The following is a 54,132-nucleotide window of genomic DNA, read 5'->3' as shown; positions in this document are numbered from 1 at the left end:
CGAATCCCCAGCAGCGAACCCAGCGTCAACAGCGCAAACGCCAGCACATCCACATACCCGATAAACCACGGCCCGAGGTCAAATTCGGTGAGCCCGGCCATGGCCATGTAAGTCAGCGTCCCGACCAACGCCACCGGCAAACTCAGCGGATTGGCCATTGAGGTGGCTTGGGACATGCTCAAGCCGCAGCGCCTTAACAGCGGCACGGTCATGACGCTGCCACCGACGCCCAGAAACGCCGCGATGGCGCCGATTCCTACGCCCAACACCTGAACCTTCTCCAATCGTCGTGGGATCAGGTTGTGGTGGTGTGTAAGAAAACCGCGCCTGAACAGGCAGTCCACAATCGTCACGCCGAGGTAGACGATAAACGCATACCGAATCACCTCACCGTTGGCCCACATGGCGGCAACAGCGCCAACCATTGCGCCCAACCCGATATACCCGCCCAACGGCCACAGGTAATCGCGGATGAGGTGGCCGGCGCGTTGGTGTTTGCGGGTGGCAATCAAGGCGTTGACGATCATCGCGCACGTCGAGGTGGCCACGGCGATGTGCATCGCCGATTGGCCGATGGGGTCGTCGGCGCCATGGCTGGTCACGAGCATGCGGTACAACAACGGCACCACGACAAACCCGCCGCCGAAGCCGAACAGCACGGTGCTGATGCCGGCCATGCAACCGAAGAGTGTCAGCAAGAGGTAGAACATCGCTGTGCATCCATTACGAAAGAGTGCTCGACGATAGAGCGGCGGGCCTTGGCCTGCTTCAGCAAGTCCGCCAATAATGTTCGCGTTTACGCCAATTGCTGAATATCGCTCGATGCTCAATGTTTCGATCAATCTGCTGGATGCCACGCCACGGCCGGTGGTGGCGACCGGTACGGATTATTCCTACGGCCACTTGTTACCCCTTCATACGCACCGACGGGCACAACTGCTCTATGGCGCCACGGGGGTCATGCAGGTCAGCACCCATGACGGCAATTGGGTGGTGCCGCCGCAGCGGGCGGTGTGGATTCCGGCCGGGGTGGCCCATGAAGTGTTGATGCTGGGGGTGAGCACGCGGAGTTTGTATATCGAACCCACTGCCGTCGATCTGGGCAGTCGTTGCCAGGTGATCAGCGTGTCGCCATTAATGCGGCATTTGTTGATGGCGGCGGTGGAGGTGCCGCTGGAGTACGACGAGTCGGGTCGCGATGGGGTGTTGATGCAGTTGTTGCTGCACGAACTCGGCTGCAGTACTCATCTGCCGTTGCACATTCCATTGCCCGACGATGCACGGCTGCTGGGGTTGTGTCAGGCATTTGTGCAGCAACCCGACGCTCATCAATCACCGCAGCAATGGGCTGATCAGTTGCACATCAGCTTGCGCACCTTCAACCGACTGTTCCGCCAACAGACCAGCCTGAGTTTCAGTCAATGGCGCCAGCGAGCCTGTGTGGTGCTGGCCCTGGCGCGGCTGGCCGCTGGTGAACCGGTGACGCGCATTGCCCTGGACTTCGGTTATGACAGCCCGGCGGCGTTCTCGACGATGTTTCGCCGGTTACTGGGGCAAGCGCCGTCCGTCTGGATGGAGGCGGCGAAGTAGCACAAATCAAAAAATCAGTTTGATCCGGGATCAAAACAACTGTACAAAAACACAGTACATTTTGAACAAGCACTCTCGAGCCCGGAGAACACCATGGCCTCTCTTGCGATGAAAATCACCCTGGAACGTATTGCCCTTTTCCAATTCACCCCGGCCCACAGCGCCCAGGCCCGAGCGATGCTGGGTTGGAGTGTGGAAGAGTTGTCTCGCGAATCCGGGGTTTCCGTGGAGGCCATCGAGCGTTTCGAGGCCGAGCGCGATGTGCTGGATGTCACGCGGCTGGCGTTGGCGTACCGGTTTGAATCGGAAGGGTTGGTGTTCTTCCCCGGGTTTGCGCCGGGCCGAGGGATGAATGTGAAAGGCTCGACGCCGAACCCGGTGGCGCGAGCGGATTATGCGATGGTTGAGTGAGGTGTCAGCACATGGATGATCGCGATGCGAGCACGCTGCGGGCCAATGCCGAGTACGTCATGAAGATCGGCATGCTCCTCGAAACCGGACGCCTGGGTAGTACGGAGGCGGCTGAAAAACTTGGGCTGACACTGGAAGAGCTGGATGAAATGCTCCGGGGAGAATCCAGCGACTGGACTGTCGCAAAGATCTCGGAGCATCTCAATCAGCCAAGGGATGAACGCCGCTAGCTAATTGCGGGCCGCTAGAATTGCCGGCGGCCCGGCGGCACCTTATCAAGCGCTCTGAGTCGCCACTTGATCCCGCTGTCCTTCCAGCGCCAGCCACCACGCGCTGCCGCGTTGCGGATACGCGATGTTGAACGCCTCGCCCATTTGCGGCGTGCTGATCGACACATTGCGCTCCCAGGCCAAGGCCAGGATGCGGTCGAAGGGTTCGTACCAGGCGTGCATCGACAGGTCGAAGGTGCCGTTGTGAATCGGCAGCAGCCAGCGCCCTTTGAGATCAATGTGCGCTTGCAGGGTTTGTTCCGGTTGCATGTGAACATGCGGCCATTCGACGTTGTAGGCGCCGGTTTCCATCAGGGTCAGGTCGAACGGACCGTACTGCTGGCCGATGCGTTTGAAGCCATCGAAGTAGCCGGTGTCGCCGCTGAAGAAGATCCGCGTGGCGCCGTCAATCATTACCCATGAGGCCCACAGCGTGCTGTTGCCATCGAACAGGCCGCGACCGGAAAAGTGTTGCGACGGCGTCGCGACAAATTGCAGGCCATCAACTTCAGTGCCCTGCCACCAGTCCAGTTGGCGGACTTTGCTGGCATCGATGCCCCATTTGATCAGGGTGTCGCCGACGCCCAGTGGCGTGAGGAAGTATCTGGTTTTGTCCGCGAGTTTGAGCACGGCCTGGTAATCGAGGTGGTCGTAGTGATCGTGGGATAGGATCACTGCTTCAATCGGCGGCAATTCTTCCAGGCTGATGGGCGGCTGGTGAAAACGCTTGGGCCCGGCCCATTGCACCGGCGAGGCACGTTCGGCGAAAACCGGGTCGGTGATCCAGAATTTGTCCCGCAGCTTGAGCAGTACGGTGGAATGGCCGAGGCGGTAGACGCTGTGATTCGGCGCGGCGATCAGTGCGGCTTGGGTCAAGGCTTGCACCGGGACGGCAGCGCTGGGGCGAGTGTTGCGCGGTTTGTGGAAAATCATGTTCCACATGATGCGCATTGTCTTGCGAAAGCCTTCGCGCTTGACCGGCGCGTGGTTGCGGAAGTGCCCTTCTACCTGATGGGAAGCCTCAGGCTGGGTGGCGTTATCCATGGGGGAAGTCGAAATGGCCATGTCTGAATGACTCCAGGAAAACCGCGCAATTCACGATTTTCCGCTTTGGGACGATAAATGGCCAAGGCATGCACGCATCAGCCGAAGATTCTATTAGTCACGGTGCAGGATTAACTCAGCATTACACTGCACAGTGTAGTTTCTAGGTTGCATCAAAGCCGATGACAAGTAAACTGCCAAGTGTAATTCCTTACCTCTTCCTGCCGAAGCGTACTTATGACAGCTCCACAACGCCTGACCGACCGAAAACGCGAAGCCATCATTCAAGCGGCGATCGCCGAATTTCGGGCCAACGGTTTTGACATCACCAGCATGGACAAGATCGCTGCGACTGCCGGCGTGTCGAAGCGTACGGTGTACAACCACTTCCCGAGCAAGGAAGAGTTGTTCGCCGAAATCCTCAGTCAACTTTGGGCCCGGGTCACTGATGAACAGGAAACGGCCTACCGCCCCGACCTGCCGCTGCGCGATCAGCTTCGTCTGATCCTGCTGGCGAAAGTGCAGATGATGGGCGACGACAACTTTCTCGACCTGGCACGGGTGGCGATTGCCGCGACCATTCATTCCCCCGATCGCGCCCGGAACATGATCGCTCGCATGGGTGAGCGCGAAGAGGGGCTGACGGTGTGGATTCGTGCCGCCCAGGCCGACGGCCGACTGAAACCGGTCGCCCCGGAATTCGCTGCGCAGCAGGTTCAGGGGTTGCTCAAGTCTTTCGCGTTCTGGCCACAGATCTCCATGGGCCAGACCGGTCTTTCGCCCGACGTGCAAAACACCGTCGTCGAGTCGGCCATGGACATGTTCCTGGCCTGCTATCAGCTCTAGATCAACGATCTGCCCGCGCCTGCATTCTCGGTAAATGGCTTCCAAGGACACTGATTATTCCCGTTGGAATAAATGACAATGTCTGCCGCTTTACCGATGAACGGTAGCTCTGAATAAAGCACTGCAAAGTGTTTCAGAATGAATCTGGCGCAGGAATTTATGGAAAACAAACGCGGCAAGGGCCTTTCATTTGCCCGACGCATCTACATGCCCCGGGCCGTCGGCCTGGGCATTGGCTGTATTTGTGTGGGCGCCGCGCTGTATCCACTGAATATGCCGGGCTGGGTCTGGGCGTTGATGCTGATCAATGGCCTCGTCTGGCCACATCTCGCCTACCAACTGTCCTCCCGCTCGCCCTACCCCTATCAGGCTGAACGCCGCAACATTATTGGCGATTCGTTGTGCGGCGGTTTCTGGGCCGCCGCCATGCAGTTCAACCCCATCGCGACCGTCACCGTGCTGTCCATGATGACGATGAACAACGTCGCGGCTGGTGGCTCGAAGTTATTCCTGCAAGGCGCCCTCGCTCAAATAGTCGGCGTGCTGATTGCCTGGCTGGTGTTCGGCGTGTCGTTTACAACAACCGCCACGCCGATCCAGGTGTGGGCCTGCCTGCCCTCGCTGACGCTTTACCCGTTGGCGGTGGGGATCGTGTGCTATCGACTGGCGTTCAAACTCGCCGAACACAAACGCACCCTGAGCGCCTTGAGCCGCACCGACAGCTTGACCGGCCTGCTCAACCACGGAGCCTGGAAGGACCTGCTGCAGGTCAAATTCCAACAGTGCCGGCAGAACCAGGTGGCGTCGGTGATTGCGCTGATCGACATCGACCACTTCAAAGCGATCAATGACACCTACGGCCACATCGTCGGGGACACGGTGCTGCGCCAGTTGAGCATCGAACTGCGGCGCACCCTGCGCGAAAGCGATCTGGCCGGGCGTTATGGCGGTGACGAGTTCTGCGTGATCCTGCCCAACATGGCGTTGCATCAGGCCAGGGAAGTCATGGAGCGTTTGCGCGAAGTACTGCATGACTATCGCCACCCGCAAGTGCCCGAGTTGCGGGTCAACCTGAGCATTGGCCTGTCGGCCTACCAAGCGGCATTCAGCGATGCGGTGACGTGGCTAAACGACGCGGATAAAGCTCTTTATGCCGCGAAAAATACCGGTCGTAACAAGATCAGCATTGCCTCGCCCCCTTCTGCCGACGGCACAGCAGCCCGTGTCCCAGCGCAAAACTTGTACAAATGATCAAAAAATCAAATTCTTGTACAACTTTATTAAGTTTTGTATAAGTATTTCACTGTCAGCCAGGGATCTCTGACATTGAGCAAGCAACGCCGAAAACCGCTTGGGTTTTCGGCCAGCAGGCGCACGAACAGGGACTGACTACTCGTTGTTCCCCTCATCTCGAGCACTGCCATCATGTTCTTCAATCGCCACCAATCCGCCCTCGACGAACTCCAGCAAACCATTGCCAGCCAGGCCGGTCTGTTGGACGCGATTGATCGCTCCATGGCGGTGATCGAATTTGACCTCGACGGTGTTGTGCTGCGTGCCAACGACAACTTCCTCAAGACGATGGGCTTTGAGCGCGATCAGGTTGTCGGCAAACCTCATCGCCAATTCTGCACCCCGGAACTCGCCCGCAGCAGCCAGTACGCCCAACTGTGGTCGCGACTGAAAAACGGCCAGTTCGAGTCGGGCACCTTTGAACGGGTCAACAGCAAAGGGCTGCCGATATGGCTGGAGGCCAGTTACAACCCGATCAAGGATGCCTCGGGCCGGGTGGTGAAAGTGGTGAAGTACGCCATGGACGTGACGGCCAAGGTCCAGCATGAAAGCGAGTCCAACGCCAAGTTGCAGGCCATCGACCGCGCCATGGCGGTGATCGAGTTCAACCTCGACGGCAGCATCATCACCGCCAATCAGAACTTTCTGTCGCGCATGGGGTACAGCCTGACCGAGCTCAAAGGTAAACATCATCGAATCTTCTGCACCCCGGAACTGGTCAACAGCAGTGCCTATCAGGACTTCTGGCGCCGGCTCAATCTGGGCGAGTTGTTTAGTGGCCAGTTCGAGCGTGTCGACAAGCGCGGGCAAACGGTCTGGCTGGAAGCCAACTACAACCCGGTGTACGACGCCGCCGGCCGTTTGTGCAAAGTGGTGAAATTCGCCTCTGACGTGACCGCCCGGGTCGAGCAACATGCCCAGGATGCCCGCAGCGCCACCGAGGCTTATCACATCTCGGTCGAGACCCGAAAAGTCGCGGAACAAGGCACCCAAGTGATCCAGCAAGCGGCCAGTGAAATGCGCGAAATCGCCGCCAACATCGCCGAATCCTCGACCTTGATTGCGCAGTTGGGTGAACGCTCGGAGCAGATCACCGCCATCGTCAACACCATCCGTTCGATTGCCGACCAGACCAATTTGTTGGCGCTTAACGCGGCCATCGAAGCGGCCCGCGCCGGTGAGCAGGGGCGCGGATTTGCGGTGGTGGCCGATGAAGTCCGGTTACTGGCCGCACGTACCAGCGGTTCCACGGCGGAAATTTCGACCATGATCGGTTTGATCCAGAGCGAAACCCGACAAGCGATCAAGAGCATGGACGGCACCCGAGATCGAGCGGCTGAAGGCGTCGAGCTGGCGAACCAGGCCGGGACGGTGATTTTGCAGATTCGGGATGGGGCGAGTAATGCGGTGCAGGCCGTCAGCATGTTTGCTAACGAGCGTGCGCCTGGTTGAAGTGATGAGGTGGGGCGGCGTTCCTTATTTGATCGGAAATCGAGGCGCCACATTCGCGAGCAAGCCCACACTGGGCCGGTGGTGCTCACAACCCCAGTGTGGGAGCGGGCTTGCTCGCGAAGGCGGACTATCATTCAACATCGATTCAGCCAATCAACACCTGCACGGGACTATAGTGAGCCCAAGTCCCGAATCCTTGCAGAGCGCACCATGAATTCAACCAAGTCCGCCACCAAACCCGCCACCGCTCCTGTCGATCACCTGCGTTTCCACCGCCCCCACGCTCACCTGGCACCGACCTTCGGCAATGACAAATTTGCCCTGCGCGCCGAGGCGTTTGCGCGGTTCTTCGGCACGCCGACGTTTCTCGGCGCGCAAACCCTGATCGTGGTGCTGTGGGTGTGCCTCAACCTGTTCGGCGTGGCGCACTTCGACCTCTACCCGTTCATCCTGCTCAACCTGGCGTTCAGCCTGCAATCGGCTTATGCCGCGCCGCTGATTCTGCTCGCGCAAACCCGTCAGGCTGCGCGGGACAAAGCCCAGTCCGACGCCGACGCGCAGCACCGCGAAGCCCTGGCGGTGGCCAACAGCGAACGCCAGGCTCAAGCCGCGCAGAACACCGCGCAGTTGCTGGAACTGCTGGAACAGAACACTCGTCTCACCGAAATGACCAAGAGCCTGACCGAACGCATCGAAAACCTGACCTCGGAAATGCACCAGCATTTTGTCCACAAGGACGGGCCGAAAGCCTGACGTTGCGTTCAGGGCAACTTCAGCGCCCGGCCGAGCTCATCGAACAGCGTCACCACCGAGCGCAAGGCGCGGCAGTCCGGGCGGGTCAATAACCACAGCGCCGTGTTGCAGCCTTGCAACGGCCCGGTCAATGGCTGCAAATCGTCGCCGATCAGAAAGTCCGGCAACGCCGCGACACCGAGCCCGGCCCGCACCAACTCCGTCACCGACAGCATGCTATTGCAGCGATATCCCGGCACAACGCCGGGCCATTGCTGGCGGCGCCAGGCAATCGTCGGATGATCCAGCAGGAAGTCGTCCGGCGCGATCCAGGTCAACCCGGCCAGATCGACGGGATCAACGCTGTTCAAATACGCCGGACTGCCACAAACCCGATACGCAACATCCGCCAGACGCCGGCCCACCAGATGCTCGGGGGGTGTGCGGGTCAGGCGCAGCGCAATGTCGGCATCCCGGCGGCTGAGGTTGGCGAAGTCGTTGGAGGTGCTGAGTTCGAGGGTCAGCGCCGGGTAGGACGGCATGAACTGCGCCAGGGCCGGCAGCAGCAAACCTTGCAGGACTGAATCGGTGCAGGTCAGGCGCACGGTGCCGCTGATGATTTCACCGCCCTGCTCGACGCCGATGCGCGCCGCGTCCAGCGCTTGTTCGGCACGCTCAGCCTGTTCCGCCAGGGTCTGGGCCAGGGTGGTGGGCAGGTAGCCGGCGCGACTCTTTTCGAACAATTGCTGACCCAGCGCGGCTTCCAGTCGGCGCACGGCGCGGAACACCGTCGACACATCGACCTTCAACAGCTGTGAGGCCCGAGCCAGAGAGCCGCCACGGACCAGCGCCAGGATCAGGGCCAGATCGGGATAGTCGAGCCGATAGTGCGTCGCTGCATTGATCAATTGGGATAACGCCAATATTGAGTGCGTGAACGCCAATCTATAGTGGCAACTCGTAACGAACAACCTGACTCTTGTGGCTGGCTCTTGCTCCCTCTCACAAGAGCGCCCTCGCCGCCGGGTTTGTCAGCACTTTCGTGAATCGCTGTTAAAGGAAAACCAAATGGATGCTGTTTCTCCTGTCATCGCCCTGCGCATCGCCCTGATCGGCGATTACGACCCGCACGTCACCGCCCATCAAGCCATCCCCGTCGCCCTCAGCCTGGCCGCCGAACACTCAGGCCTGGACGTGCAGTTCCAATGGCTGGCCACGGACCAGATCAACGCCGACACACCGTTCGATGACTTCGACGGTTTCTGGTGCGTGCCCGCCAGCCCTTATCGCGACATGGACGGCGCCTTACGGGCGATCCGTTTTGCCCGGGAACAACAGCGACCGTTCCTCGGCACCTGCGGGGGTTTTCAACACGCGGTATTGGAATACGCTCGCAACGTTTTGGGCTGGGCCGATGCCGAGCATGGCGAGACAGCGCCCGATGCCGAACGGGTATTGCTCACGCCGCTGACCTGCTCGCTGGTGGAAGCCGTTGACCGCATCCATCTGGTTGAAGGTTCGTTGCTCGCCAAGGCGTATGAAAAGTCCGAGATTCTCGAAGGCTATCGCTGCCGCTACGGTGTGAATCCGCAATTCGAACAGGCACTGCTCCAGCAACAACTCAGCGCCGTCGGTCACGACTCGAGTGGAGATCTGCGGGCGCTGGAACTCAAGGGGCATCCGTTCTTTGTCGCCACCCTTTTCCAGCCGGAACGTGCCGCGCTCAAGGGGACGCTGCCACCGCTGGTGCGTGCCTTGATCGAAGCCTGTGCGGGGCACAAGCAATGATCGCCAGTACCCCAGCGCCCCATTATTACGCGGTGATCTTCACCTCTATGCGCACCGACGGTGATCAGGGCTACGCCGAAGCCGCCGAGCGCATGGTGGAACTGGCTCGCGAGCAGCCGGGGTTCCTGGGTGTGGAATCGGCCCGGGGTGACGACGGGTTGGGGATCACGGTGTCGTACTGGGTCAGTGAGGCGGCGATCCTGGCCTGGAAGCATCATCCCGAGCACAGCGCGATTCGTGAGCGTGGGCGGCAGACGTGGTATGCGGCGTGTCATACGCGGGTGTGCAGGGTTGAGCGGGCCTATCGGTTTGAAAAATCGGTTTAACAGAGGAAAAGATCGCAGCCTTCGGCAGCTCCTACGGATCCCCCCCCGTAGGAGCTGCCGAAGGCTGCGATCTTTTGATCTTTTGATCTTCACCCCCGAACCAAACTACGCACCGCCGAAATCTCCGGCACTTCCCGCCGATTCATGTACACCCGCAACGGCTCGGTAATGTTAATACGGTCATCAATGTTCTGGTCCAGCAGCAACTGAATCAGCTCGCGCTTAAGGGTCATGGCGTTGTCGGGGCCTGGCGCCCAGACAAATTCACTGGTGGGAATAATGCCGTCATCCGCCACGTCCATGCCGAAGGAGTCTTCGCTGAAACGCACGATGTAGTGGCCGGTCTTGCGGTTGAGGCCGACGAAGCCGTTGAGTTGGTCGGCAGCCTCGCAGATGAGCTGGGAAGTGATGCGCATGATAAACCTCACAAAAGGTCGCTAAGGGACCGGTGATCGATGGTTTACACGCAGGGCTGGCGAACGGGTTTCCCTCTGCCGGGGAAACGCCGGGGCCAAGAGTACTGCAAAGAACCGCACAAAAGCGCAGAAAAAATCTGCTTTAAGCAGGTTTATGTCGGTCTGGCGATAGCGCTCGCGGCGCTCAGTTGTTAAAAGGTACGTCTTTGAAAACCACTGCGAAAGGACCTCGACCATGCCTGTTACCTTCACCAAAAGCGCCTTGGTGCTGAGCCTGTTGCTCGGCCTCGGCCAGGCACAGGCCGCCAGCCAGCCCAGCCCCACCGCACTGGCGACCACCTACGGCATCCCGCATCCGGCCGTGATTGCCCACCGAGGCGCGTCTTTCGATGCCCCGGAATCCACCGCCGCCTCCTACAAACTGGCCCGCGACCTGGGCGCCGATTACCTGGAAATGGACCTGCAGCGCAGCAAGGACGGCGTGCTGTTCGCCCTGCACGACAACAACCTGCAACGCACCACCGACGTCGCGAGCAAGTTCCCGGATCGCAAAGACGCGCCAGCCAACCAGTTCACCATTGCCGAGCTGAAAACCCTCGACGCCGGTAGTTGGTTCAACGCCGCTTACCCGGATCGCGCGCGTCCTTCCTACGTCGGCCTGAAGATTCTGACCCTCGACGAAATCATCGACATCGCCGAGGGCAACCCGCTGCACAAGCCCGGCCTGTACATCGAAACCAAAGAGCCGAAGCAATTCCCCGGCATCGAACATGACCTCAAAGAAAAACTTCAGGATCGCGGCTGGCTGAGCCCCGCAGGCTCGAAACTGGCGAAGAGCGAACTGGCGGTCGGCCAGGGCAAAGGCAAGGTAGTGCTGCAAACCTTCGAGAAGAGCAGCCTCGAACTGCTGCAAAAAGAAATGCCGAAGGTGCCGAAGATCCTGTTGCTGTGGGTCGGTGAAGGCAGCATCGAGCCGAAATCCAAGGTGACCTTCGCTGAGTCCGGCGACAAGGACAAAGCCACTTACTACGCCAAGCAAGAGCCGAAAAGCAAAGCTGAATTCCAGCAATGGGTCGAGTACGCCAAGGCCCAGGGCGCCATCGGCACCGGCCCTTCGGCGGCGCTGACCAAGGGCGGCGATCAGAGCTATTCGGACCTGGTGCAACCCTGGATGAACCAGTACACCCACGACCAGGGCATGCTGGTGCACGTCTACACCATCGACGATGCCGTGGATTACCAGAAAGTGATGGACGCCGGCGTCGATGGCATCTTCACCAACCGCGCCAGCGAACTGCTGAAGTTCTACAAACGTCCGGCGGCCGGCACCGTGGCGCAATTGCTGCAGAACAACGGCTACTGAGTGACACCAAACACCGAGTGGACGGGCCGCCTGTGGCTGGGGCGTGATTATGGCCTGATCCACGGTGAGCTGGGGCGCACGGCGCCCCATGCTCATTACGCTCATCAACTGATCCTTGCGCCCGACGCGCCGGTCACCGTCCAGCTCGACGGCATCGACCAAACGGCCCATCGGCTGTTTATCCCCTCGCACATCAACCACGCCATTGTCGATGCGCCAGCCCCCGTGTTCACCGTCTACGCCGAGCCGTTGAGCTTCGACGGTCAGACGCTGCGCGCTGCCGTGTTCGACGCGCCCCTGTCACTGGAAGGTCTCGATCACGCCGTGCGCCACTGCCCGCGCCGGGCGCTGGAGGATGGGCGGATTGAACGCGCGTTATCGGCCCTCGACGGCTTGTTGTCGAGCAAAGTCCCGGCCGGTGCCCTGGCCGCCGAGGCGCACCTGTCATTGAGCCAATTGCAACGGTTGTTCGCCAGCCAACTTGGCCTGCCGGTGCGCAGGCTGGTGCTGTGGCGACGGCTACGCCTGGCGATGGGGCTGATTCTGGCGGGCAGCTCGGTGACCGGCGCCGCGCACGAGGCCGGGTTTGCCGATTCGGCGCACTTCTCCCGCAGCCTGAAAAAACTCTTCGGCGTCACAGCTCGCCAAGGGTTGCAGCACATCGAATTGCATTTGCTGGATTGACTCAGCGGCGCAAGGGTTCAGGCACCGCAGGTTCCTGGCTCAACGACACCGGGGCGAACGGGTCCAGCAATTGCGCCATGTAGCCTTGGGGGAAATCCGGCCGACTGCCAATGCCCAGATCGCCCTGGCGCATTTCGTAGTCCTGCGTATAAAAAGCCGTTCCCAGCAGCCAGTCCCACAGGTTGAAGAACAAACCGAAATTCACGTCCCCGGCCCGGCCATATTTCATGTGATGAAAACGATGCACCGGCGCCCAGGCAAACACCCGGCGCAACGGCCCGAGCTGCATATCGACATTGGAATGTTGCAGCAGCAACTGGATGGCGATGGCGAACGCCAGCAGTGCCGCTACGTCCAGCGGAATGCCCAACAACAGCAACGGCAACAACCCCGCCGAAGCCTCCAGCAGTTGATGCAACGGGTGCTTCATCAAGCCATTGAAGCCGTACAAGCGTTGAACGCTGTGATGCACCGCGTGTAAACGCCAGAGCCAACGCACACGATGGCTGGCGTAATGCATCAGGCTGATACCGGCGTCGGCGATCACAATCGCCAGTGCCAGTTGCAGCCACAGCGGCCAGTCGCCGGGCCAGACGCCGTCGAATGACAGCAGCGCCACCAGTCCCGGCAACGCCAGCAATCCCAAGGCATTCAAGGTCTCGTTGACCAGAGCGTGAGCCACGTCACGGGCACGATCACCGGCCGACTGATTCCAGCAACGCTCATAGGGCGCCGCCCACTCGGCCAGGAATGACACCGCGAGCGCGACAAGAAACACCGGCACCAGCCATTCAAGCGAACGCCCGGCCACGCCCACCAGCCAAAGACCCGCGCCGATAAACCCAACCCAAAACACCGGTGCGTACAGCCCTGCAAGGATTCGTTTCATCACCACCTCCATTGATCGAGGTCGCAGCATGGAAGGTTGCCGGGTGATGCAATTGAACAAACGGCGCAATCGCCGCGCGGGAGGTTATTAAGGGTGAATTAAGTTGCGCCGGTTAACCTGAGCCCACTTAAACAGTTCACCCAAGGAAAGAAGCTTATGAAAACCCTGACTGCCCTGTTCGCCGCCGCTGCCCTGACCGTTACCGCTGGCCTGGCCCAGGCTGACGTTCGTGTCGACCAGATCCCTGAGCTGGTGAAAAGCGGCAAGATCAAGCCTTTGGAAGAAATGAACCAGGCCGCCCTGAAACTGCATCCGGGCGCGACCATCACCGATACCGATCTGGACAACCACTTCAACGGCTACGAATACGAAGTCGAATTGCGCACCGCTGAAGGTGTTGAATGGGACGTCGATTTCGATGCCGCCACCGGCAAAGTGCTGAGCAACAAGCAAGACAAATAATCACCGCCATCCCCTGTGGGACACCGCAATACCCTGTGGGACACCGCAATCCCTGTAGGAGCAGAGCTTGCTCGCGAAGACGGCGGCACATCCGACGTCGACGAAAGCTGACCCACCGCTTTCGCGAGCAAGCTTCGCTCCTACAGGGTTTATCGCTGGATTCAAGAACGCACGATCTTCGGGTCGTGCGTTTTTTTGTGCCTGTGTACGCTTGGGTCGCTAGAATCCGTTCACGGCGTTCAGGCAGAGAAAAGAAAATGGGACAAACAGCGGCGGCAGACATCGCCACAATCGGCAGAATCAGCGCCGTGCCGGCGATCCTTCAGGTCATCCGTGAAATGACCGGCCTGCGCTTTGCCGCCGTCGCTCGCGTCACTGAGGATTCATGGACGGCCTGCGCCGTGCTCGACCAATTGGACTTCGGCCTCAAGGTCGGCGGTGAACTGGATGTGGTCACGACCCTGTGCCACGAAATTCGCACCGCCCACGTCTCGGTGGTGATCGACAAGGCCAGCGAAGACCCGCTGTATCGCGACCACCACACCCCGCGCCTGTATCAATTTGAAAGCTATATCTCGGTCCCGGTGTTTCGTACCAACGGGCAGTTCTTCGGCACCATCTGCGCCCTCGACCCGAATCCGACCGAACTCAAGAGCAGCACCATCCAGTCCACCATGGAGTCGTTCGCCCGGGTGCTGTCACTGCAAATCGAGGCCGAAGAAAACCTGCTGCACACCGAGGCGGCCTTGCAGGAAGAACGGCAAAACGCCGAGTTGCGTGAGCAATTCATCGCCGTACTCGGCCATGACTTGCGCAACCCGCTGTTCGCCATTGGCGCCGCCGCCGAAATGCTCCAACGCAAATACCCCAACCCGGCCAGCGACAAACTGGTGCAACACATCCGCACCAGCGCCCGACGCGCGGCGCAACTGGTGGACGACGTGCTGGACTTCGCCCGTGGACGTCTGGGCAACGGCATTCCAGTCAGCGTCACGCCCTGCCCGGACTTGGCCGAAGCCTTGCTGCATGTGATTTCGGAAATACACAACGTACATCCGGACCGGGTCATCCGCGCCTCAATCGGCGACTTGCAGGGCACGCATTGCGACCGCGAGCGCGTTGCGCAATTGCTCTCCAATCTGCTGGCCAATGCGGTTGCCCACGGCGATCCCCAGGGTGACGTGGAAGTCACCGCGCTTGTCGATCAGGGCGCGTTGATGATTGCGGTGAAAAACCAGGGGCAGATCCCGGAGCCGGTACTGCCCCATCTGTTCCAGCCCTACGCGCGACCGACCCGGGATACACCCCAGGCCGGCCTCGGGCTGGGCCTCTACATTGCCAGCCAGATTGCCCAGTCCCACGGCGGCCGCCTGCACGTGGCGTCCACCGCGCAGAACGGCACACTGTTCACGTTCAGCCTGCCGCCGCCGGTTTAAGCCGACGTACTGACCATCGAACCGGACGTGCTGCTGCCTTCATCCTGCAACGCCTGCAACAACGCCGCCGTGGCGGTTTGCAACGACCCCGACGTGGCTGAGATCTGCGACTGCGCGGCCGCTACGTCGGCGGCTTTGGCATCGGCGCTTTCCTGCTTGGCCTGAGCCGCTTGCAGTTGCTGCTGTTGTTCCTGCAATTGTTTTTGCAGCTCGGCGATCTGCTTGCGCAGTTCCTTGACCGTATCGGATTCCGTGCTGCTGCTCGAACTGCTGTCACCGCCCGCCGGCGCGGCACCACCAGAAGCTTTGGTGGTATCGCCGGAAGCCGTGGTGCTGGAGGTGGCGGTTGTCGAAGTGGTGTCGTCGGTGCTGTCGCTGATCGAGGTTTTGCTCGTCGGCGTCGAGAGGGTCTGGTTGATCGAAACGGAAGTAATGCTGACCATGGGATTTATCCTATGTGGGTTCAGGTTAAATCCATCATCGACATCGTTTAGGCGGACTTGAGATCGACTGTGTACCGACTCGGTAAGTAAACCGGTACACAGCTTTTTTTGCCTCAGGCGCTGAGGCGCGACGTCACTTCATTCAACTGCCCCGACAAGCCGTGCAGGTTGCGGCTCGCCGCTTCGGTGCGCTGCACGTTGTCCAGATTGGTGCTGGCAATGCTGGTGATTTCGGTCAGGTTGCGCGAAATGTCTTCGGCCACCGAGGTTTGCTCTTCGGCGGCGGTGGCGATCTGGCGGTTCATGTCGCGGATGGCTTCCACGGCATGGGTGATGCGCTCCAGCATGGCGCCGGCCTCGGTCACTTGGGCGACACTTTCCTCGCTGCGGGACTGGCCGCTTTCAATCGCCTGGGCGGCGTCCACCGCACCGGTTTGCACGGTCTGGATGATCTGGTTGATCTCGATGATCGACGCCGCCGTGCGCTGGGCCAGGCTGCGGACTTCGTCGGCCACGACCGCAAAACCACGCCCGGCTTCACCGGCGCGAGCCGCTTCGATGGCAGCGTTGAGCGCTAGCAAGTTGGTTTGCTCGGCGATGCCGCGAATCACTTCCAGCACTTTGCCGATGCGTCCGCTGTCGGTTTCCAGACGACGGATCACGGTGGCAGTGTTGGAGATCTCGCCGCGCATTTGAGTGATGGTGTGAATGGTGCCCTGCATGACCTTTTCGCCCTGCTGGGCGGACTGGTCGGCATCATCGGCGGCACGCGCCGCGTCGGCGGCATGACGCGCCACTTCCTGGGCGGTGGCGGACATTTCGTTCATCGCCGTGGCCACCTGATCGGTGCGGTTGAACTGTTCGTTGGTACCGCCGGCCATCAGCGTGGCGATGGAATTCAGTTCGCCGCTGGCGCTGTCCAGATCCGACGCGCTGCGCTGCAAACGGGTGAAGGTTTCAGCCAGGAAATCGCGCAAGGTGTTAGCCGCCATCGCCAGTTTGCCCAGTTCATCTTCACGGTCGCTGGCCACGCGCTCGGCAAATTTGCCCTGGCTCAGTTGTGCGACGTAGTCGATCAGTTTGCGAATCGGATCAACCAGGTTGCGGTTGATCAGCCACAGGCTCAACAAGCCGATCAACAGACCTGAAGCGAGCATCACGACGATCCCCAGCAACACGGTGCGCTCGGCGCTGGCGCTGATCTGTGCCGATTGTTCGGTACCCTGCTTGCGCAGTTCGCCGACCAGTTCGCTCATCTGATCGCTGGTGGCGCGGTCCACGCCTTTCACGGCGGTGTCGCCGGCGGTGGGGTCGGCACCAGCGGCGACGTAGGCATCGCGACCTTTCAGGTAGGCGCTGCCCAACTGACGGTGTTCGTCACGCAGCCGCTCGATGCGGGTCTTGAGCTGGGCATCCAGGCCTTTCTGCCCGGCCAGTTCGCCGAGAATGCCCTGCACGTCACGCTGACGGTCTTCGAATTGCTTCCAGTATTTGTCCAGGTCCGCCGGCTGCTTGCCGCGCAGCAGGACGTTTTTCCATTCCTGAACCTGCACCTTGAATTGCAGGTTGGCTTCATCGATCAATTGCGACGTGCGCAGCGGACCGTCGATCAGGTTGGCGTAGTTTTGCACGCCGCTGGACAGGAAGTGAAAGCAGGCCAACGCGATCAGCAATATCGCCAACAGGCTGCCGCCGAGCAATGCGAGGATTTGGGCTCTCAGGGATTTTTGCAGCATCGAGTGATACTCATGACAGGAAAAAGGCACGCCTGATTGGGCGTGAAAGACGTCCAAACTTCCCTGTCTGCGATCCGGCTCGTGGCCAGAGCCGCGCAACCTAACACCTGCGTCATCGGCGTGCCAGAGCGGTTCTTGAATCATTTCCGACCATCGGTAACGCACACGTTTGCGCGCCACACGACTGTCACAAAACTGTCAAAACTCCTTGCGATGATGCGGCTCAAGTGAACCTGTGAAACCCGCGACAGGCGCTTCCTCTCAGCGAGACCTCATGAACCACAGCATCGATAACACCCATCGCGACACTGACTTGTTCGGCCTGCTTTACGGCTTCCGTTTTCGTCCGGGTGAGCGCGGCCGGGAGATCGATTCCGCCGAGGCGTTGCGCTGTTTGCAACAGAGCGAGGACAGCGATGAATTCCTCTGGCTGCACCTCAACCTGGCCCACGCGGCGTGTGAGCGCTGGATGAAAAGTCATCTGGAATTGCCCGAGGAGTTTTTCGAGGCGCTGCATGAAGGTTCGCGTTCGACGCGTATCGAGCACGTCGATTCGGCGTTGCTGGCGGTGGTCAACGACGTGGTGTTCAACCTCAGCAGCATGGTTTCGTCGGACGTTTCGACATTGTGGGTGTGCGCCCGCAGCAAGTTGATCATCAGCGCGCGCCTGCAACCGCTGCACTCGGTGGACAAGTTGCGCTCCTCAGTGAAGGCCGGTGAATGTTTTCGTTCGCCGCTGGAATTGCTGGTGCACCTGTTGCGCGATCAGGGCGAAGTGCTGACGCAGATCGTGCGCAAGACCAGCCAGAGTGTCGATCAGATCGAAGATGAATTGCTGTCCTCGCGCCTGTCGACCAACCGCGCCGAACTGGGCGCCAATCGTCGGGTGCTGGTGCGTTTGCAACGCTTGCTGGCGCTGGAGCCGGGGTCGTTGCTGCGCCTGCTCAATCGGCCGCCGCAATGGTTGCAGAAGGAAGACGTCAAGGAGCTGCGCAAATCCACTGAGGAGTTTGCGCTGATCATCAACGACCTCACGGCCCTCGGCGAACGGATCAAGCTGTTGCAGGAAGAGATCGCCGCCAACCTCAACGAACAGAGCAACCGCACGCTGTTCACCCTGACGGTGGTGACGGTGCTGGCACTGCCGATCAACATCATTGCCGGTTTTTTCGGCATGAACGTGGGCGGGATTCCACTGGCGGGCGACCCGGAAGGGTTCTGGATTCTGGTGGCGTTAGTGGCGACGTTTACCGTGCTGGCGGGGCGTTGGGCGTTTCGTAAACGCCAGGATTATTAAGATCAAAAGATCGCAGCCTTCGGCAGCTCCTACAGGTGCACACATTCCCCCCGTAGGAGCTGCCGAAGGCTGCGATCTTTCCGCTTCCTGATCAACGGATAAACAAAAACCCCAAACACTGACCCACCGCAGTCTCTCTGTCATATTTTGAAACGATCATGGGCAACACTCCTTCCCTCCTCAGGATTGTCCGTGATGGCTACTCCTTCTTTGTCTGCTGCTCAGGCGCCCGCCCGCAGCGCCAGACCGCAGCTCGATAAAAAACCCGGCCTGTTTACCCTGGTGATTTTCTTCGGCGTGCTGGCCAGCGGTTTGTTGTTCACCGCCTACAGCCTGATGCACGACATGCACGAACTCGGCACCGTGGTCACCACCTGGACCCCGTTCCTGCTGCTCGGCGTGGCGCTGGTGATCGCCCTCGGTTTTGAATTCGTCAACGGCTTCCACGACACCGCCAACGCCGTGGCCACGGTGATTTACACCAACTCGCTGCCACCGAACTTTGCGGTGGCCTGGTCCGGGTTCTTCAACTTCCTCGGCGTGTTGCTGTCGAGCGGCGCGGTGGCGTTCGGGATCATCGCGTTGCTGCCCGTAGAGCTGATTCTGCAAGTCGGCTCCTCTGCCGGTTTCGCCATGATCTTCGCCTTGTTGATCGCCGCGATCCTGTGGAACCTCGGCACCTGGTGGCTCGGCTTGCCGGCCTCGTCGTCGCACACCTTGATCGGTTCGATCATCGGCGTCGGCGTCGCCAATGCCCTGATGCACGGCCGCGACGGCACCAGCGGTGTGGATTGGGCCCAGGCCACCAAGATCGGTTACGCCCTGTTGCTCTCGCCGCTGGTGGGCTTCGGCTTTGCCGCGCTGTTGCTGCTGGCGTTGCGCGCCTTCGTCAAGAACCGTGCGCTGTACAAGGCACCGGAAGGCGATGCGCCGCCACCGTGGTGGATTCGCGGTCTGCTGATCCTGACCTGCACCGGCGTGTCCTTCGCCCACGGTTCCAACGACGGGCAGAAAGGCATGGGCCTGATCATGTTGATTCTGGTGGGCACCCTGCCGATGGCGTATGCGCTGAACCGCACCATGCCGGCCGATCAGGCGTTGCAGTTCGCCGCCGTGGCCGAAGTTACCCAGCAAGCGCTGGTGAAAACCACGCCGCTGCCGGCACCGGCCGACCCGCGTGCAGTGCTGTCCGATTACGTGCGCAGCAAGGAAGCCACGCCGCAATTGGTCCCGGCCCTCGCCGCGCTCGCCGGCAACATTGGTAACGAAGTGAAGGGTTATGGCTCGCTGTCGAAAGTCCCGGCCGAAGCCGTGGGCAACGTGCGTAACGACATGTACCTGACCAGCGAAACCATTCGCCTGATGGACAAGAACAAGGTCGGCAACTTCGACGCCGACACCAGCGACAAGCTGCAACTGTTCAAACAGCAGATCGACAACTCCACGCGCTTCATTCCGCTGTGGGTCAAGATCGCCGTGGCCATAGCGCTGGGGCTGGGCACCATGGTCGGCTGGAAGCGCATCGTGGTGACCGTCGGGGAAAAAATCGGCAAGACCCACCTGACCTACGCCCAAGGCGCGTCGGCGGAAACCGTGGCCATGCTGACCATCGGCGCCGCCGACATGTTTGGCTTGCCGGTCTCCACCACCCACGTACTGTCCTCGGGGGTGGCCGGGAGCATGGTCGCCAACGGCGGCGGCTTGCAGATGAAGACCATCCGCAACCTGCTGATGGCCTGGGTGCTGACCTTGCCGGCGGCGATTCTGTTGTCGGGCAGCTTGTACTGGTTGTTCACCAAACTCTTCTGACCGACCCCGGACCTGTAGGAGCAAGGCTTGCCCGCGATAGCGATCTCAAGAACGCCATCGCGGACAAGCCTTGCTCCTACGGGCTAGTGGGTGGCCGGGATGATGAGGGCCAGCCACTCCATGAACGCCCTCACCCGCAACGGCAAATGCCGCTGCCGTGCATACAGCAGCGACACTTCCATCGACGGCGCGTTGAACTGCGGCAACACCGCCACCAGTTCACCGCTTTGCAAATACGGTTGCATGCCCACCCGTGGCGCCTGGATCAAGCCGAAGCCGCCCAGGCACGCTGACTCATAACCATCGCTGTTGTTCACCGTGATACTGCCGGCCATCGCCACACGGTGCAGCTTGCCCGCCGCCTCATACTCAAACCCCTCCGAACGCGAACCCAGCACGCCGACGTAATGCACCAGCCGATGCTGCGCCAGGTCTTCGATGGTTTGCGGCACGCCGAAGCGTTGCAAGTAGGCCGGGCTGGCGCAGTTGACCATGGCGAAGTCGCACAAGTGTCGGGCCACCACCGACTGATCCGGCTGCGCCCCGACCCGCACCACGCAATCAAAACCTTCACTGAGCACATCGACCCGGCGGTCGGTGCTGCTGATTTCCAGTTCCAGATGCGGATGCCTGGCCATGAACTCCGGCAGGCGCGGCATGACAAATCGCCGGGCCATGATGCTTGGCAGGTCGATGCGAATCCGCCCGGCCAGGGAGGCTTCGTCCTGTTTGAACAACCCTTCGATTTCATCCATGTGCGAGAGCAAATCCTTGCTGCGCTCGTACAGCACCAACCCGTCCTGAGTCGCCTGGACCTTGCGCGTGGTGCGTTGCAGCAGGCGCGTGCCCAGCAGACTTTCCAATGCCTGAACGTGTTCGGACACCGTGGAGCGCGGCAAGCCGAGGCTTTCGCCGGCGAGGGTAAAACTCGACATTTCGCTGACGCGGACGAAAGTGCGCAGCAGTTCCAGTTTGTTCATGGGGATGACCTGTATTGTTCGGCTTAACCGACCAGTGATTCCGATTTACCTCTGTTTATCACTACAGGCCGGATAAATAAACTTCCTCCATCAGTCACTCACTGCTTGAGGAAACACCATGAATCGCAAAATCGCATTGATCACCGGCGCCAGCCGCGGCCTCGGCAAAAGCACTGCCCTGCACTTGGCGGCCCAAGGCATCGACATCATCGGCACCTACAACAGCCGCGCCGATGAAGCCCAGGCACTGGTCGCTGAAATAGAAAGCTTGGGCGGCCGCGCTGCGATGCTGCAACTCGACGTTGGCCAGAGTGAAGGCTTCGCCGCGTTCAGCGGTGAAGTCGCCAAAGTGTTGAACCAGCACTTTGATCGCCCGCGCTTCGATTTTCTGGTCAATAACGCCGGAGTGGGCGTGCACGCCAATTTCGTCGACACCACCGTGGCGCAGTTTGATTTGCTGATGAACATTCATTTGAAGGGGCCGTTTTTCCTCACACAGACCTTGCTGCCATTGATGAATGACGGCGGTCGCATCCTCAATATCTCCAGCGGTCTGGCCCGTTTCAGCCTGCCGGGTTACGGCGCCTATGCGGCGATGAAAGGCGCGATGGAAGTGCTGACCCGTTATCAGGCCAAGGAGCTGGGTGATCGCGGGATTGCGGTGAATGTCCTGGCACCGGGCGCCATCGAGACCGATTTTGGCGGTGGCGCCGTGCGCGATAACAACGCGGTGAATCAGATGGTCGCGAGCAATACCGCCCTGGGCCGCGCCGGTCAGCCGGACGACATTGGTGGCGCGATTGCGCTGCTGTTGTCGCCGGGTGGCCAATGGATCAACGGCCAGCGGGTGGAAGCGTCGGGCGGGATGTTTTTGTAAGTAAATCGCCAGGATCAAGAGATCGCAGCCTTCGGCAGCTCCTACAGGATCGGGTTTTCACGCGGTCAATGTAGGAGCTGCCGAAGGCTGCGATCTTTTGCGTTTACCCTTCGCAAGAATTGCGCAAAACCAACCGCTCCCGCACCACGTCATACCCCCAGTGGTAAACATAGGTGTACGGCAGAAAGAACAGCAACACCCCGATATCCAGCAAGAACGCCTGCCACAGGCTGATGCTCAACCACCAGGCAATCAGCGGCACGCCCATCACGATCAGGCCTCCCTCGAACAACAGCGCATGCACCACCCGGACCCAAGCGTTGCGCACAATGGTGTAGCGCTTGAGCAAGCGGTCGAAAAACCTGTTGAAGACCACGTTCCAGGCCAGGGCCAGGGCGGCGATGGCCACGGTGGCGACGCCCATTTCCAGCATCGGTTTGTCCATGACCCAGGCCAACAGCGGGGTGCAGATCAATACGGCCAGCAGTTCGAAACCGATGGCCTGGCAAATACGTTCAGTAATGGATTTGTTGGCGTTCATGGCCAGACTCCCTGAGTGACGGTGGTTGCGATGATCCGCCGGCACACCGATACTTCCTAACCAATAACCATCGATCAAGGCGATAGTTCATGGCCTCTCACGAAGTGTTGCTGGCGTTTGTCGAAGCCGCGACCCAAGGTTCGTTTTCGGCGGCGGCGCGTAAACTCGGGCGCAGTCAGTCGACCATCAGTGCGGCGGTGGCCAGCCTGGAGATCGACCTCAACCTGACGCTGTTCGACCGCAGCAGCCGCAAGCCGAGCCTGACCGCCGCCGGGCATGTGATGCTGCAACGGGCCGAGGACATCCTCGCCGCCACCAGTCGCCTGGAAATGGCCGCCAGTCAACTGTCCCAAGGCACTGAGCCGAAGTTGACCGTGGCAATCTCCGACACTTATCAATCCGACCGTTTCGAAGCCGCCCTCAGTGCGTTCGAACAGCGTTATCCCGACCTGGAACTCGAATGCCTGATCGCTGAATGCGATGACTTGGTGGCGTTGGTGCAACGGGGTCGGGCCCATGTTGCCTTCGCCGAAATGCAGGACAGCTACCCGCCGGACCTGGTCAGTTCGACCGTCGACGAGCGCACGGAAATCGCCCTGTTTGTCGCGCAAACACATCCATTGGCGGCGCTCAGCGGGGTCGATCAAGCCGTGCTGCAACAGCATCGGGAATTGCGTCTGGCGACCATCGTCAACCCGTATGAAAGCCGGGCGAAGGGCCGGGTCTGGTCGGCGCCGAGTTACATCATGCTGCTGGAAATGGCCCAGGGCGGATTTGGCTGGGCGCCGCTGCCACGCTGGCTGGTGGGGCGCTTTGGCGCCGGGTCGCTGGTGGAACTGGAAGTGCGGGGCTGGCCAAAACCGGTGTATGTCGATGCGCTTTGGTCGCGCCTGCATCCGCCGGGGCCGGCGGGCAGTTGGTTGCTCGGCAAGATGTTGGAATAGCGGTGCCGCCATTCGCGAGCAAGCCCGCTCCCACAAGGGGATCTTCGGCGTGGTACAGACCCCATGTGGGAGCGGGCTTGCTCGCGAAGGCTCCAGCCCGGCCAACAACTCTTCAAAACTTGATCACGCCGCCTCAATCACCATCGGCCGATTCACCTGAAAATACTCATGCAACCCCCGCAACGCCGGCAACTCCAACGCCTGCGCCGCGTAACACAACCCCACCCGGCGCGTCGGCGCCGGCAGGTGCAAGGCCCGGGTCACCACCCGCTCATGCCCGCTGACCAACGACTGCGGCAACATCGCCACACCGACCCCGGCGGCCACCATATGCAGCGCCTGTTTCAACGAGCCGGCATGCCCGGCCAGCGCTTGCGGCGAGCGTCCGTACAACGCCATCAAGCGCTGATGGGACGGGTGTTGCGGGCAGGTAATCCAGTCATCGATCGGCGTCCAGGTTTGCCCCGCCCCCGTCGCGGCCATCGGATGCCCGACCGGCAGCGCCATCACATAGGACTCTTCCCACAACGGCAGGAACAGTTCGTCCTCGCAGCACATTTCTTCCACGGCCAATCGACCGTCACCGTGGCAGCCCTCCTCCAGCGTCAGCAACAAATTGGGCAAGGCCTGATGGGCCATGCGCACGAAGGCTTCGATCTGGCTGTCGGCAATATCACCTTCGATGCCCAAGGTCAGCGGCGCGCGGTTTTCCCGGCCACGAAACAAACGGCTCAGGGCCTCGGCTTCGGCCACCATCCGCCGCGCTTGCGGGTACAGCACCCGTGCTTCGTCACTGACTTCAACACCCCGAGGCTGACGCACAAACAGTGCGACGCCCATTTCTTCTTCGAGTTGCTTGATGGTCACGGACAAGGTCGGCTGGCTGATGAACAAGCGCTGGGCCGCCGAGGTGATGTTGCGCTCCTCGAACACCGCGAGGAAGGCTTTGAGATGACGGACATCCATAGGAAATTCCGATAGCAGACAGAGGAATAAGGCATTTTTCAGCCTGTACGGCGGTAAATATACTGCGCCCCACGTTCAGATATTTGTTTTTCTTATTTCAGGAGTCGAGCCATGGGCAAGCCATTGATCATCATCACCGGGGCCAGTTCGGGCATTGGCGAAGCGACCGCACGCCTGCTGAGCGCTGCCGGTCATCCGCTTCTGCTGCTGGCGCGCCGGGTTGAACGCCTGGAAGCGCTGGAGTTACCGAATACCCTGAGCCGCCGCGTCGACATCACCGACCGCGCCGCCCTGCTCGCAGCCGTCGCCGAGGCTGAAGTGCAATTCGGCCCGGCGGACGCCTTGATCAACAATGCCGGCGTCATGTTGCTGGGCGAGATGAGCAAACAGGACCCGGCCCAGTGGGACCAGATGCTCGACGTCAACGTGAAGGGTTTGCTCAACGGCGTGCACGCGGTGGTGGCCGGGATGGTCGAGCGCAAGCACGGCACGATCATCAACATCAGCTCGGTGGCCGGGCGCAAGACCTTCCCGAATCATGTGGCTTATGTCGGCACCAAATTCGCGGTACATGGCCTGTCGGAAAACCTGCGCGAAGAACTGTCGCCGCACAATGTGCGGGTGATCACCATTGCCCCGGGCGCAGTGGAAACCGAATTGCTGAGCCACACCACCGATGAAGCGATCAAGACCGGTTACCAGGCCTGGAAACAGGACATGGGCGGCACGGTGTTGAGCGCCGAGGACGTGGCGTCGGCGATTGCCTATGCGTATCAGCAGCCACAGAACGTGTGTGTTCGCGAGATTGTGTTGACCGCGACCCGGCAGCAGGCCTGACACTCCAGCGCAGGTCCTGATGGCGCCTTCGCGAGCAAGCCCACATTTGATCTCCTGTGTGCCGCAGATCGTATGTACACAAGCGATCCACTGTGTGAGCGAGCTTGCTCGCGATGGGGCCAGTGAATTCACATCACTGCAACGCCTTGATCCGTCCCTCGATAAACCGCCGTTCCGGCTCCAGCCGCGTCAATTCCAGCGCCCGCTGATACGCCTCCCGAGCCTCGTCCACCCGCCCCAACCGCCGACAAAACTCCGCCCGCGCCGAGTGTGCCAAGTGGTAATCCTGCAACGCCCCACGCGCCAGAATCCCTTCCACCACCGTCAGTCCCGCCAACGGCCCGTCGCGCATGGCCAGCGCCACCGCGCGGTTGAGTTCGATCACCGGCGACGGCACCGCCCGCAGTAGCAAGTCATATAACCCTACAATCTGCGGCCAGTCGGTCTCCCCGGCCGTCGGCGCCTCGGCATGCACCGCCGCAATCGCCGCTTGCAGGCAGTACGGCCCGAACCGTCGCAACGTCAGCGCGCGCTCCACCAACGCACAGCCTTCGGCAATCATCCCGGCTTCCCACAACGAGCGGTCCTGCTCATCCAGCAGGATCAGTTCGCCGCTGGGCGAAGTCCGCGCCGGGCGTCGTGATTCGTGCAACAGCATCAGCGCCAGCAAGCCCATCACCTCAGGTTCGGGCAACAACTCCATCAACAAACGCCCGAGACGAATGGCTTCGCGGGTCAAATCTTCACGGGTCAGTTCGGGGCCGACTGACGCCGAATAACCTTCGTTAAACACCAGGTAAATCACCCGCAACACGCTGTCGAGGCGCTCGGGCAATTCCGCCAGGGACGGCACTTGATAAGGGATTTTCGCGTCGCGAATTTTCGCTTTGGCCCGGACGATGCGCTGGGCGATGGCGGTCGGCGCCGAGAGAAAGGCCCGGGCGATTTCTTCCGTGGTCAGGTCGCAGACTTCCCGCAGGGTCAGCGGTACTTGTGCATCCGCCGCGAGGGCCGGGTGACAGCAGGTGAAGATCAGCCGCAGGCGATCATCTTCCAAATCTTCATCACTCCAGTCGGCCTGCTCCAGCTCTTCCAACTGAGCCACCAGCAACGGTCGCGAGGCGTTGAAACGCGCGCGCCGACGCAACACATCGATGGCCTTGAAGCGCCCGGTTGACACCAGCCAGGTGCGCGGATTGTCCGGCACGCCGTCGCGCTGCCAGCGCTCGACCGCGACGAAGAACGCCTCGTGCAAGGCCTCTTCGGCGAGGTCGAAATCGCCAAGCAAACGGATCAACGTCGCCAGGATGCGCCGCGAGTCTTCGCGATAGACCTGCTCGACCCGCGCCTTGACCGCCTCCGCCGACATCAGTCCGGCATGCCTTCGGTCACCAGCGTCACCAACCGATCCAGGCTCTGCCCCCAACCGTCATGGAAACCCATGGCTTCGTGGGCCTGGCGATCTTCTTCGTCCCAGTGCATGGCGCGGGCGGTGTAGAGGGTTTTGCCACCCTGGTCTTCGAGGGTCACCTCGGCGCTCATGAACGGTTTGCCCGACGGAATCCAGCCGGGGATAAACGCGTCGGTAAACACCAGCCGCTCCGGCGCGACGATCTCCAGGAACACGCCCATAGTCGGGTATTCGCTGCCGTCCGGGGCGCGCATCAGGGTGCGAAACTGGCCGCCGACCCACAGGTCCATTTCACACTCCGGCGTGGTCATCCCGTGGGGCCCCCACCACTGGACGAGCAACGCCGGCTCGGTCCAGGCGCGGAAGATTTTCTGCCGGGGCGCGTCGATCAAACGGCTGATCGACAACTCGAATTGGGCAGGCTGTTTTTTCAACGGTTGCGGGCTCATGCAGCTCTCCTGTTTGTCTTTTTTATTCAGGGATTCAACTGGCGAACGGGGCGCACCTCGACACAGCCGACCCGGGCCGCCGGAATGTTGCCGGCAACCTGGATGGCTTCATTGAGGTCCTTGGCATCGATCAGGTAGAAGCCGGCCAACTGCTCCTTGGTTTCGGCGAACGGGCCGTCGGTGATCGACAGTTTGCCGTTGCGCATGCGCACGGTGGTAGCGGTCTGCACCGACTCCAGCGCCTCGGCGGCGACCATTCGGCCGCTGCCCTGGATCGACTCGGCATAGGCCATGCACTCGGCATCCTCAGGGCTGTCGGGCAGTGAATGCAGCGCCTGTTCGTTGCTGTAAACCAGGCATAGGTACTTCATGGGGCTCTCCGGGATCGGCTGATCAACTATGGCTGCTGTTTGGCGCTTTCGTGAAAAAACCGACGATCAGGGTTTCAGGTCGAACAACGCGGCGCCGCTGGTCATGTCGAACGGTGCCGACCAATGCTCATGGACGATCTGCCACAGCCCCGCCGCTTGCCGATAACACTGGGTGCCGCGCATCCAGCAAGCCTGGGTTTCGCCCTGGTCATTGGTGCCGCCGCAATGGGCCAGAAAATGCGCGAAGGCCACCTCTTGTGAGGGCGTGATGTCGATCTCGTGGAACTCGAAAATGTGCGGGCCGGGGCACATTTCCATGCACGCCAGCCAATGCGCGCGGTACGCCGCTTTGCCCTTGAATTGCAGGGCCTTGACCGCGTCGAAGGAGACGATGTCGTCGGCATACAACGCCATGACTTTTTCCACGTCCTTGGACATGACGGCCTGACGGTAGCTTTCAATCAGTTGATGAATCTGCGATTGCGCGTTCATGGGGGATCTCCGTGTTTTTTTTGGTGAAGACACCTTTAGTCGTTCGACCCGGCGATGAATCGACAGCCGAAATAAAAATAATCCATGAACGCAAACTCGCTAGAATCCGAGACACATTTTGTGTTGGAAAAGGACACTCCAGTGACAGCCCTACTCGTGCCTTACGAAAACCTGACCCCCCGGCAGCGCCAACAGGTAGAGGCCATCGAAGTCCACAAAGAACAGATCCGGTTCTCCGGTGACATCCACGGTGCATTGCACAGTTTGTTATCCAAACCCGGCCCCGGCGTCAAAGGCTTTGCCTTGCTGGTGGAAGAGACGCCCGTCGCGTTCCTGTTGCTCAAACGCCCACCGGCGTTGCCGGCCTGGGCCGATGAACACAGCGCCACGCTGCACGCGTTGCAGGTTGATCAGCGCTCCCAGGGCAAAGGCTACGGCAAGGCCTGCCTGCAAGCCCTGCCCGAGGCGGCGCGCCTGGCATTCCCGGAAATCAAAGGGCTGGAATTGTCGGTGGATGCCGACAATGACTCGGCCATCGCGCTGTACGCCAAATTTGGCTTTGTCGACAGTGGCGAGGCGTACAAGGGCCGGATTGGTTATGAACGGCGGATGGGGTTGGTTTTTTGATTTGTTGAAGGAAAATGCGCCTCCACTAAAAAGGGCTGCCTGAGGCAACCCTTGGGAGATGTAACAAGCTGTCAGAGCAAAAGACAGTAGTCGAGTAGTTGTTTCTCGATACTCTGCCGCTGGCCAATAACCAAAGCCACTACGACCAGGCCTTCACTTGGGAACACTTCATACAAAACCCGCTGCCCCATCGGCAGGTACTCACGAAAATTGGTCACTCCAAGGCTTGCCGCTTCTTGGCAAATACCATAAACAAGCGCCTGACTGCTCAGAGCCGTAACGATCTGCATCACCAGTTGGTCAACCATCTGTGCCGCTTTTTTTTGACCGCATTGCTGCACCAGATAGTGCTCTAACGAAATGACCCCATGCTCCGCAGCGGTCGCAAACTCTACTCTGAAGACCTCAGGCATCGTTATCGTCTTGCTGCAATTGACGCCGCTGCGCCAGCCTGGCGAGTAATGCATCGCCAGAAATCAGCTTTCCCTGCTCCTTATCGCGAGAAGAGAACGAAAGCAGCTTGATCAACGCGATCGCCTCATCCCGTCGCTTACGCTCTTCGTAAGACTCGATCACATAAGCCGGAACGCCGTTCTGAGTGACGAGCATTGGCTCGGAAAGATCCAGTGCCGCCGCATTTTTCTTAACAAAACTGATTGTTTCTACTCGCATCTTTCATTCCTCTACTCGCCATCTGGGCAGGACGGACGCCGCAACAAGGTCTGAATTTAGGCTATTAAAAGACCTTCTACAACTCTTCATTTTCTTCCGTTACAACTCCAACACCATCTCATGCCACGCCATCCCGCCATGGTCCGACGCCGACGGCTTGATGTAGGCAAACCCGAACCCGGCATACAGCGGGATATGCCGTTCCTTGCACATCAGATGGATGCTGGCCTTGCCCATCCCGCGCATGCGCTCGATGAATTCCGCCATCAGGCGTTTCGCCAGACCTTGCCCCTGATAATCCGGGTGCACCACCACCGACATGATCACCACATGCGGGCCGGCCGGGTCGTGGCCGATCAGTTCCTTGAAGGCTTCGTCCGACATTTCGACTTCAAACGCCGCACCGGAATTGACGAAACCGGCTACAACGCCATCGACTTCGGCCACGATAAAACCATCGGGCCAAGTGGCGATGCGGGTGGCGATTTTTTCCCGGGTGGCGGCTTCGTCGCCTTCGTAGGCAACGGTTTCGATGGCGTAGCAGCGGTCCAGATCGGCGGGGATGACGTGGCGGATGACGGTGTTCATGGCGGCTCGGTTTCAGCGTTGGAAAGGCCTGGGATCATAGAGGAATAAGGTGTTCATATCGATCACCGTCGGCACCGTAAAGCCTGCGTATAGGCGCTGTCATCGCGCGGCGATTCGGATTATTGCTGTTCCCTGTCTCTGATCATCCATAGGGGAACACACCATGAGCAGCGTTCAAATCGGCCTTCTTATGCTGTTGGGCATCAGCACGTTTGGCTTCATCACGTTGTCGGTCGATCTGTTGCGGGCACGACGGTTGAAACAGGGTAAATAAGCCATCGAGAGGCGGACGAAGGGTCCGCCTCTCGCTGTTTTCAGGCCTTGAGCGGCAACCAGATTTCCAGGGTTCCGGTGTGCAGCTTCGGGTTGAAATCCTCGCTGTAGCGTTCGAACTCCGGGGCATCCGCCGCCGCGCGTCCGGACTGCGGCAGCCAGGTTTTCCAGATGTATTGAAAGGTCTGGGGCAAGGTGTCCAGCGAACCTTTGTGCTCGAACACCGCGTAATGCTGGGGCTGAACCTCGACCCAACGGTACTTCTCGGGCAGGTCGTCGAGTTTGCTGATTTCCACGCCGGCGATGTATTCGAACCCACCCATGCCGTCGGGATTGCAGCAGATGCCGTAGGTCACTTCGCTTTTCTGACCGGGAATCTTGCCAATCTCGGGAATGAATTTCTCCCAGAGGTCGGGGATCTGCTTGGACGTTGCCTGGGTAAATCGCCCGCCCAGCCCGGCAATGAGCAGGAAATGCCCGCTCTCGAAACGTGGCTCGGCCGGTTTGACGCGTGTTTGCTCATCCATGATTCAACTCCTGGTACAAAAAAGTGGGTTCGGCTGGGAGTATAGAAGCCAAACCCGATTCGCCCACTCAGAGCCCCGGCAACTGCTCGACGGCGGCTTTGACAATAAACTCGTTGTAGCCCGATAGGATCACGTACACCGCGAAATAGCAGAAGATCGCCGCCGATGCCATGTAGGAGTAGCGCAGCAGCTTGTCACCCAGCAGTTTGCCGCCGTGACTGGCGGCGAAGCACAAACCGGCACTCCAGAGCAGTCCGGCACAGAAGAACCCGCTGAGGAACAACGCCGAACTGAGCGGACCTGAAGCACCGGAACGCGCAATCAGCGTACCGCCCACCGCCGCGAACCAGAGAATCGCGCTGGGCGACGACATCGCGAGGAAAATCCCTCGGAAAAACTCTTTGCGGTGGGAGTTTTGCCCGACTTCCGCAGTCTGGGCCAACACCGCTTCATGGTGGATGGCCGAATAAATCATCTTCGCCGCGAAGTACACCAGCAACGCCGAACCGCCAATCCACAACACCCAGCGCACGGTTTCGTATTGCAGCAAAACGGTCATCCCGGCCAGCGCCAGCACGGCGTAGATCAGGTCGCCGACACAGGTCCCCAAACCCAGCGCAAAGCCTTGAAAATAGCCGCGTTGCATGGCCAGGGTGATCATCGCGATATTGGCCACGCCGATATCCAGGCACAACGAAAGGCTCAGCAAGAAGCCACTGCTAAATTCCATCTAGGGATTTCCTTCGGACAAATTTGTTTACACAGTCACTGGACAGTGTGCCACAACAGCCCTTACATTCCGCCACAGGCCACCGCAGTGGCCAGCGTCGCTCGGACGGTTCCGGGCGCTCACGTTATCCGAGGCAACAATGGCTAACCCAGGTTCGCCGCGCCGCTTTGCGCGCATAGATCGACTCCCCCCTTACGTATTCAACATCACTGCCGAGCTGAAGATGGCCGCCCGTCGTCGTGGCGAAGACATCATCGACTTCAGCATGGGCAACCCCGATGGCCCGACCCCGCCGCACATCGTCGAAAAACTGGTGACCGTCGCCCAGCGCGAAGACACCCACGGTTACTCGACGTCCAAGGGCATCCCGCGTCTGCGCCGGGCGATTTCCAATTGGTACAAGGATCGCTACGCGGTCGACATCGACCCGGAAACCGAAGCCATTGTCACCATCGGTTCCAAGGAAGGCCTGGCGCACTTGATGCTGGCCACCCTCGACCAGGGCGACACCGTGCTGGTGCCGAACCCGAGCTACCCGATTCACATCTACGGTGCCGTGATTGCAGGCGCCCAGGTGCGCTCGGTGCCGTTGATTCCGGGGGTGGACTTCTTCGCCGAACTGGAAAGCGCAATTCGCGGCTCGATCCCGAAACCGAAAATGATGATTCTCGGCTTCCCGTCCAACCCCACCGCTCAATGCGTGGAGCTGGATTTCTTCGAACGCGTGATCGCCCTCGCCAAGCAGTACGACGTTTTGGTGGTGCACGACCTGGCCTATGCCGACATCGTCTACGACGGCTGGAAAGCCCCGTCGATCATGCAAGTGCCGGGCGCCAAGGACATTGCGGTGGAGTTTTTCACCCTGTCCAAGAGCTACAACATGGCGGGCTGGCGGATTGGTTTCATGGTCGGCAACGCCGAATTGGTCAACGCCCTGGCGCGGATCAAGAGCTACCACGACTACGGCACGTTCACCCCGCTGCAAGTCGCGGCGATTGCCGCGCTTGAAGGCGATCAGCAGTGCGTCAAAGACATCGCCGAGCAGTACCGCCAGCGCCGCAACGTACTGGTCAAAGGCCTGCATGAATTGGGCTGGATGGTCGAAAACCCGAAAGCCTCGATGTATGTCTGGGCGAAGATTCCCGAGGCGTATGCGCATCTGGGCTCGCTGGAGTTCGCCAAGAAAATGCTCGCCGAAGCGAAGGTTTGCGTCTCGCCGGGCGTAGGATTCGGGGAATACGGGGATGATCACGTGCGCTTCGCGCTGATCGAAAACCAGGACCGGATTCGTCAAGCCGTGCGCGGGATTCGCGGGATGTTCCGGGCGGATGGGCTCGTCACCAAAGCCAACGCCTGACACCCAACACCCAACACCCAACACCCAACACCCAACACTGTAGGAGCTGTCGAGTGAAACGAGGCTGCGATCTTTTGATTTTGATCTTAAAAACAAGATCAAAAGATCGCAGCCTCGTTTCACTCGACAGCTCCTACAGGGATTAGGGGATTGCAGAGCTTTTGATTCACCCACAAAAAAACCGCATCGCTGCGGTTTTTTTGTGTCCGCGGGGTGTTTAAACCACCAGCGACAACAACAGGATAAAGCCCAGCGCCACCACGGACAGGATGGTTTCCATCGCGGTCCAGGTCTTGAAGGTTTCAGCCACGGTCATGTTGAAGTACTGCTTCACCAGCCAGAAACCGGCGTCGTTGACGTGGGATAGCACCAGCGAACCAGCACCGGTGGCCAGCACCAGCAGCTCACGGTTCACGCCCGGAATCATCCCCACCACCGGCACCACGATGCCCGCGCCAGTAATGGTTGCCACAGTGGCAGACCCCGTCGCCACGCGAATCACCGCCGCCACTAGCCACGCCAGCAGGATCGGCGAAATCTGTGCGTTGACCGCCATGTGGCCGATCACGTCACCCACACCGCTGGTCACCAGCATCTGCTTGAAGCCACCACCGGCACCGATGATCAGAATGATCGCGGCGGTCGGCGCCAGGCTTGCATCCAGCAGTTTGAGGATTTGCTTGGAACCGATGCCCTGACGATGTCCAAAGGTGTACAGCGACAGCAGCAACGCCAGCAGCAGCGCCGAGATCGGATGACCGATCAGGTCCATCCAGCTGCGGAAGAAGTGCCCGTCCGGCAGCGCGACGTCGGCGAAAGTCTTGAGCAGCATCAGGAACACCGGCAACAGCACGGTGACCAAGGTAATGGCGAAGCTTGGCAGGTTGGTCGCTTCTGGCTCGCGGGCCAGTTGATCCACCAGTTCCTGGTTGGCATGGCCCGGAATGTACTTGGCGATGAACGTGCCGAAAATCGGGCCGGCAATGATGGCCGTTGGCAGCGCAACGATCAGGCCGTACAGAATGGTTTTACCGATGTCGGCACCGAACACGCCGATGGCCAGCAACGGGCCCGGGTGCGGCGGCACCAAACCGTGGACCGCCGACAGACCGGCCAGCAGCGGGATACCAATCTTGATGATCGAAACGCCGGTACGCCGGGCCACGATGAACACCAGCGGAATCAGCAGCACAAAGCCGATTTCGAAGAACAACGGAATCCCGACCAGGAATGCCGCGAACATCATGGCCCACTGCACGCGTTCTTTGCCGAACGCGCGAATCAGGGTCTGGGCAATCTGATCCGCCCCGCCGGATTCGGCCATCATTTTGCCGAGCATGGTGCCCAGCGCCAGGATGATCCCGACAAAACCCAGCACACCGCCGAAACCGTCCTGGAACGCCTTTAGGATGGTGCCCACCGGCATGCCGGAAGTCAGGCCGAGGAAACCGGCGGCGATGATCAGGGCAATGAATGGGTGCAGTTTGAATTTGGTGATCAGGACAATAAGCCCGATCACGGTGACCACTGCATCTAGCAGCAGAAACGACTCGTGGGACATGCCAAACATTAGGGGTGTCTCCTGATTGTTGTTGTTATTAAAGCGGGTAATTCGAAAACCATAAGGACAGCGCTATCTCTTCGAAGAAAACTCATACCGCGCGTTTCAAACCGTGTTCGAGCCACCAGACGTGAGCCTGCTTCGCCAGTTGCTCGACGCTGTGGTTCGAAGCGTCCAGCGCCAAGGTCAGCGGCTCGCCGACCGGCGATTCAAGGGTGGCGAACTGGCTGTCGATCAAAGTCGAGGGCATGAAGTGGCCCGGGCGGTGCGACACACGCTCGGCGGCGACTTCAGGGGTCAGTTCCAGGAATACGAAACCCAGGCCCGGCAAAGCACTGCGCAGCACTTCGCGGTAACTGTGTTTGAGGGCCGAACAGGTCAGCACCGGGCGTTGGCCCTTGGCATCGACGCGGCGCAGTTCATCGCACAGGCTGTCGAGCCAGCCGGCACGGTCTTCGTCGTTCAGGGGGATACCCGCGCTCATCTTTTCGATATTGGCGGCAGGGTGGAAAGTGTCGCCTTCAATGGCAGTCGCGCCGCTGAGCTGGCACAAGGCCTCGCTGACGCAAGTCTTGCCGCAACCGGCAACGCCCATGATGACCAGGGCGGTGATGGGATGATTCATGAAACACCTCAGCGCGCAGACAGCGCTACCTTTGCTACGTAAGACTCTAGTGCAAAAGCAGAAGTTGCCGACGCCTTCTTGTCATTTTTGTGGGTTGCAGCATGTTCGTTCACAAGGCCAAAAAGCGAGGTTCAGGCAAAACTCGCTTACGCATTTGCAGCGGCTTCGGGACAGCGCTACCTTAGTGCCTTGAATTTTGTTTGGCAAGCCGCCCGATGACCTCTCCTAAAAACGATAAAAATCCACGCACCACTGGCCGCCCTACCCTCAATGAAGTTGCACGCCTGGCCGGCGTCAGTCCGATTACCGCGTCCCGGGCCCTGCGCGGGGTCAGCACTGTGGCCACCGAACTGGTGGAGAAAGTCCAGAAAGCCGCGCTCGAACTCAACTACGTGGTCAACCCCGCCGCTCGCGCCCTGGCCTCGGCTCAAAGCCATTCGGTGGTTGTTCTGGTGCCGTCGCTGTCCAACCTGCTGTTTATCGACACCCTGGAAGCCATTCATCAGGTTTTGCGGCCCAAGGGCTTTGAAGTGCTGATCGGCAATTTCCACTACTCCCGTGACGAAGAAGAAAACCTGCTGCGCAACTACATGGCCTATCAGCCGCGTGGCTTGCTGCTGACCGGTTTCGACCGCACCGAAAGTTCGCGACGGATGATCGAAGCCAGCAACATTCCCTGCGTCTACATGATGGAGCTGGACAGCGCGGCGGGCCTCAATTGCGTCGGCTTCTCGCAACTGGCGGCCGGCGAAACGGCGGCCGAGCATTTGCTGTCTCGCGGTCGCAAGCGCCTGGCGTACATCGGCGCGCAACTGGACCAGCGCACCTTGCTACGGGGCGAAGGCTTCCGCAAAGCCCTGCAAAAGGCCGGTTTGTATGACCCCGACCTGGAAGTGTTGACGCCGCGAGCGTCGTCGGTCGGTTTGGGCGGTGAGTTGTTCCTGCAATTGCTGGCCAGCCATCCCGATGTCGATGCGATTTTCTTCGGCAACGACGACCTGGCCCAGGGCGCGTTGCTGGAGGCCCTGCGTTGCGGGATCAGGATCCCCGAGCAAGTGGCGGTCCTGGGCTTCAACGACCTGCCGGCCTCGGCGCACATGGTGCCGCGCCTGAGCAGCATCAACACCCCGCGCGAAGCCATCGGCCGGCGCGCAGCGGAACAGATGCTGACACTGATGGCCGGCAATACCGTGGCCAAACCGGTGCAGGACATGGGTTTTGAATTGAGGGTGCGCGAGAGCACCTGACCGCCTCAAATCTGACACGCCCCCCGTAGGAGCTGCCGAAGGCTGCGATCTTTTGATCTTGCTTTTAAAAATCAAAGTCAAAAGATCGCAGCCTTCGGCAGCTCCTACGGGGGGCGTGTCGGGGGTTAGTCTTGTGGGTCGCGATTCACCGCCAGTTCCGCTGACAGGATGAGCTGTGCAATGCCCAGCGGTGTTGCGTTTCGCTGCGAATGAAAAGAGGTGACAGCCGTGCGCGGGCTAGCAGACCAGGACTCTAGAACCCGGTAGACCCGAAGGTCTCCCGCGCACAGCCGCCATAACGTGAACGGATCACGAACGGTGGACGCCATGCGTCTAGAGATGTCCGGGTTGCTAGACCCGATCGCTGAATGGGCAGCGACCCGGAAACGATAAAGTCCGGCCTCCAGACGCACAAGCCGGCGAATTCTGGCGCAGGTGTAGGCAATGGAGCAAGAAGCTGTAGCCTTTGGAAACCTGCCGAAACGGCTTTCCTACAGCCCTTTCCCACACAGCAATCGAATCCCCGCGTAGGAGCTGCCGAAGGCTGCGATCTTTTGATCTTGCTTTTAAAAATCAAAGTCAAAAGATCGCAGCCTTCGGCAGCTCCTACAGGGGGGCGTGTCGGGGGTTAGTCTTGTGGGTCGCGATTCACCGCCAGTTCCGCTGACAGGATGAACTGTGCAATGCCCAGCGGTGTTGCGTTTCGCTGCGAACGAAAAGAGGTGACAGCCGTGCGCGGGCTAGCAGACCGGGACTCTAGAGACCGGTAGACCCGAAGGTCTTCCCACGCACAGCCGCCATAACGTGAACGGATCACGGACGGTGAACGCATGCGTCTAAAGTAGCCGGGCTGCTAGACCCGATCACTGAATGGGCAGCGACACGGAAACGATAAAGTCCGGCCTCCAGACGCACAAGCCGGCGGATTCTGGCGCAGGTGTAGGCAATGGAGCAAGAAGCTGTAGCCTTTGGAAACCTGCCGAAACGGCTTTCCTACAGCCCTTTCCCACGCATTCAGAACAACCACCGATCACTGTGGTGAGGGGGCTCGTCCCCGTTGGGTTGCGAAGCAGCCCCAAAACCTGCGGCCACGTTTCTACAGGTCATCCGCATGTTTTCAACTAATCTTGAGGGTGTCCCTCATCCCCGTACTACGCCTTCGCCTTCGGGTTTCCCGGCATCGGCGCTGCCAGACCCGGCTTAATGTTAGATTCCCGAGGCGTCGACTCGCTAAAGGAGTAGCTCCATGGAACATGCACTGAAAATTCTCGGTAAAGCGTCGTCCATCAACGTCAGAAAAGTCCTGTGGACCTGTGAGGAACTGGGCGTTACCTACGAACGTGAGGATTGGGGCAGCGGTTTTGCCTCGACCCACAGCCCCGAGTTCACCCGCCTCAACCCCAACGCCCAGGTGCCGGTGATCATCGATGACGCCGGGGTGCTGTGGGAGTCCAACACCATTTGCCGTTACCTGGCCGGCAAGCACCACAACCACGACTTGCTGCCCACCGAACCCGCCGCCCGCGCCCGGGTAGAACAGTGGATGGATTGGCAGGCCACCGACCTCAATCCGTCGTGGAGCTACGCCTTCACCGCGCTGGTACGCAAAGACCCCGAGTTCCAGGACCCGCACCGGATCGCTGTCGGTGTCGATGGCTGGAACCACAAGATGAGCATCCTTGAGCAGCAGCTCGCCGCCACCAAGGCTTACGTTGCAGGACCGCGCTTCACCTTGGCCGACATCGTGATCGGTTTGTCGGTCAACCGCTGGTTGATGACACCGATGGAGCGCCCCGATTACCCGGCGGTCGATGAGTATTTCCAACGTTTGGCGCAGCGTCCCGGTTTTCTCAAACACGGCTGTAATGGGCTGCCTTGAGCGGCTTCGCGCTACAAACCGCCAAAAATAAACATTCATGGCAATAACCCAGTGAATCCCGGAGCAAATACGCCAAGATTCGCAACCAAACATTTCCGATAGCAGGCTAAGCTTCCGCTTCAACAAGAATCGGATCAGCCCATGCCTGCCCACGCCCACGCCATCGCTCAAACCGACGGCATCGACCCTGTTCGCGCCGCCCGGATTTCCGCTCGCATCGACCGCCTCCCCGCCGTCGCCACCATTTGGCGGCTGGTGGCGTTGCTGTCGATTGGTGGTTTTTTCGAACTCTACGATCTGTTCCAGACCGCCTACATCAGCCCCGGCCTGATCCGCGACGGGATCTTCGCCACCGGCAGCCAAGGCGTATTCGGTTTCTCCGATCAGGCCGCATTTGCCTCGGCGACGTTCCTCGGGTTGTTCCTCGGCGCCAGCCTGCTCAGCCCGTTGGCGGACCGCTTCGGTCGGCGGGCGATCTTCACGTTTGCCTTGGTCTGGTACACGGTCGCGACCGTGGCCATGGGCGTGCAAAGTTCAGCGCTGGGGATTATTGGCATGCGCTTTCTGGTCGGCATCGGCCTCGGCATCGAACTGGTAACCATCGACGCCTACCTCTCGGAACTGGTGCCCAAGCGCATGCGCAGTTCGGCGTTTGCCTTTGCGTTTTTCGTGCAGTTTCTGTCCGTGCCGGCGGTGGCGTTGATGTCCTGGTGGCTGGTGCCGCAGGCGCCGTTCGGAATCTCCGGTTGGCGTTGGGTGGTGTTGGCCAGCGCGGTGTTTGCGTTGTTTATCTGGTGGCTGCGCAAGCGTCTGCCGGAATCCCCGCGCTGGCTGGCCCAGCATGGCCGGTTCGATGAGGCCGGGCGGATTCTCGATGACATCGAGGCGCGCTGCGTGAAGGATCAAGGCAAGCCGCTGGACGAACCGGAACTGGCGGCGGTGGACACCCAGGGCAGCGGTCGATTCGCCGACATCTGGCAACCCCCCTACCGTCGTCGGGCGCTGATGCTGATTGTCTTCCACGTGTTCCAGGCCATCGGCTTCTTCGGTTTCGGCAACTGGTTGCCGGCGCTGCTCTCCGGGCAAGGCGTGAGCGTCACGCACAGCCTGATGTACGCCTTCATCATCACCCTGGCCTACCCGCTCGGGCCGTTGCTGTTCGTGAAGTTTGCCAACCGTTTCGAGAACAAATGGCAGATCGTCGGCTCGGCCCTGGGCGCCATGACCTTCGGCACGTTGTTCGCCCTGCAAACCAGTGCGCTCGGGCTGATCGTCTGCGGGGTGATGATCACCTTCTGCAACGCCTGGCTGAGCTTCGCCTACCACTCCTACCAGAGCGAACTGTTCCCCACCAACATCCGCGCCCGGGCCGTGGGATTCTGTTATTCGTTCAGCCGTTTATCGACGGTGTTCAGCAGCTTGCTGATCGGGATCTTCCTCGAACACTTCGGCACGCCGGGGGTGTTGGCGTTTATCGTCAGCAGCATGTTGATCGTGATGATCACCATCGGCTACTTCGGCCCGCGCACGCGGAACCTGGCCCTGGAGAACATTGCTCACCGCTGACGCCTGCGCGATTGCCGCTCAGCGGCAAGTTCTGACCGCCGCCGCGGCGTAATCCCTCGTAAAACCGGAGGATTGCGCAGCGGCACGCTAATTGCTCCTACACACGCGACAGCAATTACCTACAGGCTTATCCATCATGTTGGTCAATGCCCAAAAAGCTTCCATCATTCAACACACCCAGCGCACCGACATGGACCCGACCACCGCCGCCGCCAGCGCGCTGTACAGTGGTTTGATCCAGAACGCGCAGAACACCGTGGCGCAAATCAAGCAGGACAGCACCAACGTGCAGTCGTCCGGACTGACGTCCGCCACCCAGCAAGTCAGCGCGGCGAGCACCATCAGCGATAACGTTGACGAAGCGTTCGCGAAAACCCGTGTGGGCCTGCAAGCGTCCGTGCCGGACGCCGACAAAGCCAAGTCCACCGACAGCACGGCGATGACCGACTTCAAGGACTACATGAGCAAATCCCCGGAACAGCGGATGCGCGACAGTATTCTGAAAGAGATGGGTATTACTGAAGATCAGTTGCAAGCCATGCCGCCGGCGCAACAACTGGCCGTTGGCAAAGAGATCGCCGAGCGCCTTCAGGACAAGATGAAACTGGCCCAGGCTGACAAGGAAAACGGCACGACCGACAAACCGGATAGCCCGCAGGTCGTCGACAAGTTCCTGGCTTCGCTCTAACAGCGCGATCTGAAAGCCGAACACAAAACCTGTGGGAGCGGGCTTGCTCGCGAAGACGGAGTCACAATCAACAGAGACGTTGAATGTGATGGCCTCTTCGCGAGCAAGCCCGCTCCCACATTTTTGATTTGTGGTGTTCCTGGGGTCAGTTGAGTTGCAACGTCGAGTTGAACTGACTGATCGCATCCACCACATGCCGCGATCCTTGCTGAATCTCCAGAATCACCTCCCCCGCCTCGTTCGCCAGTTCCACGCCTAATCCGGTTCGACTCAAGCTCGACTGCATGCTCGACACCGCGCTCAACGACAAGTCGTGGTTTTTGCGCACCACCTCGACAATCTCCAGCGTCGCCTGGCTGGTGCGGGCCGCGAGGCTGCGCACTTCATCGGCCACCACCGCAAACCCGCGTCCGTGTTCCCCGGCCCGGGCCGCTTCGATCGCGGCGTTAAGTGCTAACAGGTTGGTCTGGTCGGCGATGCCACGGATGGTCTGGACGATGGTGCCAATGATGTCGGACTGCTTGCTCACCGCATCGATGCTCAGGGCCGCTTCGTTGAGGTCGCGGGAAATGTCCTGAATGATCTGCACCGTTTGCTGAACCACCTGGGAGCCTTTCTGCGCACAGGCGTCGTTTTGTACCGAGGTACTGTGGGCCGATTCCGCGGCCGTTTGCAGGGTCGTCACTTGATGGGTGATGTCGCTGGCGAACTTGACCACTTTGTACAAGCGGCCCTTGGTGTCGAACAGCGGGTTGTAGGACGCTTCCAGAAATACCGTATGACCGTGCTTGTCTTTGCGCTCGAAACGGTGCGAGTGATATTCGCCGCGATTGAGTGACGCCCAGAACGCCTTGTACTGCGCGGACTCGGCATCGGCACGGTGGCAAAACATACTGTGGTGCTGGCCGACCACTTCGTGGAGCGAGTAGTGCATGGTTTTCAGGAAGTTTTCGTTGGCGGTGATCACCCGGCCATCGGGGGTGAATTCGATCACGGCCATGGAACGTCCGATCGCCGCGAGCATGCTTTCGTTTTCATGCTCTTTGTAGATCCGTTCTGAAATGTCCGAGGCCACTTTGATCACGCTTCTGACTTGCCGATCAGGGCCGAATACCGGCATGTAACTGGCTTCAAGCCAGATCTCCCGGCCAGCCTTGTTCAGCCGCAGAAAGGTGCCGCTGATAGGCTCGCCACGGGCCAGGTCGCGCCATAACTTGGCGTATTCCTCACTGCGGTAAAACGCTTCTTCACAAAAGATCCGGTGATGTTTGCCGCGAATTTCCTCGACGCTGTAACCCAGGGTGGCGCAGAAGTTTTCATTGGCGTCGAGCACGATCCCTTCCGGGCTGAACTCGATCATGGCCATTGAACGACTGACTGCCGCCAACTTGGCGTTAGTCTCGGTCAATGCACAATTGAAACGCTCGATCTCTAGCAGGTCAGCCTTGTGATGTAGGTTAAACATGGTTGTATCACCTTCAGCGCGGTCTTTTGATTGATGAAAGTTCTTGGTCTTTCAAGATCCACCACTACGTTCCACGGAACAGGCACACGCATCCCTCCAAGGGAAGGATTTGTCAGGTGATAAATGATGTTCAATCGGAGTGTCCATGCAGCAACGCTCTTACCAAGACATCCTTCTCTTGATAGCCCGGTGGGGCCAACCCTAACTTTTTTTCAAGTAACTCCATTTACCGGAAGGCTCCTTGTTGTCCAGTGTCGGTGCCTTGGGTTGCGCACTCGCGGCTAATTGCACGGGCTCACTGTTGCCGTCACGAACCATTCATTTTTGTGACTGGAACAGAGAGTTAAGGGTGAGCATAGACAGTGAAATGTCGGATGCAATGCCATTAGTCGGCCAGTAATCAGCACAAAATCGGTTCAGCCGCCCATCCCGATCATTGATCGGCGAGCATGGCCAGTAGCGCCTCCACCGCCGCCGACGGTTTTTTGTGCGCCGCGACCACCAAAGCGAACTCCCGTTCGATCCGTGGCGTCAGCGCAACAATGCGCAAACCCTGGCGATTGGCCGGCAGTGTCATTTCTGGCACCAGGGTCACGCCGATGTTTTCCCGCACCAGGGTGAAGGCGCTGCTCCACTCGCGAACTTCGGCGCGCACGTCCAGCAGGTGCAACCCGGCGTCGGCGGCGAGGCTGCGGGCATTGGTCGAACAACCGCCGGTGGCCAGCACGAAAGGTTGCGCCACCAATTGTGCGAGGCTGATGCCGTCCTCATTCGCGCCACGCGCCAACGGGTGGCCGCCGGGCAGCACCGCCACCCAGGCATCGCGCCCCAACAGCCCGGCATTGCGCTCGGGCGCCGGGTTGAGCACCACGCCGACATCCACCAATCCGTCACGGAGAAGGGTTTCCACTTCGTCGTCACTGACTTCCAGCGCCACCACTTGAATGCCGGGGTACAGCCGATTGAACCGGCGCAACAGCGGCGGCAGAAAGGTCGCCAGCACCAGCGGAAAACTGGCCAGGCGAATGCTCCCGCGCTGAACATCCTTTGCCGCATCGACGGTGCTGCGAATCGTCTCCAAAGCCCCGAGCATGGTGCGCGCCTGCTCGATCACCGGCAGGCCGATGGCGGTCGGCAGGGTCTGGCGATTTTCCCGACTGAAGAGCTGCACGCCCAGGGTTTCCTCAATCAGCGCCAACGCCTGGCTGGCGCCGGACTGGGTCATGCCGACCCGCTCGGCCGCCCGGGTAATGTTGCCGGTATCGGCCACGGCCACCACCATGCGCCAGTGCATCAGATTCATCATGGCAGTAGCTGTCCTTATGGCTGGTTTCTGAAAGATTAATTTTACGAAGGCCGGCGCGCACTATGACACTGGCGTAAATCCCCAGCCAGAGCCCTATCCATGAAGTTGTATTACGCCCCGCAAGCCTGTTCGATGGCGCCGCACATTGTGTTGCGCGAACTCGATCTGCCGTTCGAACGGGTCCGCGTCGATAACCGCACCAAGCGCACGGCCGACGGTGAAGACTTCCTCGCGATCAACCCCAAGGGTTATGTCGCGGCGTTGCAACTGGACGACGGCGAAGTCCTGACCGAAGGCCCGGCGATCCTGCAATTTTTGGCGGACCTGCGGCCCGGGGCGAACCTGGCCCCGGCGAACGGGACGTTCGAGCGGGTACGGTTGCAGGAATGGCTGAACTTCATCTCGACGGAGATTCATGGCGGGCTCGGGGCGCTGTTCAATGCGCAGTTTCCGGAAGAGGTGAAAGCGTTGATCAAGGAGAAACTGTTCAAGCGTTTTGCAGTGCTGAGCGAGGCGCTCGCGCGGCGGGATTATTTGATGGCGGGCGGGTTCGGGATTGCTGATGTGTATCTGTTTACGGTGTTGCGCTGGACGGCTGGGTTTGCGATTGATTTGAATCGGTGGCCGGCGTTGGCGGGGTTTCAGGCCAGGATTAACCAGCGCCCGGCAGTGAAAGCGGCGTTGGCGGCAGAATTGGCGTAGGGCTTTAGGCCATTCGCGGGCAAGCCAGCTCCCACATTGGATCTCCAGCGAACACAAAATGTATGAACACCTGAGATCCCCTGTGGGAGCGGGCTTGCCCGCGAAAGCTATCTCACTAACACCGCAAAAACATCAGAAAAAACCTACAAACTCCCACTCACCTTGCTCGCCACTTCCCCCGGCACCCAAGCCTTCCACACCTGCGGCTGGTCACGCAAAAACGCTTCGGCGACCTGACGCGGCTGCGTACGTTTTTCGCTCATCTGCGCCAGGGTCTGGTTCAGCAGGTCAATCGGCAGGTCGACTTTTTCAAAGAACGCCACCAGGTCCGGGTACTGCGCCTTGAACGGCGCCGACACGCCAATCGCCAGGCTGGCCGGCATCGAACGGGTGCCCTTGGGGTGCGGGTTGTTGGCGTCGGCCAGGGTCTTCCAGGCTTCGGCATCGAACGCCGGCTCTTCGAGTTTCACCAGTTTGAAGCGGCCCAACAACGGCGTCGGCGACCAGTAGTAGAACAGCACCGGTTTGCCTCGACGGATCGACGACGCCACCTCGGCATCCAGCGCCGCGCCGGAGCCGGTGCGGAAGTTGACGTAGTCGGCGGTCAGGTCATAGGCCTTGAGCTTCTGGCTGTTGACGATTTCCGAGGTCCAACCGGTCGGACTGTTGAGGAAGCGCCCACGGCTCGGGTCTTCCGGGTCGCGGAACACGTCTTTGTAGCGCGCCAGGTCCGCCACGGATTTCAGCTCCGGGGCCAGTGGTTTGATGCCGCGCTCCGGGTCGCCCTTAATCACGTACTCCGGCACCCACCAACCTTCGGTGGCGCCTTTGACCGTGTCGCCGAGGCCGAACACTTTGCCCTCGCTCGACGCCTTGACCCACGCCGGACTGCGCCCGGCCCACTCTTCGCCGATCACCTGGATATCGTTCTTGGCCAGCGCCGCTTCGAGGCTGACGGTGCTGCCCGGCAAGGTATCAGTCGGGTAGCCGTAACCTTTCTCGACGATCAACCGCAGGATTTCGGTGATCAGGCTGCCGCTTTCCCAGGTGATGTCGCCGAAGTGGATCGGCGCGGTTTTTTCGGCGGCGGGCACGTGGGTAGCCACCAGGCTCAGGGCCAGCAGCGAACTGCCGAGCAGGGTTTTGATCGATCTCATGCGGACCTCTGGGTCGTTCGGTTTAGGGGTTCATTGGCACTGTGCTGCGCGCACAAGGCTTGGGAGCGGGTCATGTAGACGCTGACCGAACGCGGGGAAATGCCCAGTTCGGCGGCGATTTGCGGGTAGGTCAGGCCATCGACGCGTGACAACAAAAACGTCGCCCGGACCTTGCCCGGCAAGCGGTCGAGTGTGCGGTCCAGGACGTGTAATGCCTGGGTCAGTTGCAGCAGTTCTTCGGGTGATGTCGCTTGATGCGAATCGAAGGGCAGCGTGTGTTCGAGGTGCTGGCGCTCCAGATCCCGGCGGCGCCAGAGCTGATAGATCAAGCGCTGGGCGATGGTGGTGAGCAAGGCGCGAGGCTCGCGGATCGGCGTCAGCCCCGGGGATTCCAGCAATTGGGTAAAGGTTTCGGCGGCGATGTCTTCGACACTGGAACTGGCGCCTAACTGTCGGCGCAGTCGTGCGCACAGCCAGGGGTAATGCGCGCGGAACAAGCCGCCCACGTGGTTGCGATGGGAAAGGTCGGCGCCGGACATAGGGGCTCCTGGGGTTAGAGGTCGCTGAATGTCCGGTGGTCCGGTGGCGCGATTCTAGCCAAGAGGCTTATTCTTTAATAAGACTTAAAAAGCATTTTTATATTTCTTTATGGAATTAGAGAAAGGCAAGATCAAAAGATCGCAGCCTTCGGCAGCTCCTACGGGGGAATGCGTTCTCTGTAGGAGCTGCCGAAGGCTGCGATCTTTTGATCCTGATCTGGATCGCGCCTAACGCAACCGCCCATACCCCAACACCTCAGCCTCCTGCCGGTAATCGAGCACGACCTGATAATCGCTTTCGGTCGCCGCCAATACCTCTTGCAGCCCAAGGATCTCGCCCACCTCCGGCAATTCCTGCAACGTCTGATTCATCACCTGCCGAAGCTGTTCAATCTGCTCATCTCTGGCGCTGGCCACCGTGATGTAGGGCAAGGTCGGACTGAAGGCACTGCGCGCGATCACCCGCAAACCGGCCACTTCTTCCTCTGCGTGCCGCGCCAGATAAGCGAAGGTCACGCTGTCGATGGCCGCCAGATCCGCCAGGTCTTCACGCAACCAGCGCAGGCTTTCGCGATGACCGCCGCTGATGCCGACATTGGCGAAGAACTGCCCGTCACGTTGCAGCGGCGCCAGCCGATGACGCAACAGGTTCATGCCGCTGTTGGAGCCCTCGTCATTGATCACCCCGCGACTGTTGTGAAACGCCGGCAAACTACGCCGTGGATCGTCAGCGCGGCAAAGCAACAGGCTGCAATGGTTGCCGCCAGTGCTGTCCGGCAGTTCATAGCGCGGACGGCCGACCACCCGAACCTGACCGCGCAATAAGGTCATCAGCGGATAGCCACAGGTTTGGGTCAGCAGCAAATCCGGGGATAGCCACAGCTCCGGCAATGACAGGCCTTCGGCGCTTTGGCGGGTCGCGCCCAGGCGTTCGAGGATTCGCGTCAACCAGACTTCATTGGCCTGGCGAATCGATTCGGGGGCGACGTACATCAGTAGTTCGGCGAGGCGTTGGGTCATCTCTGTATTCCTATGCAACAAATATCCCCTGTGGGAGCGGGCTTGCTCGCGAAGGCAGAGTGTCAGTCGACATCCTCGGTGCCTGACACTCCGCCTTCGCGAGCAAGCCCGCTCCCACAAGGGGTCATCGTATTCAATGAAACGGATGTTGCGGGCTGTCGATCGCTTTCACGCCGTGCCGGCGCCACAACTGCCCATAACCCTGCACCAGAAACCCGCCACTGCGCGCCAGCCATTGCTCGCGGCGGGCGTGGTAAGCCTTGGGCAAGTCGTACCAGGGCAGGTTCGGCAAGTCGTGATGCACCAGATGCAAATTGAGGTTCAGGAACAACCAGCGCCACGGCCACGCGGCTTCATTGAGCACCGTGCGTTGCTCCGGTTGCGCGTGGGGGCGGTGTTCATAGTAGGAGCGAATCATCGCAATCGACAGCGCCGGCACGCTGATCAACAGCAGGTAATGCCACACCGGCACCACGCTGTAGCGCGCGATGAACGCCAGCATCAACAGCGTCAGCGCGCCGTGGGTCAGCCACATCCGCCAGGCCTGGCGCTCGCCTGCTTTGAGGCGTTGCAGTTCTTCCCGGGCCAGGGCCAGCAACGCCAGCGGCGCGCCGAGAATGAAGCGCCCGAGCACGGTTTTATTCAGCCAGTGCAGGGCCTGTTCGAACAGGGAACTGCGCTGCCAGTGCTCGGCGCTCAGGTAACGGCTTTCCGGGTCGAGCCCCGGGATGGTCAGGTCTTCGTCGCGGTGATGCCGCAAATGGCTGTCGCGGTAAAGGGTGTAGGGATACCACACCGCAAACGGCGCATAGCCGAGGAGTTTGTTCAGGGTTTGCGAACGGGTCGGATGCCCGTGCAGCAATTCGTGCTGCACCGATAGCCAAAGCACCACCAGCGGAATCAGCAACAGTGTGGTCCACCAAAGTCCCAGTCGATCACTGCCCAGGAGGAGGCTGAACCAGCCGCCATAAACGCCGATCAGCAGCAGCCAGGTCGGCCACTCGGTGCGGGCGGTCAGGCGTTGGCGCAGGGTGTCGATTTCTGCTCGATGGGCGGCGTCGAAGTAATGGGACATGGCTTTGCTCAGAACGGGACGTGTCCCTCTCTGTGCAACGGGGTGGGGAAATCTTGCAGATTATTTACTGACTTTCGACGCGCCCCCCGTAGGAGCTGCCGAAGGCTGCGATCTTTTGATCTTCGTTTTTTAAAAATCAAGATCAAAAGATCGCAGCCTTCGGCAGCTCCTACGGGGCGATTAACTAATTAGTGACCGAACACATCCACCTTCTTGGCCTTCTTGTCCGCGCGCTTTTCATCGGCGGTTTTTGCCGGTTTTTTCTTTGCTGCTTTCTTTGAATCCATGCCTTTGGCCATGATACGTACTCCACTCATACGGGATGTGAAGTCAGGTATACACCTATCGCGCCGCCCGCGTTCTTTTATAATCGCCCGCCTGATCAAACGACGGCCCATGCCCATGCCAGACACCCGATACGCATTGCTCGACGAGCCGTTATGGCCCTTGATGAACAAGTTTTACCGCGCCCACCAGTCGCCGATGAAAGCCGTGCGCGATGCTCAATTGTGGGTGGCCCGACGCGAAGACATCGTTGCCGCGCTGTGTTTGCGACCGGTGTCGGGCGGGCATTGGTTGACCGGGTTGTTTGTCGATCCGGCGTGTCGCGAGCAAGGCGTGGCGGCGGCGTTGATCGCCGCTGCGGTCAAAGGCCTCGACGCCCCGGTTTGGCTTTATTGCCACCCCGACTTGCGCGGGTTTTACGAGCGACGCGGATTTACCGGCGACCCGCAAATGCCCTACGCGATGGTCGAACGCTTGAGCCGTTACGCCCGCAGCAAACCGATGATCGCCATGGGCTTAGAACCGTTGGTGAGGTTGACTGAAGATAATGTGTGATCAGCCGCCAAGGCCTGCGTGCTAGCCTCGGGGTCACTTCGACTTCGCCAGGACGCTCCATGAAACCGGCCCTACTCGCCTTGACCCTCACCGCCCTGCTCGCCCCTGTCCTGGCTCACGCCGCTGACACACAACCCATCGCCGCCGGGCAATACGCCGAGGTGCTCAAAGGCACCTGGCGCGCCCCGCAGAACGTGGTGCGCGACGTCTACCGTCACCCGCAGCAGACCTTGCAATTCTTCGGTTTGCGCGCCAACCAGACCGTCATCGAAATCACCCCCGGCGGCGGTTGGTACAGCGAACTGCTGGCGCCGCTGCTCAAGGACCACGGCACCTACATTGCCGCCGTCCAGGCGCCGAGCGAAAGCGACTACGCACGCAAAAGCGAAGAAACCCTCAAGGCGAAATTCGCCGCCAGCCCCGCCCAATACGCCAAGGCCCGGGTGGTCGAGTTCGACCACTCGGCACCGGTGCTCGGCAAGCCCGGCTCGGCGGACACCGTGCTGACGTTTCGCAACGTGCACAACTGGGTGCTGGCGGACACGGCGCCGCTGATGTTCGAGTCGTTTTTCAAGGTGTTGAAACCGGGCGGTGTGCTCGGGGTGGTGGATCACCGGGCCAAGGACGGGGCGTCGCTGGAGGACATCAAGCACAGCGGTTACCTGACCACCGCGTATGTGGTGAAACTGGCGACCGATGCGGGGTTCAAGCTTGAGGAGAAGAGCGAGATCAATGCCAACCCCAAGGACACCAAGGATTACCCTGACGGCGTCTGGACCTTGCCGCCGGCGTTGACGTTGGGGGAGAAGGACAAGGCCAGGTACGTGGCGATTGGCGAGTCGGACCGGATGACGTTGCGGTTTGTTAAACCCGCAAAATAAAAGCATGGATCAAAAGATCGCAGCCTTCGGCAGCTCCTACGGTGTACTCAAAACCCCGTAGGCGCTGCCGAAGGCTGCGATCTTTTAACGGCTTAATCGTCAGCGTTGGGATCGAGGTCCGGGAACATCACTTCGGTAAACCCGAACTTGCTGAAATCGCTGATCCGCGACGGGTACAACCGGCCAATCAGGTGATCGCATTCGTGCTGCACCACCCGCGCATGAAACCCGGAGGCAATGCGCACGATCGGCTGCCCCTTGGGATCAAAACCTTCGTAACGAATGTGCTGATAACGCTCCACCGCACCGCGCAGGCCGGGCACCGACAGGCAACCTTCAAAACCCTCTTCCAGGGTTGGGCTCAGCGGCGTGATCAACGGGTTGATCAGGATCGTCTGCGGCACCGCTTCGGCGTCGGGATAGCGTTCGCTGTGCTCGAAACCGAAGATCACCAGTTGCAGGTCCACGCCGATCTGCGGCGCGGCCAAGCCAACACCGCCGACGCTTTCCATGGTCTGGAACATGTCATCGATCAATTGCCACAACTCGGGGCTGTCGAACATCTCGGACGGCACCGGTGGCGCAATGCGCAGCAGGCGTTCATCGCCCATTTTCAGGATTTCACGGATCATGTTCAGGCTTCGTCAGTGGTCGGTTTGAGCGAGTGGTCCCGTCCCAGTCCCGAAACGTGGTGTTTGGGTGTGTCGTGCTCGCCGGCAACCTTTTCGCCGGGGTCTTTGCCTTCGCTCGACATGTGCTCGATCACCGCATTCATTTCCGCGCCGAGCAACAGCACCGCCGATGAAATGTAGAAGTACAGCAACAGCACGATGATCGCGCCGATACTGCCATACATGGCGTTGTAGTTGGCGAAGGTCTTGACGTAAAACGCGAAGCCCAACGACGCGATGATCCACACCACCACCGCCAGTACCGAGCCTGGGGTGATGAAGCGAAACTCCTGTTTGACGTCGGGCATGACGTAATAGATCAACGCCACGGCCATCATCATCAGAATCACGATCACCGGCCAGCGAGCAATGTTCCAGACATTCACGATGAAGTCTTCCAGCCCGACCTGCGCCGCAATCCAGCTCATGACCTGTGGCCCGAGCACCATCAGCGCGGCAGCGACCAGCAACATCCCGGCGATGCCCACGGTATAGAAAATCGACAGCGGAAAACGCTTCCAGACCGGGCGGCCCTCGACCACATCGTAAGCCGCATTCATTGCGCTCATCATCAGCCGCACGCCGGCCGAAGCCGTGTACAAGGCGATGACGATACCGATCGAGAGCAAGCCACCCTTGGATTGCTGGAGCTGGTCGATCACCGGGTTTACTTGCTCCAGGGCCTGGGGCGGTAAAACCAGTTCCGATTGCAGGCGCAGCCAGGCGAAGAAATCCGGCAGGTGCAGGAAACCGATCAGGGCGATCAGGAACAGGATGAAGGGGAACAGCGAGAACAGCATTTGATAGGCGAGCGCCGAGGCATAGGTCGACATTTCATCATCGATGAATTCTTTGACCGTGCGCACCATCACGCGGTGCAGGGGCAGACCTTTCATGTCCGGGAAAATCATTAGCGTCTCCTTTCGCCGCAAAAAGGTTGAAGTCGTGGCGACTCAGGGGCCGTTTTCTACATCAAAGTAGCCTAGATAGCGACTTTGAAAAAATTTCGTTGTTTAACCGATGCACCTGACGCAAAAACGGCCATCCGCGGATGGCCGTTTCGGGGTGCCTGAAGGGGCGTTCACGTCAGGATTTATCGACGGCTTTCTTCACTGCATCCTTGGCTTTGCCGACGGCTTGCTGGGCTTCGCCTTTCTTTTCCTGCACTTTGCCTTCTACTTGCAGTTTGGTGTTGTCAGTGGCCTTGCCGACGCTTTGTTTGACGTTGCCGACCGCTTCGTTTGCCATGCCTTTAACTTTATCGCCAGTGCTGCTCATGGTGTTTCTCCTGTGAACAATTCAAGGGTCATAGTCGTTACACAAAGATTGACCGGCGGCGTTTGCAGGGAGTTTCATTTATTTTTGCGGCGACATTTCATCGCCGATTAAAGGTTGGGCTTTATGTTTGCCGCCCAACCCCCGAGAATGCGCAACGTATTCAGGCCATGGCGCTGAAGATCCAATCCCGTAGGAATGTTATGAAACTCGATAAAAAGCAGGCCATTGCCCGCAGAAACCTGGAACTCGGCGGTGCTGTGCTTGGCGTCAACAACTGCCATTTCACCGAATTGAACCGCAACCGCAACATCTGGTGGTTCGACATCCCGGTGGCACGCCTGGCCGTTGGTCAGTACGAGTGGGTGCACCTGCTGATGCACACCCCGGACACCGACGAACTGCTGCACTTGAAAGTGCCGACGGTTTTCCTGCGGGAAAAACTCGAAGGCCTGGTGGTGCGCAACGAAGGCAAGCGCAAAGCGGCCCTGAGCCTGGAGCTGAGTGCTGACAAGGACTCGTTCCTGCAAGACATGCGCCCGGCGGGCACCAACGTCAACTTCGCGCCGTTTCGCTTGTAACAGCAAAAGATCGCAGCCTTCGGCAGCTCCTACAGGGCGTCATGCGATCAATGACACCCCTGTAGGAGCTGCCGCAGGCTGCGATCTTTTGATCTTGCTTTGTCATACCTCAACAAAAAGCCCCGCATCTCTGCGGGGCTTTTGTGTTTCAGGCGGGGCTTACTTCTTCACGCCCAGTTTCTTCAGTTCCTCGTCCCGCAGTTCGCGGCGCAGGATCTTGCCGACGTTGGTGGTCGGCAGCGCATCACGGAACTCCACGGAACGCGGGACCTTGTAGCCCGTGACGTTGGCGCGCATGTGCTCCATCACCGTTTCCTTGGTCAAGGTCACGCCCGGTTTGGCGACGATGAAGATCTTGATCGCCTCGCCCGACTTCTCGTCCGGGATGCCGATGGCCGCGCACTGCAACACGCCCGGCAAAGTCGCCAGCACGTCTTCCAGTTCGTTCGGGTACACGTTGAAGCCAGAGACCAGGATCATGTCTTTCTTGCGATCGACAATGCGCATGTAGCCATCCGGCTGGATCAGCGCGATGTCACCGGTCTTCAACCAGCCTTCGCTGTCGAGCATTTCGTCGGTGGCTTCCTGACGCTGCCAGTAGCCCTTCATCACTTGCGGGCCCTTGACGCACAGCTCGCCGATTTCGCCCAGCGGCTGCTCGACACCGGCATCGTCAATGACTTTGCACAAGGTCGACGGCACCGGAATACCGATGGTGCCGACCTGGATGTTCTGGATCGGGTTGACCGTGGCCACCGGGCTGGTTTCGGTCATGCCGTAACCTTCGCAGATGGCGCAACCGGTGACCGCTTTCCAGCGCTCGGCGGCTGCCAGTTGCAGGGCCATGCCGCCGGACAAGGTGACTTTCAGCGCTGAGAAATCCAGCTTGCGGAACGCTTCGTTATTGCACAGCGCCACGAACAAGGTGTTCAGGCCGACGAAACCGCTGAACTTCCACTTCGACAGTTCCTTGACCATCGCCGTCAGGTCGCGCGGGTTGCTGATCAGGATGTTGTGGTTGCCGATCAGCATCATCGCCATGCAATGAAAGGTGAAGGCATAGATGTGGTACAGCGGCAGCGGGGTGATCAGGATCTCGCAACCTTCATTGAGGTTGGAACCCATCAGCGCCTTGCACTGCAGCATGTTGGCGACGAGGTTGCGGTGGGTCAGCATCGCGCCTTTCGCCACACCGGTGGTGCCGCCGGTGTATTGCAACACTGCGACGTCGCCGCTGTCCGGGTTGGCTTCAGCCACTGGCTGGCCATGGCCCTTGCTCAGCACGTCGTTGAACTTGACGGCTTTTGGCAAGTGATACGCCGGGACCATCTTCTTCACGTACTTGATGACGCTGTTGATCAGCAGGCGCTTGAGCGGCGGCAGCAGGTCGGCCACTTCGGTGACGATCACGTGCTTGACGCCGGTTTTAGGCACGACGGTCTGGGCCAGGTGCGCCATGTTGGCCAGGCAGACCAGGGCTTTGGCACCGGAGTCGTTGAATTGGTGTTCCATCTCCCGCGCGGTGTACAGCGGGTTGGTGTTGACCACGATCAGCCCGGCGCGGATGGCACCGAAGACGGCGACCGGGTACTGCAACACGTTCGGCAACTGCACAGCGATTCGATCACCGGGCTGCAAGTCGGTATGCTGTTGCAGGTAAGCGGCAAAGGCACCGGACAATTCGTACAGTTCACCGTAGGTGATTGTCTTGCCCAGGTTGCTGAATGCCGGTTTGTTGGCGAAGCGTTGGCAGGACTGCTTCAACACTGCCTGAATATTCGGATACTCGTCTGGATTGATGTCGGCAGCAATCCCGGCAGGGTACTTATCCTTCCAAAAGTCTTCGATCATGGAAGCCCACTCCTCAGCAACGCGAATTCATCACCGCATTTGATGCGATTATTATTGGTGTATGTTTTTTATTGGTGAGTCTGGCTTTTATATAGGCCGAGAAGTCACAAAAGCGCGCCGAGAGTAGCAGCTTTGCCAAGGGCCGACTAGAGCCAAAAGCGGCCTCTACAGTCACATTGGTGACTCAAGAATAGTAATCGGTCATTTTAGAGCAAAAATTCTATACAGCCGTGAAAGCCCCGTGAATATGGGGTTTAAAGCAAAAGATCGCAGCC

59 protein-coding genes (1 of these 59 running past the window's edge) are annotated in these 54,132 nt (G+C 59.9%); 28 read left to right on the top strand and 31 right to left on the bottom strand.

Annotation, left to right across the window (positions count from 1 at the left end; translation table 11 throughout):
- A protein-coding gene (locus V5E99_RS08290; RefSeq protein WP_499802008.1) for a sulfite exporter TauE/SafE family protein crosses the window boundary here: on the bottom strand, positions 1 to 710 show its 5' portion. Its footprint begins 100 nt before the window's first position; 710 of the gene's 810 nt are visible here — the first part of the coding sequence; its start codon is at positions 708 to 710; its stop codon lies off the left edge, out of view.
- A 112-nt stretch (positions 711 to 822) separates the two neighbouring features.
- Here V5E99_RS08290 and V5E99_RS08285 point away from each other — a divergent pair, with 112 nt between their 5' ends.
- From V5E99_RS08285 to V5E99_RS08275, 3 genes are all read left to right on the top strand, one after another.
- Positions 823 to 1,590, top strand: a complete 768-nt coding sequence (locus V5E99_RS08285) for an AraC family transcriptional regulator (protein WP_499802019.1) — start codon at positions 823 to 825, stop codon at positions 1,588 to 1,590.
- Positions 1,591 to 1,683: 93 nt separating this feature from the next.
- Positions 1,684 to 2,001 (top strand): helix-turn-helix domain-containing protein, encoded by a 318-nt coding sequence (locus V5E99_RS08280; RefSeq protein ID WP_499802007.1) that lies wholly within the window; start codon positions 1,684 to 1,686, stop codon positions 1,999 to 2,001.
- 11 nt (positions 2,002 to 2,012) lie between these two features.
- Positions 2,013 to 2,231: a helix-turn-helix domain-containing protein gene (locus V5E99_RS08275; protein WP_499802006.1), complete on the top strand. Its 219-nt coding sequence runs from the start codon at positions 2,013 to 2,015 to the stop codon at positions 2,229 to 2,231.
- A 45-nt stretch (positions 2,232 to 2,276) separates the two neighbouring features.
- On the opposite strand, the gene V5E99_RS08270 is transcribed toward V5E99_RS08275, so the two are convergent.
- Positions 2,277 to 3,335 carry an MBL fold metallo-hydrolase gene (locus tag V5E99_RS08270; protein ID WP_499802005.1) on the bottom strand — a complete coding sequence of 353 codons (1,059 nt, stop codon included), beginning with the start codon at positions 3,333 to 3,335 and terminating at the stop codon, positions 2,277 to 2,279.
- 216 nt (positions 3,336 to 3,551) lie between these two features.
- Between V5E99_RS08270 and V5E99_RS08265 the strand changes: the two genes are divergently transcribed.
- From V5E99_RS08265 to V5E99_RS08250, 4 genes are all read left to right on the top strand, one after another.
- Complete coding sequence (locus V5E99_RS08265) at positions 3,552 to 4,160, top strand: TetR/AcrR family transcriptional regulator (protein WP_499802004.1); 609 nt, start codon at positions 3,552 to 3,554, stop codon at positions 4,158 to 4,160.
- Positions 4,161 to 4,298: 138 nt separating this feature from the next.
- Entirely contained in the window at positions 4,299 to 5,411 is a 1,113-nt protein-coding gene (locus V5E99_RS08260; RefSeq protein ID WP_499802003.1) for a diguanylate cyclase, read from the top strand.
- Between the two features lie 174 nt (positions 5,412 to 5,585).
- On the top strand, positions 5,586 to 6,905 hold the full coding sequence (locus V5E99_RS08255) for a methyl-accepting chemotaxis protein (protein ID WP_499802002.1): 1,320 nt from the start codon (positions 5,586 to 5,588) through the stop codon (positions 6,903 to 6,905).
- Positions 6,906 to 7,115: 210 nt separating this feature from the next.
- Entirely contained in the window at positions 7,116 to 7,658 is a 543-nt protein-coding gene (locus tag V5E99_RS08250) for a DUF1003 domain-containing protein (protein WP_499802001.1), read from the top strand.
- Between the two features lie 8 nt (positions 7,659 to 7,666).
- Here V5E99_RS08250 and V5E99_RS08245 read toward each other — a convergent pair whose 3' ends face one another.
- Positions 7,667 to 8,560 carry a LysR family transcriptional regulator gene (locus tag V5E99_RS08245; protein WP_499802000.1) on the bottom strand — a complete coding sequence of 298 codons (894 nt, stop codon included), beginning with the start codon at positions 8,558 to 8,560 and terminating at the stop codon, positions 7,667 to 7,669.
- A gap of 145 nt (positions 8,561 to 8,705) precedes the next feature.
- Here V5E99_RS08245 and V5E99_RS08240 point away from each other — a divergent pair, with 145 nt between their 5' ends.
- Both V5E99_RS08240 and V5E99_RS08235 read left to right on the top strand, forming a co-directional pair.
- On the top strand, positions 8,706 to 9,425 hold the full coding sequence (locus V5E99_RS08240; protein ID WP_499801999.1) for a CTP synthase C-terminal region-related (seleno)protein: 720 nt from the start codon (positions 8,706 to 8,708) through the stop codon (positions 9,423 to 9,425).
- Positions 9,422 to 9,751, top strand: coding sequence for an antibiotic biosynthesis monooxygenase family protein (locus V5E99_RS08235; protein WP_499801998.1), 330 nt, complete (start codon positions 9,422 to 9,424; stop codon positions 9,749 to 9,751). The genes V5E99_RS08240 and V5E99_RS08235 overlap by 4 nt, the downstream gene beginning before the upstream one ends.
- 89 nt (positions 9,752 to 9,840) lie before the next feature.
- Here V5E99_RS08235 and V5E99_RS08230 read toward each other — a convergent pair whose 3' ends face one another.
- Complete coding sequence (locus tag V5E99_RS08230) at positions 9,841 to 10,167, bottom strand: DUF2025 family protein (protein WP_499801997.1); 327 nt, start codon at positions 10,165 to 10,167, stop codon at positions 9,841 to 9,843.
- 235 nt (positions 10,168 to 10,402) lie between these two features.
- On the opposite strand from V5E99_RS08230, the gene V5E99_RS08225 reads away from it, so the two are divergent.
- Positions 10,403 to 11,530, top strand: coding sequence for a glycerophosphodiester phosphodiesterase (locus V5E99_RS08225; protein ID WP_499801996.1), 1,128 nt, complete (start codon positions 10,403 to 10,405; stop codon positions 11,528 to 11,530).
- Entirely contained in the window at positions 11,531 to 12,214 is a 684-nt protein-coding gene (locus V5E99_RS08220; RefSeq protein WP_499801995.1) for a helix-turn-helix transcriptional regulator, read from the top strand.
- 1 nt (position 12,215) lies between these two features.
- Here the strand turns inward: V5E99_RS08220 and V5E99_RS08215 are convergent, their stop codons facing one another.
- Positions 12,216 to 13,103 (bottom strand): sterol desaturase family protein, encoded by an 888-nt coding sequence (locus V5E99_RS08215; protein ID WP_499801994.1) that lies wholly within the window; start codon positions 13,101 to 13,103, stop codon positions 12,216 to 12,218.
- Positions 13,104 to 13,259: 156 nt separating this feature from the next.
- On the opposite strand from V5E99_RS08215, the gene V5E99_RS08210 reads away from it, so the two are divergent.
- Both V5E99_RS08210 and V5E99_RS08205 read left to right on the top strand, forming a co-directional pair.
- Complete coding sequence (locus V5E99_RS08210) at positions 13,260 to 13,565, top strand: PepSY domain-containing protein (RefSeq protein WP_499801993.1); 306 nt, start codon at positions 13,260 to 13,262, stop codon at positions 13,563 to 13,565.
- Between the two features lie 257 nt (positions 13,566 to 13,822).
- On the top strand, positions 13,823 to 15,001 hold the full coding sequence (locus tag V5E99_RS08205; protein ID WP_499801992.1) for a GAF domain-containing sensor histidine kinase: 1,179 nt from the start codon (positions 13,823 to 13,825) through the stop codon (positions 14,999 to 15,001).
- Here the strand turns inward: V5E99_RS08205 and V5E99_RS08200 are convergent.
- Entirely contained in the window at positions 14,998 to 15,444 is a 447-nt protein-coding gene (locus tag V5E99_RS08200; protein ID WP_499801991.1) for a hypothetical protein, read from the bottom strand. The two genes, V5E99_RS08205 and V5E99_RS08200, sit on opposite strands and share 4 nt — an antisense overlap.
- Positions 15,445 to 15,557: 113 nt before the next feature.
- Positions 15,558 to 17,180 carry a methyl-accepting chemotaxis protein gene (locus V5E99_RS08195; RefSeq protein ID WP_499801990.1) on the bottom strand — a complete coding sequence of 541 codons (1,623 nt, stop codon included), beginning with the start codon at positions 17,178 to 17,180 and terminating at the stop codon, positions 15,558 to 15,560.
- 274 nt (positions 17,181 to 17,454) lie between these two features.
- Between V5E99_RS08195 and V5E99_RS08190 the strand changes: the two genes are divergently transcribed.
- Entirely contained in the window at positions 17,455 to 18,477 is a 1,023-nt protein-coding gene (locus tag V5E99_RS08190) for a transporter (protein WP_499801989.1), read from the top strand.
- Between the two features lie 195 nt (positions 18,478 to 18,672).
- The gene (locus tag V5E99_RS08185) at positions 18,673 to 20,286 is read left to right on the top strand and encodes an inorganic phosphate transporter (protein WP_499801988.1); all 1,614 of its coding nucleotides are present in this window, start codon (positions 18,673 to 18,675) and stop codon (positions 20,284 to 20,286) included.
- A gap of 83 nt (positions 20,287 to 20,369) precedes the next feature.
- Here V5E99_RS08185 and V5E99_RS08180 read toward each other — a convergent pair whose 3' ends face one another.
- Positions 20,370 to 21,266 (bottom strand): LysR family transcriptional regulator, encoded by an 897-nt coding sequence (locus V5E99_RS08180; RefSeq protein WP_499801987.1) that lies wholly within the window; start codon positions 21,264 to 21,266, stop codon positions 20,370 to 20,372.
- A gap of 118 nt (positions 21,267 to 21,384) precedes the next feature.
- Between V5E99_RS08180 and V5E99_RS08175 the strand changes: the two genes are divergently transcribed.
- Positions 21,385 to 22,143 (top strand): SDR family NAD(P)-dependent oxidoreductase, encoded by a 759-nt coding sequence (locus V5E99_RS08175; RefSeq protein WP_499801986.1) that lies wholly within the window; start codon positions 21,385 to 21,387, stop codon positions 22,141 to 22,143.
- Positions 22,144 to 22,246: 103 nt separating this feature from the next.
- Here the strand turns inward: V5E99_RS08175 and V5E99_RS08170 are convergent, their stop codons facing one another.
- Positions 22,247 to 22,684 carry a multidrug/biocide efflux PACE transporter gene (locus tag V5E99_RS08170; protein ID WP_499801985.1) on the bottom strand — a complete coding sequence of 146 codons (438 nt, stop codon included), beginning with the start codon at positions 22,682 to 22,684 and terminating at the stop codon, positions 22,247 to 22,249.
- 89 nt (positions 22,685 to 22,773) lie between these two features.
- On the opposite strand from V5E99_RS08170, the gene V5E99_RS08165 reads away from it, so the two are divergent.
- On the top strand, positions 22,774 to 23,628 hold the full coding sequence (locus V5E99_RS08165) for a LysR family transcriptional regulator (protein WP_499801984.1): 855 nt from the start codon (positions 22,774 to 22,776) through the stop codon (positions 23,626 to 23,628).
- Positions 23,629 to 23,751: 123 nt separating this feature from the next.
- Here V5E99_RS08165 and V5E99_RS08160 read toward each other — a convergent pair whose 3' ends face one another.
- Positions 23,752 to 24,594, bottom strand: a complete 843-nt coding sequence (locus tag V5E99_RS08160; RefSeq protein WP_499801983.1) for a LysR family transcriptional regulator — start codon at positions 24,592 to 24,594, stop codon at positions 23,752 to 23,754.
- Between the two features lie 111 nt (positions 24,595 to 24,705).
- On the opposite strand from V5E99_RS08160, the gene V5E99_RS08155 reads away from it, so the two are divergent.
- Positions 24,706 to 25,431, top strand: coding sequence for an SDR family oxidoreductase (locus tag V5E99_RS08155; RefSeq protein WP_499801982.1), 726 nt, complete (start codon positions 24,706 to 24,708; stop codon positions 25,429 to 25,431).
- 133 nt (positions 25,432 to 25,564) lie between these two features.
- On the opposite strand, the gene V5E99_RS08150 is transcribed toward V5E99_RS08155, so the two are convergent.
- The 4 genes from V5E99_RS08150 to V5E99_RS08135 form a co-directional block, all read right to left on the bottom strand.
- Positions 25,565 to 26,800: an RNA polymerase sigma factor gene (locus tag V5E99_RS08150; protein WP_499801981.1), complete on the bottom strand. Its 1,236-nt coding sequence runs from the start codon at positions 26,798 to 26,800 to the stop codon at positions 25,565 to 25,567.
- Entirely contained in the window at positions 26,800 to 27,291 is a 492-nt protein-coding gene (locus V5E99_RS08145) for an SRPBCC family protein (protein ID WP_499801980.1), read from the bottom strand. The genes V5E99_RS08150 and V5E99_RS08145 overlap by 1 nt, the downstream gene beginning before the upstream one ends.
- Positions 27,292 to 27,317: 26 nt before the next feature.
- Complete coding sequence (locus tag V5E99_RS08140) at positions 27,318 to 27,662, bottom strand: YciI family protein (protein WP_499801979.1); 345 nt, start codon at positions 27,660 to 27,662, stop codon at positions 27,318 to 27,320.
- A gap of 66 nt (positions 27,663 to 27,728) precedes the next feature.
- Positions 27,729 to 28,154, bottom strand: coding sequence for a YybH family protein (locus tag V5E99_RS08135; RefSeq protein ID WP_499801978.1), 426 nt, complete (start codon positions 28,152 to 28,154; stop codon positions 27,729 to 27,731).
- A gap of 141 nt (positions 28,155 to 28,295) precedes the next feature.
- Here V5E99_RS08135 and V5E99_RS08130 point away from each other — a divergent pair, with 141 nt between their 5' ends.
- On the top strand, positions 28,296 to 28,781 hold the full coding sequence (locus V5E99_RS08130) for a GNAT family N-acetyltransferase (protein WP_499801977.1): 486 nt from the start codon (positions 28,296 to 28,298) through the stop codon (positions 28,779 to 28,781).
- 71 nt (positions 28,782 to 28,852) lie between these two features.
- Here the strand turns inward: V5E99_RS08130 and V5E99_RS08125 are convergent, their stop codons facing one another.
- From V5E99_RS08125 to V5E99_RS08105, 5 genes are all read right to left on the bottom strand, one after another.
- Complete coding sequence (locus V5E99_RS08125; protein WP_499801976.1) at positions 28,853 to 29,194, bottom strand: hypothetical protein; 342 nt, start codon at positions 29,192 to 29,194, stop codon at positions 28,853 to 28,855.
- On the bottom strand, positions 29,187 to 29,453 hold the full coding sequence (locus V5E99_RS08120) for a hypothetical protein (RefSeq protein ID WP_499801975.1): 267 nt from the start codon (positions 29,451 to 29,453) through the stop codon (positions 29,187 to 29,189). The genes V5E99_RS08125 and V5E99_RS08120 overlap by 8 nt, the downstream gene beginning before the upstream one ends.
- A gap of 99 nt (positions 29,454 to 29,552) precedes the next feature.
- Complete coding sequence (locus V5E99_RS08115) at positions 29,553 to 30,041, bottom strand: GNAT family N-acetyltransferase (protein WP_499801974.1); 489 nt, start codon at positions 30,039 to 30,041, stop codon at positions 29,553 to 29,555.
- Positions 30,042 to 30,355: 314 nt separating this feature from the next.
- Positions 30,356 to 30,841 carry a GyrI-like domain-containing protein gene (locus V5E99_RS08110; RefSeq protein WP_499801973.1) on the bottom strand — a complete coding sequence of 162 codons (486 nt, stop codon included), beginning with the start codon at positions 30,839 to 30,841 and terminating at the stop codon, positions 30,356 to 30,358.
- A gap of 67 nt (positions 30,842 to 30,908) precedes the next feature.
- Complete coding sequence (locus tag V5E99_RS08105; RefSeq protein WP_499801972.1) at positions 30,909 to 31,571, bottom strand: LysE family translocator; 663 nt, start codon at positions 31,569 to 31,571, stop codon at positions 30,909 to 30,911.
- Positions 31,572 to 31,710: 139 nt separating this feature from the next.
- On the opposite strand from V5E99_RS08105, the gene alaC reads away from it, so the two are divergent.
- The gene (alaC, locus tag V5E99_RS08100; protein ID WP_499801971.1) at positions 31,711 to 32,928 is read left to right on the top strand and encodes an alanine transaminase; all 1,218 of its coding nucleotides are present in this window, start codon (positions 31,711 to 31,713) and stop codon (positions 32,926 to 32,928) included.
- Between the two features lie 217 nt (positions 32,929 to 33,145).
- Here the strand turns inward: alaC and V5E99_RS08095 are convergent, their stop codons facing one another.
- Both V5E99_RS08095 and V5E99_RS08090 read right to left on the bottom strand, forming a co-directional pair.
- Positions 33,146 to 34,498: a GntP family permease gene (locus V5E99_RS08095; protein WP_499801970.1), complete on the bottom strand. Its 1,353-nt coding sequence runs from the start codon at positions 34,496 to 34,498 to the stop codon at positions 33,146 to 33,148.
- 82 nt (positions 34,499 to 34,580) lie between these two features.
- Positions 34,581 to 35,114, bottom strand: a complete 534-nt coding sequence (locus tag V5E99_RS08090) for a gluconokinase (RefSeq protein ID WP_499801969.1) — start codon at positions 35,112 to 35,114, stop codon at positions 34,581 to 34,583.
- Between the two features lie 215 nt (positions 35,115 to 35,329).
- Between V5E99_RS08090 and gntR the strand changes: the two genes are divergently transcribed.
- From gntR to V5E99_RS08070, 4 genes are all read left to right on the top strand, one after another.
- Entirely contained in the window at positions 35,330 to 36,361 is a 1,032-nt protein-coding gene (gene gntR, locus V5E99_RS08085; RefSeq protein WP_499801968.1) for an HTH-type transcriptional regulator GntR, read from the top strand.
- A 1,246-nt stretch (positions 36,362 to 37,607) separates the two neighbouring features.
- Positions 37,608 to 38,240, top strand: coding sequence for a glutathione S-transferase family protein (locus V5E99_RS08080; protein WP_499801967.1), 633 nt, complete (start codon positions 37,608 to 37,610; stop codon positions 38,238 to 38,240).
- 141 nt (positions 38,241 to 38,381) lie between these two features.
- Positions 38,382 to 39,806, top strand: coding sequence for an MFS transporter (locus tag V5E99_RS08075; RefSeq protein WP_499801966.1), 1,425 nt, complete (start codon positions 38,382 to 38,384; stop codon positions 39,804 to 39,806).
- A 136-nt stretch (positions 39,807 to 39,942) separates the two neighbouring features.
- Positions 39,943 to 40,494, top strand: coding sequence for a hypothetical protein (locus tag V5E99_RS08070; RefSeq protein WP_499801965.1), 552 nt, complete (start codon positions 39,943 to 39,945; stop codon positions 40,492 to 40,494).
- Between the two features lie 145 nt (positions 40,495 to 40,639).
- Here V5E99_RS08070 and V5E99_RS08065 read toward each other — a convergent pair whose 3' ends face one another.
- On the bottom strand, positions 40,640 to 41,959 hold the full coding sequence (locus tag V5E99_RS08065; RefSeq protein ID WP_499801964.1) for a methyl-accepting chemotaxis protein: 1,320 nt from the start codon (positions 41,957 to 41,959) through the stop codon (positions 40,640 to 40,642).
- A 433-nt stretch (positions 41,960 to 42,392) separates the two neighbouring features.
- Positions 42,393 to 43,265, bottom strand: coding sequence for a LysR family transcriptional regulator (locus V5E99_RS08060; RefSeq protein WP_499801962.1), 873 nt, complete (start codon positions 43,263 to 43,265; stop codon positions 42,393 to 42,395).
- Positions 43,266 to 43,364: 99 nt separating this feature from the next.
- On the opposite strand from V5E99_RS08060, the gene gstA reads away from it, so the two are divergent.
- Entirely contained in the window at positions 43,365 to 43,967 is a 603-nt protein-coding gene (gene gstA / locus V5E99_RS08055; RefSeq protein ID WP_499801961.1) for a glutathione transferase GstA, read from the top strand.
- Positions 43,968 to 44,110: 143 nt separating this feature from the next.
- Here the strand turns inward: gstA and V5E99_RS08050 are convergent, their stop codons facing one another.
- From V5E99_RS08050 to V5E99_RS08035, 4 genes are all read right to left on the bottom strand, one after another.
- The gene (locus V5E99_RS08050) at positions 44,111 to 45,124 is read right to left on the bottom strand and encodes an ABC transporter substrate-binding protein (protein WP_499801960.1); all 1,014 of its coding nucleotides are present in this window, start codon (positions 45,122 to 45,124) and stop codon (positions 44,111 to 44,113) included.
- Positions 45,121 to 45,663: a sigma-70 family RNA polymerase sigma factor gene (locus V5E99_RS08045; RefSeq protein ID WP_499801959.1), complete on the bottom strand. Its 543-nt coding sequence runs from the start codon at positions 45,661 to 45,663 to the stop codon at positions 45,121 to 45,123. Before V5E99_RS08045 ends, V5E99_RS08050 begins: the two co-directional genes overlap by 4 nt.
- 228 nt (positions 45,664 to 45,891) lie before the next feature.
- The gene (locus tag V5E99_RS08040; protein ID WP_499801958.1) at positions 45,892 to 46,683 is read right to left on the bottom strand and encodes a phosphate/phosphite/phosphonate ABC transporter substrate-binding protein; all 792 of its coding nucleotides are present in this window, start codon (positions 46,681 to 46,683) and stop codon (positions 45,892 to 45,894) included.
- A 133-nt stretch (positions 46,684 to 46,816) separates the two neighbouring features.
- Positions 46,817 to 47,758, bottom strand: a complete 942-nt coding sequence (locus V5E99_RS08035; protein ID WP_499801957.1) for a fatty acid desaturase — start codon at positions 47,756 to 47,758, stop codon at positions 46,817 to 46,819.
- A 402-nt stretch (positions 47,759 to 48,160) separates the two neighbouring features.
- Between V5E99_RS08035 and V5E99_RS08030 the strand changes: the two genes are divergently transcribed.
- Entirely contained in the window at positions 48,161 to 48,598 is a 438-nt protein-coding gene (locus V5E99_RS08030; protein WP_499801956.1) for a GNAT family N-acetyltransferase, read from the top strand.
- A 59-nt stretch (positions 48,599 to 48,657) separates the two neighbouring features.
- Complete coding sequence (locus V5E99_RS08025; RefSeq protein WP_499801955.1) at positions 48,658 to 49,479, top strand: class I SAM-dependent methyltransferase; 822 nt, start codon at positions 48,658 to 48,660, stop codon at positions 49,477 to 49,479.
- Between the two features lie 92 nt (positions 49,480 to 49,571).
- On the opposite strand, the gene def is transcribed toward V5E99_RS08025, so the two are convergent.
- The 3 genes from def to V5E99_RS08010 form a co-directional block, all read right to left on the bottom strand.
- Positions 49,572 to 50,111: a peptide deformylase gene (gene def / locus V5E99_RS08020; protein ID WP_499801954.1), complete on the bottom strand. Its 540-nt coding sequence runs from the start codon at positions 50,109 to 50,111 to the stop codon at positions 49,572 to 49,574.
- A gap of 2 nt (positions 50,112 to 50,113) precedes the next feature.
- Entirely contained in the window at positions 50,114 to 51,061 is a 948-nt protein-coding gene (locus V5E99_RS08015; RefSeq protein WP_499801953.1) for a YihY/virulence factor BrkB family protein, read from the bottom strand.
- A 175-nt stretch (positions 51,062 to 51,236) separates the two neighbouring features.
- Positions 51,237 to 51,428, bottom strand: a complete 192-nt coding sequence (locus V5E99_RS08010) for a CsbD family protein (RefSeq protein WP_499801952.1) — start codon at positions 51,426 to 51,428, stop codon at positions 51,237 to 51,239.
- A gap of 200 nt (positions 51,429 to 51,628) precedes the next feature.
- Here V5E99_RS08010 and V5E99_RS08005 point away from each other — a divergent pair, with 200 nt between their 5' ends.
- Entirely contained in the window at positions 51,629 to 52,006 is a 378-nt protein-coding gene (locus V5E99_RS08005) for a hypothetical protein (RefSeq protein ID WP_123514191.1), read from the top strand.
- 159 nt (positions 52,007 to 52,165) lie between these two features.
- Here V5E99_RS08005 and fadD1 read toward each other — a convergent pair whose 3' ends face one another.
- The gene (fadD1, locus tag V5E99_RS08000) at positions 52,166 to 53,857 is read right to left on the bottom strand and encodes a long-chain-fatty-acid--CoA ligase FadD1 (protein WP_499801951.1); all 1,692 of its coding nucleotides are present in this window, start codon (positions 53,855 to 53,857) and stop codon (positions 52,166 to 52,168) included.
- Positions 53,858 to 54,132 lie beyond the last annotated feature (275 nt).

It is taken from the genome of Janthinobacterium sp. LPB2021202312-11-4 (assembly GCF_037049705.1).
Taxonomy (GTDB): Bacteria; Pseudomonadota; Gammaproteobacteria; order Pseudomonadales; family Pseudomonadaceae; genus Aquipseudomonas.
This window is presented reverse-complemented; position numbering and strand designations above follow the sequence as displayed.

Excerpts from the sequence above, each read along its gene's own strand:
- V5E99_RS08170 (WP_499801985.1), bottom strand. The coding sequence starts at position 22,684 with ATGAACGCCAACAAATCCATTACTGAACGTATTTGCCAGGCCATCGGT.
- V5E99_RS08065 (WP_499801964.1), bottom strand. The coding sequence starts at position 41,959 with ATGTTTAACCTACATCACAAGGCTGACCTGCTAGAGATCGAGCGTTTC.
- V5E99_RS08285 (WP_499802019.1), top strand. The coding sequence starts at position 823 with ATGCTCAATGTTTCGATCAATCTGCTGGATGCCACGCCACGGCCGGTG.
- V5E99_RS08125 (WP_499801976.1), bottom strand. The coding sequence starts at position 29,194 with ATGCCTGAGGTCTTCAGAGTAGAGTTTGCGACCGCTGCGGAGCATGGG.
- V5E99_RS08255 (WP_499802002.1), top strand. The coding sequence starts at position 5,586 with ATGTTCTTCAATCGCCACCAATCCGCCCTCGACGAACTCCAGCAAACC.
- V5E99_RS08015 (WP_499801953.1), bottom strand. The coding sequence starts at position 51,061 with ATGATTTTCCCGGACATGAAAGGTCTGCCCCTGCACCGCGTGATGGTG.
- V5E99_RS08190 (WP_499801989.1), top strand. The coding sequence starts at position 17,455 with ATGAACCACAGCATCGATAACACCCATCGCGACACTGACTTGTTCGGC.
- V5E99_RS08235 (WP_499801998.1), top strand. The coding sequence starts at position 9,422 with ATGATCGCCAGTACCCCAGCGCCCCATTATTACGCGGTGATCTTCACC.
- V5E99_RS08140 (WP_499801979.1), bottom strand. The coding sequence starts at position 27,662 with ATGAAGTACCTATGCCTGGTTTACAGCAACGAACAGGCGCTGCATTCA.
- V5E99_RS08025 (WP_499801955.1), top strand. The coding sequence starts at position 48,658 with ATGAAACCGGCCCTACTCGCCTTGACCCTCACCGCCCTGCTCGCCCCT.
- V5E99_RS08030 (WP_499801956.1), top strand. The coding sequence starts at position 48,161 with ATGCCAGACACCCGATACGCATTGCTCGACGAGCCGTTATGGCCCTTG.
- alaC (WP_499801971.1), top strand. The coding sequence starts at position 31,711 with ATGGCTAACCCAGGTTCGCCGCGCCGCTTTGCGCGCATAGATCGACTC.
- V5E99_RS08210 (WP_499801993.1), top strand. The coding sequence starts at position 13,260 with ATGAAAACCCTGACTGCCCTGTTCGCCGCCGCTGCCCTGACCGTTACC.
- V5E99_RS08215 (WP_499801994.1), bottom strand. The coding sequence starts at position 13,103 with ATGAAACGAATCCTTGCAGGGCTGTACGCACCGGTGTTTTGGGTTGGG.
- V5E99_RS08075 (WP_499801966.1), top strand. The coding sequence starts at position 38,382 with ATGCCTGCCCACGCCCACGCCATCGCTCAAACCGACGGCATCGACCCT.
- V5E99_RS08250 (WP_499802001.1), top strand. The coding sequence starts at position 7,116 with ATGAATTCAACCAAGTCCGCCACCAAACCCGCCACCGCTCCTGTCGAT.
- V5E99_RS08045 (WP_499801959.1), bottom strand. The coding sequence starts at position 45,663 with ATGTCCGGCGCCGACCTTTCCCATCGCAACCACGTGGGCGGCTTGTTC.
- V5E99_RS08095 (WP_499801970.1), bottom strand. The coding sequence starts at position 34,498 with ATGTTTGGCATGTCCCACGAGTCGTTTCTGCTGCTAGATGCAGTGGTC.
- V5E99_RS08050 (WP_499801960.1), bottom strand. The coding sequence starts at position 45,124 with ATGAGATCGATCAAAACCCTGCTCGGCAGTTCGCTGCTGGCCCTGAGC.
- V5E99_RS08150 (WP_499801981.1), bottom strand. The coding sequence starts at position 26,800 with ATGTCGGCGGAGGCGGTCAAGGCGCGGGTCGAGCAGGTCTATCGCGAA.
- V5E99_RS08265 (WP_499802004.1), top strand. The coding sequence starts at position 3,552 with ATGACAGCTCCACAACGCCTGACCGACCGAAAACGCGAAGCCATCATT.
- V5E99_RS08225 (WP_499801996.1), top strand. The coding sequence starts at position 10,403 with ATGCCTGTTACCTTCACCAAAAGCGCCTTGGTGCTGAGCCTGTTGCTC.
- V5E99_RS08040 (WP_499801958.1), bottom strand. The coding sequence starts at position 46,683 with ATGACCCAACGCCTCGCCGAACTACTGATGTACGTCGCCCCCGAATCG.
- V5E99_RS08280 (WP_499802007.1), top strand. The coding sequence starts at position 1,684 with ATGGCCTCTCTTGCGATGAAAATCACCCTGGAACGTATTGCCCTTTTC.
- V5E99_RS08155 (WP_499801982.1), top strand. The coding sequence starts at position 24,706 with ATGGGCAAGCCATTGATCATCATCACCGGGGCCAGTTCGGGCATTGGC.
- def (WP_499801954.1), bottom strand. The coding sequence starts at position 50,111 with ATGATCCGTGAAATCCTGAAAATGGGCGATGAACGCCTGCTGCGCATT.
- V5E99_RS08205 (WP_499801992.1), top strand. The coding sequence starts at position 13,823 with ATGGGACAAACAGCGGCGGCAGACATCGCCACAATCGGCAGAATCAGC.
- V5E99_RS08005 (WP_123514191.1), top strand. The coding sequence starts at position 51,629 with ATGAAACTCGATAAAAAGCAGGCCATTGCCCGCAGAAACCTGGAACTC.
- V5E99_RS08270 (WP_499802005.1), bottom strand. The coding sequence starts at position 3,335 with ATGGCCATTTCGACTTCCCCCATGGATAACGCCACCCAGCCTGAGGCT.
- V5E99_RS08175 (WP_499801986.1), top strand. The coding sequence starts at position 21,385 with ATGAATCGCAAAATCGCATTGATCACCGGCGCCAGCCGCGGCCTCGGC.
- V5E99_RS08080 (WP_499801967.1), top strand. The coding sequence starts at position 37,608 with ATGGAACATGCACTGAAAATTCTCGGTAAAGCGTCGTCCATCAACGTC.
- V5E99_RS08010 (WP_499801952.1), bottom strand. The coding sequence starts at position 51,428 with ATGAGCAGCACTGGCGATAAAGTTAAAGGCATGGCAAACGAAGCGGTC.
- V5E99_RS08115 (WP_499801974.1), bottom strand. The coding sequence starts at position 30,041 with ATGAACACCGTCATCCGCCACGTCATCCCCGCCGATCTGGACCGCTGC.
- V5E99_RS08145 (WP_499801980.1), bottom strand. The coding sequence starts at position 27,291 with ATGAGCCCGCAACCGTTGAAAAAACAGCCTGCCCAATTCGAGTTGTCG.
- gstA (WP_499801961.1), top strand. The coding sequence starts at position 43,365 with ATGAAGTTGTATTACGCCCCGCAAGCCTGTTCGATGGCGCCGCACATT.
- V5E99_RS08060 (WP_499801962.1), bottom strand. The coding sequence starts at position 43,265 with ATGATGAATCTGATGCACTGGCGCATGGTGGTGGCCGTGGCCGATACC.
- V5E99_RS08165 (WP_499801984.1), top strand. The coding sequence starts at position 22,774 with ATGGCCTCTCACGAAGTGTTGCTGGCGTTTGTCGAAGCCGCGACCCAA.
- V5E99_RS08090 (WP_499801969.1), bottom strand. The coding sequence starts at position 35,114 with ATGAATCATCCCATCACCGCCCTGGTCATCATGGGCGTTGCCGGTTGC.
- V5E99_RS08110 (WP_499801973.1), bottom strand. The coding sequence starts at position 30,841 with ATGGATGAGCAAACACGCGTCAAACCGGCCGAGCCACGTTTCGAGAGC.
- V5E99_RS08195 (WP_499801990.1), bottom strand. The coding sequence starts at position 17,180 with ATGCTGCAAAAATCCCTGAGAGCCCAAATCCTCGCATTGCTCGGCGGC.
- V5E99_RS08230 (WP_499801997.1), bottom strand. The coding sequence starts at position 10,167 with ATGCGCATCACTTCCCAGCTCATCTGCGAGGCTGCCGACCAACTCAAC.
- V5E99_RS08240 (WP_499801999.1), top strand. The coding sequence starts at position 8,706 with ATGGATGCTGTTTCTCCTGTCATCGCCCTGCGCATCGCCCTGATCGGC.
- gntR (WP_499801968.1), top strand. The coding sequence starts at position 35,330 with ATGACCTCTCCTAAAAACGATAAAAATCCACGCACCACTGGCCGCCCT.
- V5E99_RS08260 (WP_499802003.1), top strand. The coding sequence starts at position 4,299 with ATGAATCTGGCGCAGGAATTTATGGAAAACAAACGCGGCAAGGGCCTT.
- V5E99_RS08120 (WP_499801975.1), bottom strand. The coding sequence starts at position 29,453 with ATGCGAGTAGAAACAATCAGTTTTGTTAAGAAAAATGCGGCGGCACTG.
- fadD1 (WP_499801951.1), bottom strand. The coding sequence starts at position 53,857 with ATGATCGAAGACTTTTGGAAGGATAAGTACCCTGCCGGGATTGCTGCC.
- V5E99_RS08160 (WP_499801983.1), bottom strand. The coding sequence starts at position 24,594 with ATGGATGTCCGTCATCTCAAAGCCTTCCTCGCGGTGTTCGAGGAGCGC.
- V5E99_RS08180 (WP_499801987.1), bottom strand. The coding sequence starts at position 21,266 with ATGAACAAACTGGAACTGCTGCGCACTTTCGTCCGCGTCAGCGAAATG.
- V5E99_RS08105 (WP_499801972.1), bottom strand. The coding sequence starts at position 31,571 with ATGGAATTTAGCAGTGGCTTCTTGCTGAGCCTTTCGTTGTGCCTGGAT.
- V5E99_RS08200 (WP_499801991.1), bottom strand. The coding sequence starts at position 15,444 with ATGGTCAGCATTACTTCCGTTTCGATCAACCAGACCCTCTCGACGCCG.
- V5E99_RS08035 (WP_499801957.1), bottom strand. The coding sequence starts at position 47,758 with ATGTCCCATTACTTCGACGCCGCCCATCGAGCAGAAATCGACACCCTG.
- V5E99_RS08275 (WP_499802006.1), top strand. The coding sequence starts at position 2,013 with ATGGATGATCGCGATGCGAGCACGCTGCGGGCCAATGCCGAGTACGTC.
- V5E99_RS08070 (WP_499801965.1), top strand. The coding sequence starts at position 39,943 with ATGTTGGTCAATGCCCAAAAAGCTTCCATCATTCAACACACCCAGCGC.
- V5E99_RS08135 (WP_499801978.1), bottom strand. The coding sequence starts at position 28,154 with ATGAACGCGCAATCGCAGATTCATCAACTGATTGAAAGCTACCGTCAG.
- V5E99_RS08185 (WP_499801988.1), top strand. The coding sequence starts at position 18,673 with ATGGCTACTCCTTCTTTGTCTGCTGCTCAGGCGCCCGCCCGCAGCGCC.